General features: G+C 74.4%; 43 protein-coding genes. 23 read left to right on the plus strand and 20 right to left on the minus strand.

Translation table 11 applies throughout. The annotated features are described in order from the left end of the window. Positions 1–140: 140 nt before the first annotated feature. Complete coding sequence (locus ACFYZF_RS04715; protein WP_387016083.1) at positions 141–3,059, minus strand: glycoside hydrolase family 9 protein; 2,919 nt, start codon at positions 3,057–3,059, stop codon at positions 141–143. Between the two features lie 341 nt (positions 3,060–3,400). Here ACFYZF_RS04715 and ACFYZF_RS04720 point away from each other — a divergent pair, with 341 nt between their 5' ends. The 4 genes from ACFYZF_RS04720 to ACFYZF_RS04735 all read left to right on the plus strand — a co-directional run bounded on the left by ACFYZF_RS04720 (position 3,401) and on the right by ACFYZF_RS04735 (position 7,202). Then, the gene (locus ACFYZF_RS04720; protein WP_387016084.1) at positions 3,401–5,005 is read left to right on the plus strand and encodes an aldehyde dehydrogenase family protein; all 1,605 of its coding nucleotides are present in this window, start codon (positions 3,401–3,403) and stop codon (positions 5,003–5,005) included. 160 nt (positions 5,006–5,165) lie between these two features. Next, entirely contained in the window at positions 5,166–5,789 is a 624-nt protein-coding gene (locus tag ACFYZF_RS04725) for a DUF4956 domain-containing protein (protein ID WP_387016086.1), read from the plus strand. Then, on the plus strand, positions 5,786–6,580 hold the full coding sequence (locus ACFYZF_RS04730) for a polyphosphate polymerase domain-containing protein (protein WP_387016088.1): 795 nt from the start codon (positions 5,786–5,788) through the stop codon (positions 6,578–6,580). The genes ACFYZF_RS04725 and ACFYZF_RS04730 overlap by 4 nt, the downstream gene beginning before the upstream one ends. Positions 6,581–6,809: 229 nt before the next feature. Beyond that, positions 6,810–7,202 carry a VOC family protein gene (locus ACFYZF_RS04735; protein ID WP_387016090.1) on the plus strand — a complete coding sequence of 131 codons (393 nt, stop codon included), beginning with the start codon at positions 6,810–6,812 and terminating at the stop codon, positions 7,200–7,202. On the opposite strand, the gene ACFYZF_RS04740 is transcribed toward ACFYZF_RS04735, so the two are convergent. Together ACFYZF_RS04740 and ACFYZF_RS04745 are read right to left on the minus strand one after the other, a co-directional pair. Next, positions 7,103–8,305, minus strand: coding sequence for a GNAT family N-acetyltransferase (locus tag ACFYZF_RS04740; RefSeq protein WP_387016092.1), 1,203 nt, complete (start codon positions 8,303–8,305; stop codon positions 7,103–7,105). The two genes, ACFYZF_RS04735 and ACFYZF_RS04740, sit on opposite strands and share 100 nt — an antisense overlap. 229 nt (positions 8,306–8,534) lie before the next feature. Further along, a complete protein-coding gene (locus tag ACFYZF_RS04745) occupies positions 8,535–9,242 on the minus strand; it encodes an amino acid-binding protein (RefSeq protein WP_387016094.1) in 708 nt (235 codons plus the stop codon). Positions 9,243–9,390: 148 nt separating this feature from the next. On the opposite strand from ACFYZF_RS04745, the gene ACFYZF_RS04750 reads away from it, so the two are divergent. Both ACFYZF_RS04750 and ACFYZF_RS04755 read left to right on the plus strand, forming a co-directional pair. Next, positions 9,391–10,557, plus strand: coding sequence for a phosphotransferase family protein (locus ACFYZF_RS04750; RefSeq protein ID WP_387016096.1), 1,167 nt, complete (start codon positions 9,391–9,393; stop codon positions 10,555–10,557). Continuing rightward, the gene (locus tag ACFYZF_RS04755; RefSeq protein ID WP_387016098.1) at positions 10,557–11,768 is read left to right on the plus strand and encodes an acyl-CoA dehydrogenase family protein; all 1,212 of its coding nucleotides are present in this window, start codon (positions 10,557–10,559) and stop codon (positions 11,766–11,768) included. Before ACFYZF_RS04750 ends, ACFYZF_RS04755 begins: the two co-directional genes overlap by 1 nt. A gap of 46 nt (positions 11,769–11,814) precedes the next feature. Here the strand turns inward: ACFYZF_RS04755 and ACFYZF_RS04760 are convergent, their stop codons facing one another. The 5 genes from ACFYZF_RS04760 to ACFYZF_RS04780 all read right to left on the minus strand — a co-directional run bounded on the left by ACFYZF_RS04760 (position 11,815) and on the right by ACFYZF_RS04780 (position 17,738). After that, positions 11,815–12,861 (minus strand): LacI family DNA-binding transcriptional regulator, encoded by a 1,047-nt coding sequence (locus ACFYZF_RS04760; RefSeq protein ID WP_387016100.1) that lies wholly within the window; start codon positions 12,859–12,861, stop codon positions 11,815–11,817. An 82-nt stretch (positions 12,862–12,943) separates the two neighbouring features. Then, entirely contained in the window at positions 12,944–14,377 is a 1,434-nt protein-coding gene (locus ACFYZF_RS04765; protein ID WP_387016102.1) for a GH1 family beta-glucosidase, read from the minus strand. Continuing rightward, a complete protein-coding gene (locus ACFYZF_RS04770; RefSeq protein ID WP_387016104.1) occupies positions 14,374–15,273 on the minus strand; it encodes a carbohydrate ABC transporter permease in 900 nt (299 codons plus the stop codon). The genes ACFYZF_RS04765 and ACFYZF_RS04770 overlap by 4 nt, the downstream gene beginning before the upstream one ends. A 12-nt stretch (positions 15,274–15,285) precedes the next feature. Beyond that, on the minus strand, positions 15,286–16,272 hold the full coding sequence (locus tag ACFYZF_RS04775) for a carbohydrate ABC transporter permease (RefSeq protein ID WP_387016106.1): 987 nt from the start codon (positions 16,270–16,272) through the stop codon (positions 15,286–15,288). Positions 16,273–16,424: 152 nt separating this feature from the next. Next, positions 16,425–17,738 (minus strand): ABC transporter substrate-binding protein, encoded by a 1,314-nt coding sequence (locus ACFYZF_RS04780; RefSeq protein ID WP_387016108.1) that lies wholly within the window; start codon positions 17,736–17,738, stop codon positions 16,425–16,427. 410 nt (positions 17,739–18,148) lie between these two features. Between ACFYZF_RS04780 and ACFYZF_RS04785 the strand changes: the two genes are divergently transcribed. The 7 genes from ACFYZF_RS04785 (at position 18,149) to ACFYZF_RS04815 (ending at position 28,478) form a co-directional block, all read left to right on the plus strand. Beyond that, entirely contained in the window at positions 18,149–18,916 is a 768-nt protein-coding gene (locus ACFYZF_RS04785) for a pyrimidine reductase family protein (protein WP_387016110.1), read from the plus strand. A gap of 1,138 nt (positions 18,917–20,054) precedes the next feature. Next, entirely contained in the window at positions 20,055–21,806 is a 1,752-nt protein-coding gene (locus tag ACFYZF_RS04790; RefSeq protein ID WP_387016113.1) for an ATP-binding protein, read from the plus strand. Positions 21,807–21,885: 79 nt separating this feature from the next. After that, complete coding sequence (locus ACFYZF_RS04795; protein WP_387016114.1) at positions 21,886–23,034, plus strand: exonuclease SbcCD subunit D; 1,149 nt, start codon at positions 21,886–21,888, stop codon at positions 23,032–23,034. Further along, positions 23,034–25,508: an AAA family ATPase gene (locus ACFYZF_RS04800; RefSeq protein WP_387016115.1), complete on the plus strand. Its 2,475-nt coding sequence runs from the start codon at positions 23,034–23,036 to the stop codon at positions 25,506–25,508. The genes ACFYZF_RS04795 and ACFYZF_RS04800 overlap by 1 nt, the downstream gene beginning before the upstream one ends. A gap of 53 nt (positions 25,509–25,561) precedes the next feature. Beyond that, on the plus strand, positions 25,562–26,515 hold the full coding sequence (locus ACFYZF_RS04805; RefSeq protein WP_387017080.1) for a hypothetical protein: 954 nt from the start codon (positions 25,562–25,564) through the stop codon (positions 26,513–26,515). 64 nt (positions 26,516–26,579) lie between these two features. Beyond that, complete coding sequence (locus ACFYZF_RS04810) at positions 26,580–27,437, plus strand: spermidine synthase (protein WP_387016117.1); 858 nt, start codon at positions 26,580–26,582, stop codon at positions 27,435–27,437. A gap of 114 nt (positions 27,438–27,551) precedes the next feature. Beyond that, the gene (locus ACFYZF_RS04815; RefSeq protein ID WP_387016118.1) at positions 27,552–28,478 is read left to right on the plus strand and encodes a DNA-3-methyladenine glycosylase family protein; all 927 of its coding nucleotides are present in this window, start codon (positions 27,552–27,554) and stop codon (positions 28,476–28,478) included. Between the two features lie 174 nt (positions 28,479–28,652). Here ACFYZF_RS04815 and ACFYZF_RS04820 read toward each other — a convergent pair whose 3' ends face one another. Then, entirely contained in the window at positions 28,653–29,159 is a 507-nt protein-coding gene (locus tag ACFYZF_RS04820; RefSeq protein WP_387016119.1) for a DUF1990 family protein, read from the minus strand. A gap of 80 nt (positions 29,160–29,239) precedes the next feature. Between ACFYZF_RS04820 and ACFYZF_RS04825 the strand changes: the two genes are divergently transcribed. Further along, entirely contained in the window at positions 29,240–29,734 is a 495-nt protein-coding gene (locus tag ACFYZF_RS04825) for a GNAT family N-acetyltransferase (protein WP_387016121.1), read from the plus strand. On the opposite strand, the gene ACFYZF_RS04830 is transcribed toward ACFYZF_RS04825, so the two are convergent. Together ACFYZF_RS04830 and ACFYZF_RS04835 are read right to left on the minus strand one after the other, a co-directional pair. Next, positions 29,709–30,131: an SRPBCC family protein gene (locus ACFYZF_RS04830; RefSeq protein WP_387016122.1), complete on the minus strand. Its 423-nt coding sequence runs from the start codon at positions 30,129–30,131 to the stop codon at positions 29,709–29,711. The genes ACFYZF_RS04825 and ACFYZF_RS04830 overlap by 26 nt on opposite strands. 404 nt (positions 30,132–30,535) lie before the next feature. Further along, positions 30,536–30,754, minus strand: a complete 219-nt coding sequence (locus tag ACFYZF_RS04835) for a hypothetical protein (protein ID WP_387016124.1) — start codon at positions 30,752–30,754, stop codon at positions 30,536–30,538. A 135-nt stretch (positions 30,755–30,889) separates the two neighbouring features. Here ACFYZF_RS04835 and ACFYZF_RS04840 point away from each other — a divergent pair, with 135 nt between their 5' ends. Together ACFYZF_RS04840 and ACFYZF_RS04845 are read left to right on the plus strand one after the other, a co-directional pair. Then, complete coding sequence (locus ACFYZF_RS04840) at positions 30,890–32,002, plus strand: ATP-dependent DNA ligase (protein WP_387017081.1); 1,113 nt, start codon at positions 30,890–30,892, stop codon at positions 32,000–32,002. 56 nt (positions 32,003–32,058) lie between these two features. Then, positions 32,059–33,621 (plus strand): alpha/beta hydrolase, encoded by a 1,563-nt coding sequence (locus ACFYZF_RS04845; RefSeq protein ID WP_387017082.1) that lies wholly within the window; start codon positions 32,059–32,061, stop codon positions 33,619–33,621. Positions 33,622–33,625: 4 nt separating this feature from the next. Here the strand turns inward: ACFYZF_RS04845 and ACFYZF_RS04850 are convergent, their stop codons facing one another. Then, positions 33,626–34,114 (minus strand): potassium channel family protein, encoded by a 489-nt coding sequence (locus ACFYZF_RS04850; RefSeq protein ID WP_387016125.1) that lies wholly within the window; start codon positions 34,112–34,114, stop codon positions 33,626–33,628. A 75-nt stretch (positions 34,115–34,189) separates the two neighbouring features. On the opposite strand from ACFYZF_RS04850, the gene ACFYZF_RS04855 reads away from it, so the two are divergent. Beyond that, on the plus strand, positions 34,190–34,642 hold the full coding sequence (locus tag ACFYZF_RS04855; RefSeq protein ID WP_387016127.1) for a GNAT family N-acetyltransferase: 453 nt from the start codon (positions 34,190–34,192) through the stop codon (positions 34,640–34,642). 113 nt (positions 34,643–34,755) lie between these two features. Here the strand turns inward: ACFYZF_RS04855 and ACFYZF_RS04860 are convergent, their stop codons facing one another. From ACFYZF_RS04860 to ACFYZF_RS04875, 4 genes are all read right to left on the minus strand, one after another. After that, positions 34,756–35,481 (minus strand): ABC transporter ATP-binding protein, encoded by a 726-nt coding sequence (locus tag ACFYZF_RS04860; protein WP_387016129.1) that lies wholly within the window; start codon positions 35,479–35,481, stop codon positions 34,756–34,758. After that, entirely contained in the window at positions 35,478–36,470 is a 993-nt protein-coding gene (locus ACFYZF_RS04865; RefSeq protein WP_387016131.1) for an ABC transporter ATP-binding protein, read from the minus strand. Before ACFYZF_RS04865 ends, ACFYZF_RS04860 begins: the two co-directional genes overlap by 4 nt. A 1-nt stretch (position 36,471) precedes the next feature. Beyond that, positions 36,472–39,162: an FtsX-like permease family protein gene (locus ACFYZF_RS04870; RefSeq protein WP_387016133.1), complete on the minus strand. Its 2,691-nt coding sequence runs from the start codon at positions 39,160–39,162 to the stop codon at positions 36,472–36,474. A gap of 228 nt (positions 39,163–39,390) precedes the next feature. Continuing rightward, positions 39,391–42,579 (minus strand): FtsX-like permease family protein, encoded by a 3,189-nt coding sequence (locus ACFYZF_RS04875; protein WP_387016135.1) that lies wholly within the window; start codon positions 42,577–42,579, stop codon positions 39,391–39,393. A 191-nt stretch (positions 42,580–42,770) separates the two neighbouring features. On the opposite strand from ACFYZF_RS04875, the gene ACFYZF_RS04880 reads away from it, so the two are divergent. Next, the gene (locus tag ACFYZF_RS04880) at positions 42,771–43,067 is read left to right on the plus strand and encodes a hypothetical protein (protein ID WP_387016137.1); all 297 of its coding nucleotides are present in this window, start codon (positions 42,771–42,773) and stop codon (positions 43,065–43,067) included. Positions 43,068–43,120: 53 nt separating this feature from the next. Here the strand turns inward: ACFYZF_RS04880 and ligD are convergent, their stop codons facing one another. Continuing rightward, positions 43,121–44,149 carry a non-homologous end-joining DNA ligase gene (gene ligD / locus ACFYZF_RS04885; protein WP_387016139.1) on the minus strand — a complete coding sequence of 343 codons (1,029 nt, stop codon included), beginning with the start codon at positions 44,147–44,149 and terminating at the stop codon, positions 43,121–43,123. Between the two features lie 47 nt (positions 44,150–44,196). Here ligD and msrB point away from each other — a divergent pair, with 47 nt between their 5' ends. The 4 genes from msrB (at position 44,197) to ACFYZF_RS04905 (ending at position 46,958) form a co-directional block, all read left to right on the plus strand. After that, positions 44,197–44,604, plus strand: a complete 408-nt coding sequence (gene msrB / locus ACFYZF_RS04890) for a peptide-methionine (R)-S-oxide reductase MsrB (RefSeq protein ID WP_387016140.1) — start codon at positions 44,197–44,199, stop codon at positions 44,602–44,604. 210 nt (positions 44,605–44,814) lie between these two features. After that, the gene (locus ACFYZF_RS04895) at positions 44,815–45,075 is read left to right on the plus strand and encodes a Prokaryotic metallothionein (RefSeq protein WP_161692252.1); all 261 of its coding nucleotides are present in this window, start codon (positions 44,815–44,817) and stop codon (positions 45,073–45,075) included. A 192-nt stretch (positions 45,076–45,267) separates the two neighbouring features. After that, entirely contained in the window at positions 45,268–45,723 is a 456-nt protein-coding gene (locus tag ACFYZF_RS04900) for a GNAT family N-acetyltransferase (RefSeq protein WP_387016142.1), read from the plus strand. 128 nt (positions 45,724–45,851) lie between these two features. Next, entirely contained in the window at positions 45,852–46,958 is a 1,107-nt protein-coding gene (locus tag ACFYZF_RS04905) for a lytic polysaccharide monooxygenase (RefSeq protein WP_387016143.1), read from the plus strand. Between the two features lie 461 nt (positions 46,959–47,419). On the opposite strand, the gene hemQ is transcribed toward ACFYZF_RS04905, so the two are convergent. From hemQ to hemE, 3 genes are read right to left on the minus strand one after another with little or no spacing between them, the layout of a single operon-like run. After that, the gene (gene hemQ / locus ACFYZF_RS04910; protein ID WP_387016145.1) at positions 47,420–48,121 is read right to left on the minus strand and encodes a hydrogen peroxide-dependent heme synthase; all 702 of its coding nucleotides are present in this window, start codon (positions 48,119–48,121) and stop codon (positions 47,420–47,422) included. Next, a complete protein-coding gene (gene hemG / locus ACFYZF_RS04915; RefSeq protein ID WP_387016147.1) occupies positions 48,118–49,527 on the minus strand; it encodes a protoporphyrinogen oxidase in 1,410 nt (469 codons plus the stop codon). The genes hemQ and hemG overlap by 4 nt, the downstream gene beginning before the upstream one ends. 9 nt (positions 49,528–49,536) lie before the next feature. After that, a complete protein-coding gene (hemE, locus tag ACFYZF_RS04920) occupies positions 49,537–50,628 on the minus strand; it encodes a uroporphyrinogen decarboxylase (protein WP_387016149.1) in 1,092 nt (363 codons plus the stop codon). Positions 50,629–50,761: 133 nt separating this feature from the next. Here hemE and ACFYZF_RS04925 point away from each other — a divergent pair, with 133 nt between their 5' ends. Further along, the gene (locus ACFYZF_RS04925) at positions 50,762–51,334 is read left to right on the plus strand and encodes a DUF3000 domain-containing protein (protein ID WP_387016151.1); all 573 of its coding nucleotides are present in this window, start codon (positions 50,762–50,764) and stop codon (positions 51,332–51,334) included. The last annotated feature ends 173 nt before the right edge of the window (positions 51,335–51,507 follow it).

Here is a 51,507-nt window from a genome sequence, read left to right on the forward strand (position 1 = left end):
ATCTCTTCACGTTCCCCCGCCGACAACCGCGCCGCCATCAGCAACCACCTCCACCACCATCAACGAAGGTGTTGCAACCACCGGTTGAGCCCAAGGTGGGAACGGCAACCGTCCAAGATCTCAATGGGGCGGGAGTAGCGTCAGGCGATCGTGCAGGGGGAGCCGTTCAGGGTGAACGCGGTGGGCTTCGGGTTGGTGCCGGTGTGGGTGCCGTTGAAGCCGAAGCTCGTGGACGCCCCCGGCGCGAGCGCCCCGTTGTAGGAGAGGTTCGAGGCGGTCACGGCGGTGCCGGTCTGGGTGACGTTCGCCGACCACGCCTGGCCCGCCTGCTGCCCGGCGTTGGGGAAGGCGAACGCCAGGCTCCAGCCGGTGAACGCCGTCGTGCCGGTGTTGGTGATAGTGATGTTGGCGGTGAACCCGGTGCTCCAGTCGCTGGTCGCGTACCCGACCCGGCAGGAACCGGTGGGCGGGGGCGTCCCGGTGGTGGTCACCGTGACGGTGGGCGACGGGATCGACGGGTTGCCGGCGGCGTCCAGCGCGACGACGTAGAACGCGTACGCGGTGGCGGGGGTCAGCCCGGTGACCGGGTGACTGGTGCCGGCGACCGTGGCGATCGCGGTGTCCACCGGCCACGTCTTGCGGTAGACCCGGTAGCCGGTGACGCCGACGTCGTCGGTGGACGGCCCCCAGCCGAGGGTGAGCCCGGTCGGGCCGACGGCTGACGCGGTCGGGGTGCCGGGCGCGGTCGGCGGGGTGGTGTCCGGGCCGCCCCCGGCGGGGGTGACCACCGCGACCGTCGGCGAGGACGTCGAGCGGTTGCCGGCGCCGTCGCGGGCGCTCACCCAGAACCGGTAGTTCCGGGCCGGGGCGAGCGACGAGACGGTCAGGCTGTTGGTGGTGCTGCGGTGCAGCACCAGCGCGTCGCTGCCGACGGTCTCCTGGGTGATCTCGTAGCCGGCCAGTCCGCTGCCCCCGGCGTCGGTGGACGCGGGCCAGGTCAGCGTGACCGAGGTGGGGGTGAGCTCGGACGCGACCGGGGCGCCGGGGACGGTGGGCGGGGTGGTGTCCGTGGGCGTCGAGGTCGGCTCCTCGCCCCAGACCCGGGCGGTCCCGGCGTACAGCGGCACTTTGCGGTTCGGACCGGCGGTGACCTGGTACGAGGGGTCGTTGGTCGGATCCCAGGTGCCACCCTCCGGCACGCCGACCTTGAACTGGACCTCCATCCGGTGCTGCGACTGCCCGGCCGGGGCGATGGTGTGTCCGGTGCAGTCCACCTCGACGTACCAGATGTCGCCGCTGAGCTGCTTGGCGGTCGACGGCGACGGGCAGCCCTGGGTGTAGCCGGGGGTGACCTGCACGGGGCCGGTGCCGTCGGGGCGGAAGTAGTAGCGGAACTTCCCGTTGGTCAGCGCCCGCGCCGGGAACGCCGACTTGTTGTAGATGATCGCCTTCAGCCCGGTGGCCCGGGGCTCGGCCTGCATCACCGTGGTCTCCACGGTCAGCTCGTCGAGGTCGGGCGTCTCGGTGCCGGGGAAGCCGGCGAGCGGGCTGCCGCCGTACTCGGAGGAGAGCCGGGCGAGCGCGGAGGTGAAGCCGGCGTTGTAGTCGGTGGCGACCTCGTTCATCACGTAGTCGGACCGGCTGTCGGTGTACGCGTCGTTGGCCGCCGACGGGCCGCCGACCAGCGCGCCGTAGAGCACGTGCCGGGTCTCGGTCGGCACGGTCTGGCTGTCCCACCAGGAGCCGTGCGCGGTGCGGTGGTGCGGGTTCTTCGGCGAGTTCGCCCCGAACCCGATCAGGTAGCTGGAGCTGCGCGGGTTGTCGCCGAGGGCGTAGTTGACCTGCCGCACGGCGAAGTCGTGGTAGCGGGCCTTGCGGGTCGCGTCGGTGGTCTTGTCGCTGTAGACCAGCGCGGCGAAGGCGGTGTTGGCCGCGTACCGCAGCGCGCCCCAGGAGTCGAGCACGGCCATCCCGCCGGGCGAGTACGGCACCTTCTGGCCGTTGACCCCGACGGTCCAGTAGTCCAGCCAGCGATTGGCGTCGTCGACGTACTTCTGCTTGCCGGTCAGGTTGGCCAGCAGCACGTACGCCCCGAACTGCTTGTTGTCCCAGGCGATGGTCCACTTGTAGGACCGGGTGGTGGTCTGGTTCTCGGTGCCGAGCTTGTCGTACTCGCTCTCGGCCTTGGCCAGGTAGCTGGCGTCGCCGGTGGCCCGGTAGAGCCAGATCGCGCCCCAGACCAGCTCGTCCTGGTACCCGCTCCACGAGCGGTAGAAGCTGGTCGCATCGGTGATGCACTCGTGGTAGCTCTTGCGCACCGTGTCGGCGAACGTGTAGAGCTGCCTCGCGTGCCCGAGCAGCTTGTCGGCGTAGGCGGCGTCGGTGGGCCGGAACACCATCGACGACGCGGCCATCGCGGCGGCCGTCTCCCCCGCCAGGTCCGCGCCGCCGCAGCTGGCGTCGATCTTGTACGCGGGCCGCGCCATCGGCATGACCTCGGCCGGTCCCCACCACTTGTGGTCGTCGTCGCCCTTGCCGACCTGCCCGTACAGGACGTTCGGTGCGGGGTGCGCCTTGACGAAGTAGTCGTTGACGAAGCGCAGGTTGTTCAGCAGCTGGGTGAGCTGCCCGGACGAGGTGTACCCGGCGCGGTACTCGACCGCGCCCCAGGCCAGCATGGTGGCGCTGAACGCCATCGGGAAGCCGAACTTCACGTGGTCGCCGGCGTCGTACCAGCCGCCGGTGAGGTCCACGCCGACGTCGGAGCCGTCGGTGAGCGCGGAGTCGCCGCGCCAGGAGACCCGGTTCCAGGCCGGTTTCCTCCCGGACTGCTGGGCCTCGTAGAAGAACAGCGACTTCTGCAACGCCTCGGCGTAGTTGAAGGCGGGCGCGGCGGCGACGGGGGCGGCCTGCGGCGCGGCGACGCCCACGGCGAGGCCGCCGGCCAGGGCGACACCGGCGGCGAGCAGACGCCGCAGCCAGGGTCGACTGCGGCGGGCGGGCCGCGGCGGGTCCCCGGCGGGCGACGGCGGCCGGGAGGGCCGGATCGGGTGACGCATGTGCGGGCTCCTGACGGACGGCGCCCCGGCGGTGCCGACCGGACGCGGGACGGGCGTCGGGCTCGGGTCGGCACCGCCACCGGCGGCGGGTGTGGTGGGGGCCAAGGGGGCGCGGGAGCGCTCCCATGGATATCCGACAATGTATCGAGCGGATCGCGCCGTTGGGAAGACCCGCCGCCACCGACGACCCCGCCCGGAGGGGGTGAGGCGAACGATCGCGCGGTCGACTCGCGTCCTGAGATACGAACGTACTGTTGCCGCCCACGCATCGACGCGGGACAGTACGGCCATCAGCGGTGCCATCGACGCCGCCGCTCCCCGGTTCACCCTGAGGAGATCCGATGGCTCTACGACTCGCCGACGGCACCGCCTGGACCGAGACCCTCGCCCGCGCGGCGGCCGCCACGCCCGAGGCCTTCGGGCCCGGGGCGGACGGCGTGACCACCCTGCGCAACCTCGTCGAGGGCGACTGGCGGGCGGGCGGCGTGCCGCACCCCGTTCGCACCCCGGTCGACAACACGGTCCTGGTCAACCTGCCCCGGCTGGACGCCGACGCCGCCCGCGCGGCGGTCGCCTTCGCCGCCGTCGCGCACCGCGACTGGGCGCAGGCCCCCCTCGCCGAACGGAAGGCCCGGGTGACCGGGGCCCTGGACGCCCTCACCGCCCACCGCGACCTGCTCGCCCTGCTGCTGGTCTGGGAGATCGGCAAGCCGTGGCGGCTGGCCTGCGCCGACGTGGACCGGGCCCTCGACGGCGTCCGCTGGTACGTCGGTGAGATCGACCGGATGCTGGCCGACGGCCGGGAGCCGCTGCCCGGCCCGGTCAGCAACATCGCCAGCTGGAACTACCCGATGAGCGTGCTGGTGCACGCCGAGCTGGTGCAGCTGCTCGCCGGCAACGCGGTGATCGCGAAGACCCCGTCCCAGGGCGGCGCCGTCTGCCTCACCGTCGCGCACGCGCTGATGCGCCGCGCCGGGCTCCCCGCCACCCTGCTCTCCGGCGGCGGCGAGGAGTTGTCCGAGGTGCTGGTACGCGCCCCGGAGATCGGCGCGGTGGCGTTCGTCGGCGGGCGGTCCAACGGCGGGAAGGTCGCCGCCGCGCTGCTCGACTCCGACAAGCGGCACTTCATCGAACAGGAGGGCCTCAACGCCTGGGGCATCTGGGGCTTCTCCCGGTGGGACCTCCTCGCCGGGCACCTGCGCAAGGGCTTCGAGTACGGCAAGCAGCGCTGCACGGCGTACCCCCGGTTCGTGGTCCAGCGCGACCTGGTCGACGAGTTCCTCGACATGTACCTGCCGGTGGTCCGCTCGATCCGATTCGGCCATCCACTCGCGGTGGACGAGAACTGGCGGGCCGGCGACCCGCTGCCCGAGCTGGACTTCGGCCCGCTGATCAGCGGGGCCAAGGCCGACGAGCTGCGCCGCAAGGTCGACGAGGCGGTCCGCGGCGGCGCGGTCCCGCTGCACCGGGGCAAGCTGGCGGGTGCTCCGTTCCTCGACGGCCAGGACACCTCGGCGTACGTGGCCCCGTCGGTGCTGCTCGCCCCGCCCGGCCGGTCCCGGCTGATGCACGCCGAGCCGTTCGGGCCGGTCGACACGATCGTGGTGGTGGACACCACCGACGAGCTGCTGGCCGCGATGAACGCCTCCAACGGCGCGCTGGTCGCCAGCCTCGCCTGCGACGACGAGGAGCTGGCCGGCAAGCTCGCGGTCGACCTCCAGGCGTTCAAGGTCGGCATCAACAGGCCGCGCTCGCGCGGCGACCGGGACGAGCCGTTCGGCGGCCGGGGCGCCTCCTGGAAGGGCGCCTTCGTCGGCGGCGACCTATTGGTGCAGGCCGTCACGGTCGGCGGCGACAGCCGCCTCTACGGCAACTTCCCCGACTGGACGGCACTGCCGCTACGGCATCCGGGTTCCGGCACCACCCGCCTGGTCGCGGGACGCTGACCTGCTCCAACTGCCTCATTTCCGACCCTCGGGCCGCAGGCCGTGGACAAGTAGGCACAGCAGACCCCATTCTATGCACACAGAGAGACCAATACATGACTATCCGTACACTCAGCCTGACATTAGGCGCATGCCGGTCAGGCCCCTCAAAGGATCCCCCATGCCGCCAGTTCTGTTCTACGCAGCTGACCTCGTAGCGATCGGGCTACTGACCTTCGGCGTCTACCTTCCCCGGCACCGTCGTCGCGACCTGGCAGTCGCCTACCTGGGGGTCAACGTCGGAGTGCTCGCTGTCGCCGCCTCGCTGGCGACCAGCACCGTAGGCGCCGGCCTGGGCCTGGGACTCTTTGGCGTGCTGTCCATCATCCGGCTTCGCTCTGCCGAACTGGACCAGGAAGAGGTGGCCTACTACTTCTCCGCATTGGCGCTGGGTCTGCTCGGCGGCCTGGGCGCGGAGGTCGGCACGTTGGCCTTCGTGCTGATGGGCCTGGTCATCGCCGTCATGTACCTCGCCGGGCACCCGCGGCTGCTTCGTCGCCACCGCCAGCAGACGATGATGCTCGACTCGGCGTTCACCGATGAGCCAACACTCATCCGGCACCTCGAAAGCCTGCTCGGCGCTGCCGTGCGAAAGGTGACCGTCCAACGCGTCGACCTCGTCAACGACACCACCCTGGTCGACGTACGGTTCACGGTGGCCAAGGGCCAGCGGGCCGCGACCGGCGACCACGACAAGGTGACTGATGCCACCGTGCCCGGCGCGCTGCGTGGTGCTCGACCGTGAGCGGCGCCGACGCAGCCACCGCGTTCCCTGCGCTTGCCACGCTCCATTCGATCGACCTCGAAGAACTCCTTTGCCGAGCGACGCTGCAGACGCGGGTCGACCGCAAGTACGTGCTGCCCCTGGCATCGGCCGGGGTGCTCCTTGCCGGGATGGCTCGCACGGCTCGCATCCTTGAAATCGACAAGCAACGCTGCTTCGGGTACGAGTCGCTCTACTACGACACTCCCGAGCTGACCACCTATCTCCTGGCTACGCAAGGACGACGGAGACGGTTCAAGGTCCGACGACGCGTCTACCTGGACTCCGGCGTCTCCTACCTTGAGGTGAAGACCTGCGGCATCCGTGGCAACACGGTGAAGCAGCGACGGCCGTCCGATGCCACCGCCTCAGACGAGCTGACGGGCGAGGACCGCTCCTTCGTCGCCGAGGTGCTGCGCAAGGCGGGCATCAAGGACGCGCGCTACGACGCGTTCTGCCCGACCCTCAGGACCAGCTATCGCCGCAGCACGCTCTATCTGCCCGACTCGAACAGCCGGATCACCGTCGACACCGACGTGACATGGGCGCTGCGCGACGGCACGCGACTGAGTCTCACGGGGGTTTCGATCATCGAGACCAAAGCCGCAGGCTCCGCCGCGGTAGCCGACCGCCAACTGTGGGCCCTCGGGCATCGCCCCTGCCGGATATCCAAGTACTGCACCGGGCTCGCCGCGTTCCGTGACGACCTGCCATCGAACAAGTGGCGGGCCGTCATGCGCCGATACCCGGCCCTTCGCCCGCACGACGGATAGACCCCACGCCGACGAACGCCCCACGCACGCCACAGCTGAACCGGCCGCGCTCGCGCGGGTACAGCAGCTACCCCGCCACCTGGGTGCGGTCACTGCCGCCCGTCGGGCCGGTCACGGGCTACCGGCCCCGGGCCGACACCACGGGCGGGACCGTGGCGGCGACGAACGGCAGCGTGACGGGCGCGGCGGCAGGGCCCCGCCGCCGCCGCGCCGGCGATACCATCGCCCGATGGCGATGATCTCGCAGGTCTCGGTGGGAGTGTCCGACTGCGAGCGGGCGGCCCGGTTCTGGGCCGCAGCCCTGGGCTACGCGCGGCGACCGCCGCGCTATCCAGGCGACGAGTGGATCGTGCTCGCGCCGCCGCCCGGCGTTCCCGGCCCGGCGCTCGCGATGGACCTCAGCGAGAGCCGGGTCGAGGAGTTCCCGCGCGTCCACCTGGACCTGACCGCCGGCGGCCGGGATCTCGACGGCGAGGTGGAACGCCTCGTCGGGCTCGGCGCCCGGCGGGTCGACTGGCCGTACTACCCGGCACAGCTCGAACCGGGAGCCTCGCCGTACGTCGTGCTCGCCGACACCGAGGGCAACCGCTTCTGCGTCTCGGGCCGGCCCCGCTCGGCGTAGCCGGACGGCCCGGCCGCCGCCGGCGCGACGGGCGCCCCGCCTACCGGCCCTGGGCCGGCACCGCCCCGGGCACCCCTGGTGGCGACGAGCGACACCGTGACGGTGACCAACGCGCCGTCGCGCTCCGTGGCCGTCGGCCGGGCGAGCCGAGCCAGGGTACGCAGCATCGGCGCGTTCCCCGCCTGCACGTGCAGCACCAGGGCCGCGAGACCGGCCCGCTCGGCGTGGCCCACCAGCCGGCGCAGCAGGGCCGCGCCGAGCCCCCGCCGCTGCCAGTCGTCGCGGACCAGCAACGCCACCTCGGCCTCGTCCCCCTCGGCGAGCAGGTTCGCCATCGCGACGACCGGCTCCGCCGCCCCGCCGGAGCCGGTCGTGGTAGCGACGAGGGTCAGGCCCTGGGTCGGCTCCAGCAGCCGGCGCAGCCGGGCCGGGGCGGGAAGTGCCGCCCCGCCGAGGTACCGGCGCTGCCGGGTCCGCGCCGAGCACCGCCGGTGCAGCTCCAGCGCGCCGGCCAGGTCATCGGCGCCGGCCGGGCGGACTACCAGCTCGGCGCCGTCGGGCAGGACCAGGGTGACCTGGTCGGCGGCCCGGCGGGCCGCGGTCGCCGCGAGTTCGGCGAGCGCCTGCGCCCGGGCGTACTCGGCCGGGGTGAAGGTCGGCGCGACCCGGCTCAGCACGTACGACCCGCCGGTCGGGTCGGGCAGCGCCATCGTGGTGCCGGTGACGCCACCGCTGACCGGGGTGGATCGCCAGGTGACCTCGTCGGCGCCGAGCAGGGTGCGCAGCACCTCCCCCGTCGCGTCCGGGTTCCGCACCAGCCGGGTGGCCAGGCCGAGCACCCGGGTCGGCTGGTCGGCCAGGCCGCGCGCCTCGCTGCGCGCCACCCAGCAGTCCCGCCCCCGGCCCCGTTCCACGGCGGCGACCAGCTCCGCCTCGTCGAGCGAGTCGGGCGCGTCGACGAGGAAGTCGTCGACCGCGCCCACCTCGGTGGTGTGCACCTGCACGGTGAGGATGTTGACCCCGCGCAACGCGAGGCTCGCCGTGAGGACCGACAGGTAACCCGGCCGGTCGTCCACGGTGGCTCGAATCCGCCACAGCGTCATGACTGTCTCCCTTCCCCGCCGTCGACGATGCCCGGCCTCTGTTGCCGGCCCGTTGCCCGGCGGTGACGGCGGGGCAACCGACGGCATGACCCTCGCCACAGGGCGTGCGTCGGGGGCCTCGACGCAGTGCGGACCCGGCCGCACCGGCCGGGTCCGCACTGGTTCCGTCGGCCGGGCCCCGCACCGGGATCCGGACCGACCGACGGGCCCCGCACCGGGGCCCGGTCGCTCAACCGCCGGCCACCACCGGGGGCGCCCCCACCAGGTCCAGCCGGTCGCCGAGGATCACCGCGCTGGCCCGGACCAGTTGGGTGAGGCGGTCCACCTCGGTGGAGTGGAACGCGGCGGGGGTCAGCATCCCGGTCTGGTCCCGGGCCACCACGAGCACCAGGCCGGCCCGGCCGAACGGGGCGATCGCGTAGTGGGTGCCGTCGGTGCTGGTCAACGCGCGGGCCCGCAGCGGGGTGACCTCGGGCAGCGCCGGCGGGACGGGCGCCCGCCAGCTCGCGTGTGCCACGGTGGCACCGCCGCCGGCCGCGCCCGTGCGCGACGCCCAGTCCAACGGGACCACCGCCGCCACCGCCCAGTCCGCGGCGAGCAGCCCGGGCCCGGCATCGACCAGGGTGGCCAGCCCGTCGGCCGGGTTGCCGGCGACCTGGGCCAGCAGCTCGGCGTCCTGCCCGGTGGTGGTCGGCGCGCCGATCGCCCGCCAGACGCCGTCGACCCGGACCCCGGGGATGGCGGCCAGGCCGGCCAGCAGTCGCTCCACCCGGGCCGCCCCCGGCCAGACCACGGTGAAGTCGTCGACCGCCCGCCCGCCGAGCCGTTCCAGGACGACGACCTGGACGATGTCGGCACCGGAGACCCCGAGTGTGCGGGCCACCTGGCCGAGGGTGCCGGGACGGTCCGGCAGGGTCACCCGAACTCTCAGCAACATGGTCGTCCCTCCGCTGGGCGGGCCGGCATCCGACGGCCGGCGGGCTGGGCCCAGCCTGCCGGTTGACCATTTCGCCCCTGTTGCCGCAGCATGTCCCCGGGGAAAAACCCGCCTTGACAGGACGGCTGAGGTGCCATCAACTATTCGGATGATTGATCCGGCCGTCGCCGACGGGGGCAGCGGTGCCGGCGCGGGTGCTCCGAGAGGGCTCGACCTCGACCGGCTCGCCGCGTACCTGGGCGCGCGTCGACCCGAGCTGGCCGCCGCGCCGCTGCGGGCCCGGCTGATCGCCGGTGGCAAGTCCAACCTGACCTACCTGCTCCGCTCCGGCGGGCACGAGGTGGTGCTGCGCCGGCCCCCGCTCGGGCACGTGCTGGCCACCGCGCACGACATGGCCCGGGAACACCGGATCATCTCCGCGCTCGCCCCGACCGCCGTGCCGGTCCCCGAGGCACTGCTGTTCTGCCCCGACACCGACGTGATCGGCGCGCCCTTCTACCTGATGGAGAAGGTCGACGGGGAGGTGTTCCGCAGCCGGTCGCAGACCGACCCGCTGACCGACGGGCAGCGGCGCGACCTGGCGACGGCGATGATGGACACCCTGGCCGCCCTGCACGCGGTCGAGCCCGCCGCGGTCGGGCTGGCCGACTTCGGCCGCCCCGAGGGCTTCCTGGGCCGGCAGGTCCGGCGTTGGGCCGGCCAGCTCGACCAGTCCCGCAGCCGCCCGCTGCCGGGCGTCGACGAGCTGCGCGACGCGCTCGCCGGCTCCGTCCCCGAGGGCGCGAACGCGGGCCGGATCGTGCACGGCGACTACCGGCTGGACAACCTCCTCGCCACCGTCGGATCCGGCACGAGCGCACCCGACCCGGCCGCCGCCGGGGAGGCGCACGGCGCCCTCGGGGCCGGAGCGCCAGCGGGCCCGCGCCCCGGCCCGGTGTCGGTGCGGGCCGTGCTGGACTGGGAGATGGCCACCCTCGGCGACCCGCTGGCCGACCTCGGGCTCCTGCTGGCGTACTGGACCGTGCTCGGCGACAGCGACGCGGTCGTCGACAACCCGGTCGCCGACGGGCTCGGCCCGCGCGCCGGCTTCCCCTCGGGCACCGAGCTGATCGACCGGTACGCCGGCCGCAGCGACGTCGACGTCGGCCCGCTGCACTGGCACGTCGCCCTGGGCTGCTTCAAGCTCGCCGTGATCTGCGAGGGCATCCACTACCGGCACACCCTCGGGCAGACGCTCGGCGGAGGCTTCGACCGGATCGGCGAGCTGGTGGCGCCGCTGGTCGAGCACGGGCTGCGCGCAGTCAGGGAGAGATGATGGACTTCCAGTTCGACGCCCGCACCGAGGAGCTGCGCGCACGGCTGACCGCGTTCCTCGACGAGTGCGTGTACCCGGCCGAGGCGGTGCACGCCGAGCAGGTCGCGGCGGCCGGCGACCCGTGGTCGCGGTCGCCCGTGCTGGCGGAGCTGAAGGCCGAGGCGCGCCGGCGCGACCTGTGGAACCTCTTCCTCCCCGACCCGCGCTACGGCGCCGGGCTGACCAACCTCCAGTACGCGCCGCTGGCGGAGTTGACCGGGCGCAGCCCGCACCTGGCCCCGGAGGCGGTCAACTGCGCCGCCCCGGACACCGGCAACATGGAGCTGCTCGCGGAGTTCGGCTCCGAGGCGCAGCGGGAGCGCTGGCTGAAGCCGCTGCTCGACGGCGAGATCCGCTCGGCGTTCTGCATGACCGAGCCGGAGGTGGCCTCCTCCGACGCCGCCAACATCGCCACCCGGATCACCCGCGCCGGCGAGGAGTACGTGGTCGACGGCCGCAAGTGGTGGTCGTCCGGGGCGATGGACCCGCGCTGCGAGCTCCTCATCGTGATGGGCAAGACCGACCCCGACGCCGACCGGCACCGCCAGCAGAGCATGATCCTGGTGCCCCGGGACACCCCGGGGGTGACCGTGCGGCGCGGGATGACGGTGTTCGGCTACCGCGACGCGTCACACGGCGGGCACGCGGAGATCGACTTCACGGGCGTCCGGGTGCCGGCGGAGAACCTGGTCGGGGCCGAGGGCACCGGCTTCGCCATCGCCCAGGCCCGGCTCGGCCCGGGCCGCATCCACCACTGCATGCGACTGATCGGCATGGCCGAGCGGGCCCTGGAGCTGCTGTGCCGCCGGGCCAACCAGCGGATCGCGTTCGGCCGGCCGCTGGCCGAGCAGGGCGTGGTCCGGGAGTGGATCGCCGAGTCCCGGGTCCGCATCGAGCAGGCCCGGCTGCTGGTGCTCAAGACCGCCTGGCTGATGGACACCGTCGGCAACAAGGGCGCGCACACCGAGATCCAGGCCATCAAGATCGCCACCCCGGCGATGGCGGAGTGGGTGATCGACAAGGCCATCCAGGGGTACGGCGGCGCGGGCGTCAGCCAGGACACCCCGCTCGCCGCCCTCTGGGCCCAGGCCCGCACCCTGCGCCTGGCCGACGGCCCCGACGAGGTCCACCGCTCGTCCCTGGCCAAGCGCGAACTCCGCCGCTGGCGCTGAACCCGCACACCCCGTCGCCCGGTACGGCGGGCGGCGAGGCGCAGGGTCAGGCCGAGGCCCGGCGGACCATGTGGGTGTCGAGGAGGATGTGGCTGGCCGGCAGGTCGTCGCCGCGGATGCGGGCCACCAGCAGTCGGGCCATCTGCCGGCCCATCTCCTCGACCGGCTGGAAGACCGTGGTCAGCGGCGGGTCGGCCTGCCGGGCCACCGGGGCGTCGTCGAAGCCGATCACCGCCACGTCCTCCGGCACCCGCCGGCCGGCCTCGCGCAGCGTGCGCAGCGCGCCGAAGGCCATCAGGTCGGAGGCGACGAAGACCGCGTCGAGGTCGGGACAGACTTCCAGCAGCCGGCGCATGCAGGCCGCCCCGCTGCCCTCGCTGAAGTCGCCGTACGAGATCAGGTCGGGGTTGAGCCCGGCCCCGGTGGCCTGGACCGCCTCCCGGTAACCGGTCAGCCGGGCCACGCCGGCGCCCATGTCCTGGGTGCCGGCGATGGTGGCGATCCGCCGCCGCCCACGGGCGAAGAGGTACTCCACGGCGTGTCGGGCGCCGCCGACGTTGTCCACGTCGACGTAGTACGCCGGCTGCGCGCCCGGTTGCAGCATCCGGGCCGGCCGACCGCCGAGCACGGTCGGCAGGTCGCGCTCCTCCAGCAGGGTGGGCAGCGGGTCGGCGTCGTGCAGGGAGAGCAGCAGTACGCCGTCGACGTGCTGGTTGGTCAGGTGGTGCTCGACCCGCTCCCGCTCGATGGGGGACTGCACCATGGCCAGCCAGAGCTGAAGGGGCGTCTCCAGCAGGCCGGAGCTGACCCCCCGGACGATTCCGGCGAAGAAGGGCTCGGTGAAGACCCGGTCACCGGACTCGGAGACGACCAGCGCCACCGAGTCGGTCCGCTGGGTGACCAGTGCCCGGGCCGCCCGGTTGGGCACGTACCCCAGTTCCGCGATGGCCTGCTGCACCGCGGCCCGGGCCTCGGGGCTCACCTGGGGCGAGCCGTTCACCACCCGGGAGACCGTGCCGCGCCCGACGCCGGCGCGGGCGGCGACCGCGTCCAGGGTCGGACGCCCGAGCGACCGCGTGCGCTGCGTTGTCATGTCTGCTCCTCCGACATCGGACAGCCCGGCGCGCCCCGCCGTCGGGGGTGCGCCGGGTCCGCCCGTCACTGGCTGGCCCCGCCTATTGTGCGGCCAGACCGTTTCGTCGGATCACCTCGGCGTACCACCTGGCGCTGGACTTGGGGATGCGGGTCTGGCTGTCGTAGTCCACGTACACCATGCCGAAGCGCTTGGTGTACCCCCAGGCCCACTCGAAATTATCCAACAGCGACCAGGCGAAGTAGCCCCGTAGGGGCACCCCGGAGTCGATCGCGGCGTGTGCCGCCCGCAGGTGCGAGTCGAAGTAGGCCAACCGGTCGACGTCGTCCACCTGACCGTCGACCACCGCGTCGACGAACGCCGACCCGTTCTCGGTCACGTAGAGCGGCAGGGCGGTGTACTCGCGGTGCACCCGCTCCAGGGTCTCCACCAGCCCGGGGGCGTCGATCTCCCAGTCCATGTCGGTCACCGGGACCCCCCGGGTGACGAACCGGACGTCCTCGCTGCCCGGCCAGCAGCTCGGCGCCCGCGAGTGGTCCCGCGACCGCTCCACCTCGACCGGGGCGGCCACCACGTGGCGGCTGTAGTAGTTGATCCCGACCAGGTCGAGCGGGGTCGAGATGGTCTCCAGGTCGCCGTCGCGCACGTGCTCGAAGTCGGTGACCGCCGCCAGGTCCGCCCGGAGGTCTTCGGGGTACGCGCCGCGCAGCACCGGGTCGAGGAAGAACCGGTTGGCCAGCCCGTCGATCCGCCGGGCCGCGTCCACGTCGGCGGGCGCGGCGCTGGCGGGGTCGACCGGGTAGAGGTTCACCGTGATGCCGAGCTGGGCGTCCGGGCGGGCCGCCCGCAGCGCCTGGACGGCCAGGCCGTGCCCGAGCATCAGGTGGTGCCCGGCCCGGACCGCGGCCGCCCCGTCGGTACGCCCGGGCGCGTGCACGCCCGAGCCGTACCCGAGGAACGCCGAGCACCACGGCTCGTTGAGCGTGGTCCAGTAGCGCACCCGGTCGCCGAGCGCGTCCGCGACGAGCCGCGCGTAGTCGGCGAACCGGGCCGAGGTGTCCCGGGCCGGCCAGCCGCCGGCGTCCTCCAGCGGCTGGGGCAGGTCCCAGTGGTAGAGGGTCAGCCAGGGCTCGATGCCGTGGCCCAGCAGCTCGTCGACCAGCCGCCGGTAGAAGTCCAGCCCCTCGGGGTTGGCCGCCCCCGAGCCGGCGGGCTGCACCCGGGGCCAGGACACCGAGAACCGGTACGACTTCAGGCCGAGGTCGGCCATCAGGCGCACGTCCTCGGGCATCCGGTGGTAGTGGTCGCAGGCGACGTCGCCGGTGTGCCCGGCGACGGTCCGCCCCTGCGTGTGGCTGAAGGTGTCCCAGATCGACGGGGCGCGTCCGCCCTCGGTGGCCGCGCCCTCGATCTGGTACGCGGCGGTCGCGGCTCCCCACAGGAAGCCGGGCGGGAAGGACGGTGCCGGGCCGTGGTCGAGGACGCCGACGGCGGGCGGACGGATCGAATCGCTCACGACTTGACGGCACCTTCCATGATCCCGCCGATGATCTGGCGGCCGAACAGGACGAACACGATGAACAGCGGGAGCGTGGCGATCAACGTGCCCGCGAAGATCTGCGAGTTGTCGGCGAAGTACGCCGTGTTGAGGCTGCGCAACGAGATCTGCACGGTCGGGTTGGCCGGGTCGGCGAGCACCACGAACGGCCAGAAGAACTGGTTCCACTGTTCCATGAAGGTGAGCAGGCCGAGCACGGCCGCCGCCGGCCGCAGCGCGGGGACGACGACGTGCCAGTAGACCCGCCAGGTGGAGCAGCCGTCCACCCGGGCCGCCTCGATCAGCTCGTTCGGGACGGCCTGCTCGGCGTACTGGCGCATCATGAAGATGCCGAAGCCGCCGATGAGGAACGGCACGGTGACCGACGGCATGGTGTTCAGCCAGTCGAGCTTGGCCATCAGGATGTACAGCGGCAGCACGCCGAGCTGGACCGGCACCATCATCGAGGCGAGGATGACCAGCAGCATCGCGTTCTTGCCGCGGAAGCGCAGCTTGGCGAACGCGAAGCCGGCCAGGGAGCCGAAGAAGACCGTGGCGACGGTGATCGTCCCGGAGACCAGGAACGAGTTCATCAGCCCCTTGACGATGTTGGCGTCACCGTTCTCCAGCACCCGCTGGATGTTCTCGCCGAGCTTGCCGCCGGGCAGGAACGGTGGCGGCCAGGAGTTGGCCGCGTCGTTCGTCCGGGACGCGATGACGATCATCCAGTAGAACGGGAACAGGGAGAGGATCACGCCGAGGACCAGCCCGACCCAGGTCAGCGGGGTGGCCTTCCAGAGCCGGTCGGCCTTGTGGGCGTCGCGCGGCGTCTTCGGGGTCGGGCGTACGGGTGGGCGGAGCGTCGTGGTCGTCATCTGGCGCAACCCTCACTTGTCGGAACTGATGCGACGGGCGAGCAGGTAGTTCACCAGCGACACCAGCGCGATGAGCAGGAACAGCACGAGCGCCACGGCGCCGGCGTACCCCCAGCGGAACCGGGTGTTCATCACGTCGAGCAGGTACATGGTGATGGTCTGGAACTGCCCCTCGGAGCCGCCGGAGATGCCCCCGGAGCCGCTGGTGAACAGCAGCGGCTCAGTGAAGAGCTGCAACCCGCCGATGGTCGAGACGATCAGCGTGAAGATGATCGTCGGGCGGAGCTGCGGGATGGTGATCGACCAGAACTGGCGGCGGCGGGAGGCGCCGTCCAGCGCCGCGGCCTCGTACATGTCCTTGCTGATCGACTGCATGGCGGCCAGGTAGATCAGGGCGTTGTAGCCGACCCAGCGCCAGTCGACCATGGTCGAGATGGCGAACCAGGAGGCGAGGCGGTTCGCCCGCCAGTCGATCGGGCCGAGGCCGACCAGGTCGAGCAGCCAGTTGATCAGGCCGAACTCCTTCGCGTAGAGCATCGAGAAGATCAGCGCGACCACGGCGGTGGAGGTGATGATCGGCATCGCGATGGCCATCCGGAAGAAGGTCTGCGCGCGCAGCTTCCGGTTCAACGCGTTGGCCAGCACCAGCGCCAGCAGCAGCTGGGGCACGGTGGAGAGCGCGAACATGCCGAACGTGTTGACCACCGCGTTCCAGAACTGCGGGTCCTCGGTCAACAGCTCGACGAAGTTGTCCAGGCCGACAAAGCTGATCGTGGCGTTCAGCGGCGACCGGTCGGTGAGCGCGATCCAGACGGTGTAACCGATCGGGTACGCGCTGAAGACGGCGAAGATCGCGAAGAACGGCAGGACGTACAGGTACGGGGAGTACTTCAGGTCCAGCCGGGTGAGGGAGGCCAGGCGACGGTGCGCGGCACGGGCCCGACGGGCGGGGTCACGACCCCCGCCGGGGGGCGCTGCGGTGTGGAGGTCCAGGCTCATCGACGGTCCTTCTCGTCGGTCGGCGCGACCCGTCGCGCGGGCGACGCCGGGGGCTTACCGGCCGGCCGCGCGGGCGGCGCCGGGGCTTACCGGGCACCGCGGGCGGCGCCGACAGTCGCACTGTCGACGCCACCCGCGGTCGGTTCGGCCGGTCACTTACCGGCGGCCGCGCCGTTCTTCAGCGCCGACTGCCACTGCTCGCCGGCGGACTTGCCCTGCTCGACGGCGCGCAGGGTGTTCTCCACGGCCGTGCGGACCGCGTTGTTCTTCGGGCCGAGGTAGACCGGCTTCAGGTCGGTCGCACCGGCGGCGAAGATCTTGCCGACCGGGGCCTTGCTGAAGTACTCGTTGGTCGAGTCGGCCACGGCCGGGTCGGTCAGGGCCTGCGGCGACGAGGGCAGGTTGCCGACCTTCTTGAACGCCTCGGTCTGGCCCTTGGCGCTGGTCAGGAACTTGGCCAGCTCGGCGGCCTCCTTGGCGTGCTTGCTGGACTTCGGCACGGCCAGGAAGGCGCCGCCCCAGTTGCCGCCGTTGCCCGGGGCCTTGGCGACGTCCCACTTGCCGGCCGCCGCGTCACCGGCCTGGCCCTTGATGACCCCGGTCATCCAGGCGGGGCAGGCGATGGTGGCGAAGGTGCCGTTCTTGAAGCCGGCGTTCCACTCGTTCGAGAACGACTGGAGGTTGTTCGACAGGCCGGCGGAGATCATCTTGGTGGTCAGGTCGTACGCGGTCCTGACGTCCGCGTTCTCGCCGATGACCAGCTTGTTGCTCTTGTCGTAGTAGGTGTAGCCAGAGCCGGAGCCGGCGATCTGCATCAGCACGACGTTGTAGAAGTTGGTCGCCGAGTCGACGAACTTGTGCTTCTTGTCGGCGGCGGCGAACTTCTGGCCGGTGGCGATGAACTCGTCCCAGGTCGGCCAGAGGGCGGCGACCTGCTCACGGTCGATCGGCAGGCCGGCGGCCTTGAACAGGTCGCTGCGGTAGCACAGCGCCATCGAGCCGACGTCGGTGCCGAGGCCGAGCACCTTGCCGTCCGGGGTGGTGCCCTGCTCCCACTTCCACGGCAGGAAGTTGCCCTTGAGGTCGTTCGCGCCGTGGTCGGCCAGGTTCACGAACTTGTCGGACTGGGCGTAGAACTGCACGATCGTGCCCTCTTCGAGCGCGACCACGTCGCCGGCGCCGGAGCCCGCGGTGATCTGCTGGGTCAGCCGGGTGTTGTAGTCACCAAGGCCGAGACCCTTGCCGCGCTCCTGGATCTTGACGTTCGGGTGCTCCGCTTCGTACTGCTTGTAGAGCTCGTCGTAGCCGAAGCCCTGGTCGCCGAAGACGTCGACGACCAGGGTGACCGGGCCGCCGCCGCTGCTCGTTTCCGACGAGTCGTCGCCGCAGGCGGAAGCGGTGGCGATCACCGCGACGGACGCGAGCGCGATGGCCGCGAGCCGCCGACGACGGATTGGGACGCTCATCCGAGACCCCTCTTTCAGTGGTGAGGCTGTGTCCTGTGGTGGGGGGTGCTGTGCACTCGCGCGCCGCCGAGGACTGGGCCGCGGCGGACACCCGGTGTACTCGGGAGAGATCCGCGACACATCCCGGGAGCGCTCCCATGAGATTGCCGGCGCGCCAGAAGGGTGTCAATAAGCCTTTGGGAGCGTTCCCATATCGTTACCGCCGTGTTTCGACCGCCACCACGCCGGGCCACCGGTTGGAGGATCTGCCGGGCCGTGCCCCGTCCCGCTCCTTGCCCGGCATAGGCTGCCGGCATGATCTGCCGAGCCTGCCGGGAGCGGCGGCACGACGACTGTCCGGGCCGGAAATGGTGCGACTGCCAGCACCGGGCCCCCGAGCCCACCCCTCCGGCCACCGGTCCGGCCGGCGAATGAGCGCCGGAAGCCCGATCTCCCGGCTGTGGCCGGTTCCGTCGCCGACGCCGCTGGACGACGCGGAGCTGACCGCCCTCTACGGCCGGGCCGCCGGTCCCCGCCTGCGGGTGAACTTCGTGACCAGCGTCGACGGCGCGGTCACCGTGGACGGCTACTCCGCCGGGCTCTCCGGCGAGCCGGACAAGCGGGTGTTCGGCCTGCTGCGGATGCTCTGCGACGGCCTGCTGGTGGCCGCCGGCACCCTGCGTCACGAGGGCTACGGCGCGGTACGGCTCAGCGGGCCGCGCCGGGCCTGGCGTCGCGCGCAGGGGCTGGCCGAGTACCCGACCCTGGTCGTGGTCTCCGGCTCACTGGACCTGGACCCGGCGCAGGCCGCGTTCGCCGACGCGCCGGTACGGCCGATCGTGCTCACCCATGTCGCCGCCGAGGCGCCCCCCGGCCTGGCCGAGGTGGCCGAGCTGGTGCGCTGCGGGACCGACCGGGTGGACCTGGCCGCCGGTCTCGCCGAGCTGCGCCGGCAGGGCCTCGGCCAACTCCTCTGCGAGGGCGGGCCGCACCTGTTCGGCACGCTCACCGCCGCCGACCTGGTCGACGAGGTCTGCCTCACCGTCGCGCCGCTGCTCGCCGGGGCAGGCCCGGGGCGGATCACCGCCGGGGACCCCGGCCCGGCCCGGGAACTACCGCTGCGGCACGTGCTGGGCGCCGCGGACGGCACGCTGCTGCTCCGGTACGCCCGGAACGGCGTACCCGCACCGGCGGCGTAGCCCCGGCGGCGTCTGCGGCGTCCCGGCGGTGTCGGCGGTACCGGCATGGGTGGTGCCTCAGCCCGGGCGCTGGTTGACCGTTCGGCGGCCACGCTGGGCGGGGGCGGGCCCGGTCGGGCGGTGCAGCGGCGGTGTCGGGCCATTCGAGCGTGTGCCGGGCGGCCCGGATCAGCAGGGGCAGCCGACTGCGGCCACCTTGCCCTCCCCCGACTCCGGCATACGACCGATCCGGCCGCACCGGACGTGCCCCCCATCGGAGGCGGCCCTTCTCAGTCCTCCGATGAACCGACCAGGCGAGGGCCGGTGTCGAAGTCGTCGACGCAGCCACCCTTTGCTGGCGACGATGTGCGCGGTGGCCGTCGGGGTCAGGGCAGCCTGTCGTGGCGTGATCGTCTGCTGATTTGTGAGACGACACGCCAGGCGAGTTCTCCAGAATCAGCAGACGATCATGAAGTCCGCCCCCACCCGGGGGCGGGGCGGGGGCGGGAACGCCGACGCCGAACGCCGACCGGCGGGCAACACCGCAGCGCCCTCTTTGCTCTGCTGCCCCCGGCGCAACGCTCGCGGAGCGTGACGGTTCTGCCGACCTCTCGGGCCGGCACCCCACGCGAAGCGGCTACGCGACGCAGGTGCGGGTGCGGGTGCGGGTGCGGGTGCTGCACGGCGGTGCTGGTGTTGCGGTGGCGGCAGCAGAGCAAAGGGGCGAGGTGGCATTACCCGCCTGGCACCCCAGCCGCTTCGACGGCAGGCCCGCTGCCCCACCTCACACGCCCACCCACACCGGCCAGGGCCTACAACACGGTCAGGGGTTTTCGCCGCGATCTATCGATCAAGCCGCAGCTACCGCACTCACCCCCATGACGGTGGAGGTCGCTACGGGGCCCAGGCCCAACTTGCGTGCTCCCTACAGTCACCCCGTGGACGCGTCGACTGCCCAACTGGCAGCGGCAGGCATCGCGGCCAACCTCGGCAGCGGACGGGTCGTTGGCCACCGTCCGTGCCTGGATGGACGCGCTGCGCCACGATGTCGGGGGTGATGGGTGGCGTCCGACGCGTCGCGTGGCAACCTGTCGCATCCCTCGGGCAGGATGCACCCCGTGGGCCCTGACCGAGACGACCAGCCGACCGGAGCGCGTGGATGACCGACGACGAGTTCGACGGCCCCGGCGAGGGGGTCGGCCGGGTGCTCGGCACCGCCGACGCCACCCCGCTGACGTTCTGGACGGCCGTGGCCCCCGGCAGCTACCTCCAGCTCGACGACGTGGTGGTGACGCGCCGGGAGCTGCCCGACCGGGAGCCGGTGACCATCGCCGGGGTGGTGACCCAGGTGCGGGCCCGGCACGAGGGTGCCCAGTTCGACTCGGACGTCTTCGCCATCGCCGACGGCACACTGCCGGCGATGGTGCAGGAGGCGGCCGAGATCACCACCACCCGGGTCGACCCGGAGCTCTACGTCCCGCCGACCCCGGGCGCGGTGGTGCACCGGGCCGAGGGCGAGGCCCGGGCCCGGGCGCTGCACTTCGACCGGATGGAGCGGCGGATCCCGATGGGGATGGGCCGCGACGGGGTGCCGGTCTACCTCAACGCCGACTTCCTCGACGGCAGCCGGGGCGCGCACGTCTCCATCTCCGGCATCTCCGGGGTGGCCACCAAGACCAGCTTCGCCACCTTCCTGCTCTACTCGGTCTTCCGCTCCGGCGTGCTCGGCGGGGACGCCGTCAACGCCAAGGCGCTGATCTTCAACGTCAAGGGCGAGGACCTGCTGTTCCTCGACCACCCCAACACCCGCCTCGACGACGCCACCCGGGCCGGCTACGCGAAGCTCGGGCTGGACGCCGGCGCCTTCCCCGACGTGCGGGTCTACGCCCCGCCCCGGGCCGGCGACTCCTCCGGCACGCCGGACGTGAGCAGCCGGCTGACCGGGGTGGACAGCTTCTACTGGACGCTGAGCGAGTTCTGCGCCGACCGCCTCCTGCCGTACGTCTTCGCCGACGCCGACGACGAGCGCCAGCAGTACACGATGGTCGTCCACTCGGTCGCCGCCCACCTGGCCCGCTACGCCCAGCCCGCCGACGGCGGGGTGAGCGTCGACGGGGTTCGGCTCGGCTCGTACACCGACCTGGTCGACCACATCGTCGAGCAGCTCAACGACGACGAGACCCGGGGCGACTGGGCCGGCAGCGCGGTCGGCCTGGGCACGGTCAACGCGTTCGCCCGGCGGCTGATCGGCAGCAAGAAGGACCTGGGCCGGCTGATCCGGGGCGACCTGGCCACCCGCCGCCCGCACTCGATCAACACCGCCGAGAGCGCCCAGGTCACCGTCGTCGACCTGCACAACCTGCCCGACCGGGCGCAGCGCTTCGTGGTCGGCGTGACGCTCAAGAGCGAGTTCGAGCGCAAGGAGAAGTCCGGGACGGCCAAGCCGCTGCTCTTCGTCGTCCTCGACGAGCTGAACAAGTACGCCCCCCGGGAGGGTTCCTCCCCGATCAAGGAGGTGCTGCTGGACATCGCCGAGCGGGGCCGCTCGCTCGGGGTGATCCTGATCGGGGCGCAGCAGACGGCGAGCGAGGTGGAGCGACGGATCGTCACCAACTCGGCGATCCGGGTGGTCGGCCGGCTCGACCCGGCCGAGGCGTCCCGCCCGGAGTACGGCTTCCTCCCACCCGCCCAGCGGCAGCGGGCGCTGCTGGCCAAGCCGGGCACCATGTTCGTCAACCAGCCGGACATCCCGGTCCCGCTCTGCCTGGAGTTCCCGTTCCCGGCGTGGGCCACCCGCGTCTCCGAGGCCGGCCGGGCGCCCTCGGAGACGCTACGGTCGATCACCGGGGCGGTCGACCCGTTCGCGGTGGTCGGCTCGGGCGGCGGCGCCGACGACGACATCCCGTTCTAGGGGGCGAAAGACCCGTGAGCGCGAGGAACGCCCGAACGAAGCGAGGAAGCCCCGCAGTCGCGAACGAAGGGCCCACCCGGTGAAGATCCTGCACACCTCGGACTGGCACGTCGGCAAGGTGCTCAAGGGGCAGTCCCGGGCCGAGGAGCACAAGCAGGTCCTCGCCGGGGTGATCGACGTCGCCCGGGAGGAGCAGCCGGACCTGGTGATCGTCGCCGGGGACCTGTACGACACGGCCGCCCCCGCCCCGGAGGCGACCCGGCTGGTCACCCGGGCGCTGACCGCGCTGCGCCGCACCGGCGCTGACGTGGTGGCCATCGGCGGCAACCACGACAACGGCCAGGCCCTCGACGCGCTGCGGCCGTGGGCCGAGGCGGCCGGCATCACCCTGCGCGGCGGGGTCCGGGAGAACCCGGACGAGCACGTGATCGACGGGGTCACCGCGAGCGGCGAGCGGTGGCGGGTGGCCGCGCTGCCGTTCCTGTCCCAGCGGTACGCCGTGCGCGCCGTGGAGATGTACGAGCTGACCGCCGCCGAGGCCACCCAGACGTACGCCGACCACCTCGGCCGGGTGCTCGGCCGGCTCACCGAGGGCTTCGCCGAGCCGGACCGGGTGCACCTGGTCACCGCCCACCTCACCGTGGTCGGGGCGACCACCGGCGGCGGCGAGCGGGACGCGCACACCGTCCTCGGGTACGCCGTCCCGGCGACGGTGTTCCCGGGCACCGCGCACTACGTGGCGCTGGGCCACCTGCACCGGTCGCAGCGGGTGTCCGGCCCCTGCCCGATCCGCTACAGCGGCAGCCCTCTCGCCGTGGACTTCGGCGAGCAGGAGAACATCCCGTCGGTCACCATGGTCGAGGTGACGGCGACGAGCGCGGCGCGCATCCGCGAGGTGCCGATCCCGGCGGCCGTGCCGCTGCGCACGGTGCGCGGCACCCTGACCCAGCTCGCCGAGGTCGCCCCGCCGGAGGGCTGGCTGCGGGTGTTCGTCCGGGAGCAGCCCCGGGCCGGGCTGCGCGAGGAGGTGCAGGAGCTGCTCCCCCGGGCCCTGGAGATCCGGATCGACCCGGAGCTGGTGCCGGCCCCCGGCAGCGGGACGCGCACCGCCCAGCGGGCCGGCCGGTCGCCCCGTGACCTGTTCGCCGACTACCTGGACAGCAAGGGGCACGCCGACTCCGAGGTCCGGGAGCTGTTCGACGAGCTGTTCGAGGAGGCGGATCGCTGATGCGCCCGATGCGGCTGGACATGGCGGGCTTCACCGTCTTCCGCGACGAGACGACCGTGGACTTCACCGACGCCGACTTCTTCGCCCTGGTCGGCCCGACCGGCTCCGGCAAGTCGACGGTGCTGGACGCGATCTGCTTCGCCCTCTACGGCACGGTGCCCCGGTGGGGCGGGACGCGAGGGCTGGCCAACGCGCTCGCCCCGTCGGCCACCGAGGCCCGGGTCCGGTTGGTCTTCGAGTCGGCCGGTGACCGCTACGTGGCGACCCGGGTGGTCCGCCGCGACGGCCGGGGCAACGTCAAGACGGCCAACGCCGGGTTGCAGCTCATGCCGGCCGGGTTCGACGTCACCAAGCTGGACACCGGGCTCAGCCCGGAGGACCTCGGCGAGGTGGTGGCCGGCACCCCGGCCGAGATGGAGCGGGCGGTGCTGGAGGCGGTCGGGCTGCCGTACGAGCAGTTCACCAGCTGCGTGGTGCTGCCGCAGGGGCAGTTCGCCGATTTCCTGCACGCCCGGCCGGCGACCCGGCAGCAGATCCTGGTCAACCTGCTCGGCCTCGGCGTCTACGAGAACGTGCAGAAGCGGGCCACCGAGCGGGCCGGTCAGGCCGAGGCGAGGCTGGAGGCGGTCGACCGGATACTCGGCGGGCTCGCCGACGTCGACGACGCGGCGCTGGCCGACGCGCAGGCCCAGGTCGGCCGGGCGCACGAGTTGGCCGAAGCGGTCGCGGCGGCCGTACCGGAGCGGGAGCGGGCCCGGGCGGCGGCGCGGGACGCGCACGCGGCGCTGGCCGCCCTCGACGCCGAGCTGGCCGGGCTCGGCGCGGTGCGGGCGCCCGACGGGGTGGCCGAGGTGGCCCGGGCGGTGACCGCCGCGCGGTCCGGCGTCGACGAGGCTGCGGCCGGGGTGGCGCTGGCCGAGGAGCGCGAGGAGAAGCTGCGCGGTGAGCTGGCCGGCGCGGGTGACGAGAGCGCCCTGCGGCTGCTGCTCAAGGCGCACGCCGACCGGGACCGGCTGGCCGGCGAGGTCGGGTCGGTGGCCACGGCGGTGACCGTGGCGCAGCGCGAGCACGACGCGGCGGTGGCCGCGCTGGCCGCGGCGCGGGCGGCGGCCGGGCGGGCCGAGGTCGAGCTGGACGCCGCGTTCCGGGCGCACGAGGAGGCGAAGGCCACCGACCAGGCGGTGGCGCTGCGGGCGCACCTGGTCGACGGGGCGGCCTGCCCGGTCTGCGAGCAGGTGGTGCCCCGGGTGCCGGCGGTGCCGGCCGGATCGGCGGTGGTCAGGGCCACCGCCGCCGGGAAGGCGGCCCGGGCCGCGACCCAGCAGGCGCAGCAGGCGGTGCAGGAGCGCGACGCGGCGGCCCGGGACCTGGAACGGGTGCTGCTGCGCGCCCGGGCCCAGCACGACCAGCTCCGGGGCCGGGTGGCCGAGTTGGACGACCAGCTCGGCGGGGCCGCCGCCCCTGAGGCGCTACGGCACGACCTGGCCGAGCACACCCGGCTGCGCCGGGAACTGGACGAGGCTGCGGGCGGGGTGCGAGGCGGCCGGGACGCCGCCCGGCGGGCCCGGGCCGCGCTGGAGGCGGCCGAGGAACGGCTGCGCGCCGCGTGGCGGGACTTCGACGCGACCCGGGACGGGCTGGCGCGGTTCGGCCCGCCGGCCGCCGACCGCGACGACGTGGCCGGGGCCTGGACGACGCTGACCGGGTGGGCCGACGCGGAGGCGCGGCAGCGGCGGGCGGACCGGGTGGGGCTGGCCGAGGCGGTCGCCGGGGCGGAGGCCGCCGCCTCGGCCGTGGAGGAGCGGATCGGCGGGGTCTTCGCCGCCGCCGGGCTGGCCGCCGGGGACGATCCGGTGCGGGCGGCCACCGTCACGGTGGAGCGCGCCGAGGCGGCCCACCGGCGGCTGGTGGAGCGCCGCGAGCAGGCCGCCGAGCTGCACGGGCAGCGGGCCGGCCACGAGCAGCAGGCCCGGGTGGCCCGGGCCCTCGCGGGGCACCTGCGGGCCAACAACTTCGAACGCTGGCTGCTGGCCGAGGCGCTGGACCTGCTGGTCGACGGCGCGTCGGGGATCCTGCGCGAGCTGTCCGGCGGCCAGTACGACCTGGTGCACGACAAGGGCGAGTTCTTCGTGGTCGACCACAACGACGCGGGGCTGCGGCGCGGGGTGCGCACGCTGTCCGGCGGGGAGACGTTCCAGGCGTCGCTGGCCTTGGCGCTGGCGCTGTCGGAGCAGCTCGCCGGGATGTCCACCACGGCGGCGAGCCTGGAGTCGATCGTCCTGGACGAGGGTTTCGGCACCCTGGACGCGGCCACCCTGGACACGGTGGCGGCCACCCTGGAGAGCCTGGCCGCCCGGGGCGACCGGATGGTCGGGGTGGTCACCCACGTGCCGGCCCTCGCCGAGCGCATCCCGGTCCGGTACGAGGTCCGCAAGGATGCCCGTTCCGCCCGCGTGGAACGGACCGGCCTGTGACGGGGCCGACCGGCACTGCCGGGACCGGGCCGCCGGGCGTGGCGGCCCCGGAGCTGTTCGTCGACGCCTGGGGCCCGGGCTACGGGGCGTCCTTCGAGGCGGTCCCCGGCGGGCCGGCCACGCCGAGCAGGCAGCAGGTCGAGGCGGGCGTGGAGCTGCCCGCGGTGGACTGGCGGGCGATCGACGTCCGGGCCGGGGTGCGGGCGCCGGACGTGGTGCTGCTGGTCGACGGGGTGCGCCGGATCGACGCCAGCGTCTGGACGGCCGAGGCCGACGGCGCGTCGTTCCCCGGCGTGGCCGCCTCGTACGCGGCCGGGGTGGTCCGCTGCGACCTGGTGCGGGGCGCGGCCCGGCTCGCCGGGACGCAGGTGCGGCGGGGGCTGTTCACGGCCAGCCCGTCGGCCCGGGAGGTTCGGGCCGGTACGGTGCGCTACCCGGTGCACCGGGTCAGCGGCACCGGCGAGCTGAACAAGCTCCAGGCCGCCGTGCAGGGGCCGCTGACCGCGCTGGAGGTGGAGGTCTCCGGGGCGGCCCGGATCGACGGGGACCTGCTGGTGGTCGACGGCCCGCTGCGCAGCCGCCGGCAGCTGCCCCGCACCCTCGGCTACGTCAAGACCCAGCACAGCCAGTACCTCGACGCGCGGCTGACCGCCGTGGTGACCGGGCTGCGAACGGGCCAGCGGTCCCCGGTGTTCAAGCTCGGCACCGCCTGGGGCGGATTCTCCTGGTACCTGCGGCTGCCGGGGGGCGGTGGCGCGCCGTGGGCCGGCATCGTGCGGGTCGAGTGCTCGGCCGAGCTGGCCGAGTCCGAGGCGATCGCGCTGGCCGACCTGTCGCTGGTCACCCTCCCCCGGTTCGCGTCCACCCCGTACAAGGACCCGCGGGCCCCGCAGAACCTGATCCCGATCGCCGGCCTGGAGCGTCGCCTGCGGGCGCTGCTCGGCGACGCCCGCCTGCTGCACCGGGCGCTGACCGCCGCGGCCCGGGGCCGCGGGCAGCACCGCTGATGGGCCGCCGCCCCGCCCGGCCACAGAGCCGCCGCCGGGTCGTCGTCCGGACGGGGCGCCGCTGATGGGCCGCCGCCGGGGTACGGACCGCATCGTGGCGCGGGTGGACACCGGCGAGGCCGAGCTGGTCCCGGACGCGGACCGGCCGCGCTCGTTCACCCTGCTGCTCGACGGCGCCCCGCAGTCGCACGTGGACCTCGCCGACCCCACCCACCTGGAGTTCGAGTACGTCCGGCGGCTGGCCGCCGCCCTCGACCTGGTCGCCCCGGCGGGCGCGCCGCTGCGGGTGCTGCACCTGGGCGGTGGCGCGCTGACCCTGCCCCGGTACGTGCAGGCCACCCGCCCCGGCTCGACCCAGCGGGTGGCCGAGGTGGACGCCGCCCTGGTCGAGCTGGTCCGCCGGGAGCTGCCCTGGCCGGCCGACCCCCGGTTGAAGGTGCGCGTCGCCGATGCCCGGGCCACCCTGGGAGCCACCAGGGACGGCAGCTACGACGTGGTGGTGGCGGACGTCTTCTCCGGCGCCCGCACCCCGGCCCACCTGACCAGCGTGGAGTACGCGGCGGAGGTGGCCCGGGTGCTCCACGGCGGCGGCTGGTACCTGGCCAACGTCGCCGACGGCCCGCCGCTGCGGCACGCCCGCGCCCAGGTCGCCACGGTCCGCGCGGTGCTGCCCCGGGCCTGCCTGATCGGCGACGCGGCGGTGCTGCGCGGCCGGCGCTACGGCAACCTGGTGCTGGTCGCGGGCCGGGGCGAGCCGCCGGTGCCGGAGCTGACCCGCCGGGCGGCCGGGGACTGGTTCCCCGGCCGGGTGGTGGCCGGCGACGAGCTCGACCGGTTCGTCGGCGGGGCCGCCGTCGTGCGCGACGCCGACGCCACCGACTCCACCCCGCCGCCACCGGGAATTTTCTCCGTCCGCCGTTGATCCGGTGGCTCCGCACACCGGGCGACGGGCCGTTGAGAGCCGGGCTGACGTCGTCGGACGCCCGGGGTCTGCGTGCATGCGGGGCTGTCCGTCCCGGCCGGGGGTCGTGGCAGAGTGTCAGGGGTGACCGAACCCGCCGTCCGCCGGACGCTGCGCCCACCGGCCGGCTACCGGCTGGCCGCGTCGGTCCGGTCGCTCACGTTCAGCACGTACGACCCGTGCGCCCGGATCGTCGCCGGCACGTTCTGGTGGGCCACCCGCACCCCCGCCGGCCCGGCCACCCTCGCGCTGCGCCCGGCCGGCGGCGGGGACCTGCTCGCCGAGGGGTACGGCCCCGGCGCCGACTGGGCGGTCCAGCAGGCCGAGGCGGTCGCCGGGCTGCGCGACGACCTCACCGGCTTCGCCGAGCTGGCCGGCGCGCACCCGCTGGTGGCCCGGCTGGCCGCGCGGCACGCCGGGCTGCGGATGCCGGCCACCGGCCAGCTCTTCCCGCGCGTGCTGCGGGCGATCCTGGAGCAGAAGGTCACCGGCACGGAGGCGTACCGGGCGTACTCGGCGACCGTGCGCCATTTCGGCGAGCCGGCGCCGGGGCCGTTGCAGCCGCTGCTGCTGCCGCCCGAGCCGGCGGCGGTGGCCGCCGCGCCGTACTGGGTCTTCCACCCGTTCGGGGTGGAGCAGAAACGGGCCGACACGCTGCGCCGGGCCGCCGCCGAGGCCGACCGGCTGGAACGCTGCGCCGACCCCGTTGAAGCCACCCGCCGGCTCACCGCGATCCGGGGGATCGGCCCGTGGACCGCCGCCGAGGTCGCCCGGATCGCGTTCGGGGACCCGGACGCGGTCAGCGTCGGCGACTACCACGTGCCGAACACGGTGGCCTGGGCCCTGGCCGGGGAGCCCCGCGGCGACGATGCCCGGATGCTCGCGCTGCTGGAGCCGTTCCGGGGCCACCGCGGCCGGGTCTGCCTGCTGCTCGCCGCCGAGGGCGTGCACGCCCCGAGGTACGGGCCGAGAATGCCGATCCGCTCCTTCGCCCGGTACTGACGCCTCCCGCAGCCCGCCGCCCCGGTCGGCCTGCCGCCGTGGCCGGCGTACCGGTCGGCCCGCGCCGCGTGGCCGGCGTAGCGGTCAGGCCCAGAGCGCCCCGCCCGACGCGGAGGCCGGGGCCGGGGCCGGGCGCAGGGACGGGCACGGAGCCGGGCGAGCGGCAGGGCCGGGTCAGGGCCGGGCGCAGAGCCGGCGCAGGGTCCGGCCGAGCCACCAGGCGTACCCGCGTTGGAAGGCCCGGCCCGCCGGCCCGGCCGCGCGCATGAACCAGCGCTCCGGTCGGCTGAACGCGCGCACCTCGAACCAGACGGCGCCGGTGTCGTCCCGGCTCACCACGAACGCCTCCTCGCCCAGGGCCGGATGGCCGGGCAGCGTGCCGTACCCGAAGCCGGCCCGGCGGGCGTCGTCGGCGGCCCAGACCACCGCGCACGGCGCGGCCAGCCGCAGCGGGCCGACGCCCAACCGGGAGACGACGGTGACCCCGGGCGCGGCCCGGGGCGCGTCGGCGTCGATCCGGATCCCGGCTGCCCGGTGCAGCCGCCAGCCGAGCACCGCCGCGCCGGCCGTGGCGAAGCAGCCGTCCGGCAGCCGCACCCGGTGCCGGACGTGCCGCCAGCCCGCGGGCAGCTCGCCGGCGTCGGTGGCTCCGACGTGCGGGTAGGTCAGCTCGGGCACCATCGCCGTCTCTCCTCGGGTCCGCGAAACCGCCAGGGTACGGCCCTGCGCGCCGGGCTCTGGCGGTGTGGTGAGCTGGGGTCGTGACCACGCCACCCCTGATCACCCCAGCCATCCCCGCCGACGCCGGTGAGATCCTCACCGTGCAGCGGGCCGCCTACGTGACCGAGGCCCAGCACTACGCCGACCCGTTGCTGCCGCCGCTCACCGAGACGCTCGAAGAGGTCCTGGCCGCGCTGGCCGGCCCGGAGACGGTGCTGGTCGCCCGGGCCGGGCACCGGCTGGTCGGCTCGGTCCGGGCGCGGGTCGCCGACGACACCGCCCACGTCGGCCGGCTGGCCGTGGCCCCGGACCAGCAGGGCCAGGGGGTCGGGGCCCTGCTGCTGCGGGCGGTGGAGGCGGCCTGCGCCGACCGGGTGTCCCGCTTCGTGCTGTTCACCGGGGCCGCCAGCGAACGGAACCTGCGGCTGTACGGGCGGCACGGCTACAAGATCGTCGGCAACCGGCCGGACGCCAACGGCATTTCCCTCGCCGTGCTGGAGAAGCGGCTGGTCAAGGGCGCTCACAGCAACGCCTGAGACCGTCAGCCTCCAGCCGGAGGTACCGGCGGGTCAGGCCGCCGTAAAGCCGGCCCACGACGGCGGCGAGCGGGCCCGACTGCTCCAGCGTCAGCTCGACCCGGACCCGGCCGTCCGGCAGCGGGACGATCCGGTGGTCGCCCCGGCTACGGACGCCCGGGGCGTTCGACACCCAGACAAAGCGGTACGGCGCCTCGACCTCGACGACCCGCCACACCGCGGGACGCAGCCGCGGCTGCTCCAGCCGCGCGGTCGAGCCGACCGTCAACGGCCCCGGTTCCAGCCGCCGGGCGCGGGACACCGAGGCGGTCCACTCCGGCCACCGGTCGATGTCGGACTGCACCCTCCAGACCCGCTCGGCGTCGGCGTCGATCTCCGTCACTGCCTCGAAGCGCATGGCCCCTCCCCTGTCGTCGAACCTACCGCTCGACGGTCCTCGCCAGCGGCCCGCACCACGACGACTGGCCTCCGTCCCTTCGGCCACCGACGCGCGCACAGCTTCACCGGATCGGTGTGGTCCCGCGCCCGTGGGCACCGCGCCGCCGGAGAGGCGGGTGCGCCGGTGCACCCGATCGCCACCGGACACGACGGCCGGCCGGCCTCGATGCGGACCTTGGACAGTTCTCGCTCCGCACGAGCGGAAACTGTCCAAGGTCCGGTGCCGCGCGGCAGGACGGTTGGACAGGGACGGCGCGGAGCAAGCCAGCAGAGCCGCGCGGCGCAACGGGACAGAGCGACGCCCGGTGGGGCCGGGCGCGGGGCGGGGCCGGGCGTGGGGCCGGGCCTGGGGCGTGGGGCGGGTCAGGCCGCTTCGGTCTCGTGCAGGTCGGCGAGGGTGAGCGGGGTACGGCGGCGCAGCAGGTCGTCCAGTTCGACGACCGTGCCGACCTCGCCGAGCACGTCCTTGCCGCCGCCGAAGCGGGCCGGGTAGCGGCGCACCAGGCGGTAGCGGTACCGGCCGCGGATCAGCTCGACGCTGACCCCCCAGCGCCCGCAGCACCCGCAGATCCACTCCCGCATCCGGCGAAACTAGCTCCGAGCTGCGGAAACGCCATCCGGTCCCGGGGGAACCAACGGGATGGACCGGGACAGATCACCCCCTCACCCCCGGTGATCCGCCTCACGACTGTCGGTGGTGTCTGGTTGACTGTCGCCGTGGACCTGCCGATCAACCCGCCGGTCGAGCCGATGCTGGCCAAGGCCGTGCCGCGACTGCCCACCGAACCCGGGATGACGTACGAGCCGAAGTGGGACGGCTTCCGCTGCATTGTGTTCCGCGACGGCGACGAGGTGGAGCTGGCCAGCCGGGGCGGCAAGACGATGACCCGCTACTTCCCCGAGGTGGTCGAGCAGGCGCTGCGGCAGCTCCCCGAGCGCTGCGCTGTCGACGGCGAGCTGATCGTGATCCGGCGCGACGGCCCGGGCGGCCAGCCCCGGCTCGACTTCGAGCTGCTCGCCCAGCGCATCCATCCCGCCGCGTCCCGGGTGAAGCTGCTGGCCGAGACCACCCCGGCCGATTTCGTCGCCTTCGACCTGCTCGCCCTCGACAACGAGCTGCTGACCGACCAGCCGTACCCGCAGCGCCGGGCCCGGCTGGAGCAGGCCCTTGCCGGGGTCCGCCCGCCGGTGCACGTCACCCAGGTCACCACGGACCCGGAGACGGCCCGCCGCTGGTTCGACGTGTTCGAGGGCGCGGGGCTCGACGGGCTCATCGTCAAGCCGGCCGACCTGCCGTACGAGCCGGGCAAGCGGCTGATGTTCAAGGTCAAGCACGCCCGCACGGCCGACGTGGTGGTGGCCGGCTTCCGCTGGCACAAGACCGGGCCGGTGGTCGGCTCGCTGCTGCTCGGCCTCTACGACGAGGCCGGCGTCCTGCACCACATCGGGGTCAGCTCCTCGTTCACGGCGGCCCGCCGCGAGGAGCTGCTGGACGAGTTGGCCCCATACCGGGACGTCGGCGACGAGCACCCCTGGGCACACGGCGACCACGAGCGCGGCCAGCGCATCCCCGGCGGGGTGAGCCGGTGGACGGGGACGAAGAACCTCGAGTGGGAGCCGCTGCGCCCGGAGTTGGTGGCCGAGGTGGGCTACGACGCGATGGAGGGCGACCGGCTCCGGCACACCGCCCGGTTCGTCCGCTGGCGGCCCGACCGCGATCCCCGGTCCTGCGGCTACGACCAGCTCGACCGCCCGATCAGGTACGACGTCGACCAGGTCCTGCGCGGCGATCCGGCGGCGACCGCCGAGGCCGTCCCGGGGCGGGCGTAGCCTGAGCCGTCGACCCGACCACGAGAGGCGTGCCGGTGACCCGCTTTCCCGACCGGATCCGCCGGGTCCGGCTGACCCTCGCCGGGCTCGTCGCGGCGACGGTGGTCGCCGCCGGCTGCACGATGCCCGCGTTCGCCCCGCGCACCGAGACCGAGGGCGAGGCCGCACCGACGGGTGCCGCGCCGACCTGGCGGGCCTGCCCGGAGGTGGCCGACGAGCTGGTGGGCCGGGGCGCGCCGGACATGCGGTACGAGTGCACGCGGATCGCCGTGCCGCGCAACTGGGGCTCCGGCACCGGCGCCACGGCCGGCCCGGGCAGCGGGGAGACCTTCGAGATCGCCCTGCTGCGGGCCCGGTCCACGAAGCAGCGGAACCGGATCGGCTCGCTCGTGATCAACCCGGGCGGCCCCGGCAGCTCCGGGGTGGACACGGCCGTCTACCTCTCCTTCGGCCCGGCGTTCGGAGGGCTGCCCCCGTCGGTCACCGAGCGGTTCGACATCGTCGGGTTCGACCCGCGCGGGGTGGCCCGGTCCAGCCCGGTGAAGTGCATCCCCGACGCCGACCTGGACGCCAGCTTCGGCTACGACCCGGACCCGGAGTCCCAGGCGTCCTTCGACGGGTTCGTCGCGCTGAACCAGCGGATCGGGCGCGGCTGCGGCGACAAGTACGGCAACCAGCTCTCGCTCTACGGCACCGAGCAGGCCGCCCGGGACATGGACGCGGTGCGCGCGGCGGTCGGCGACGAGAAGCTGACCTACCTCGGCTACTCCTACGGCACCCTGCTCGGGGCGACGTACGCCCAGCTCTACCCGTCTCGGGTCCGGGCCCTGGTGCTCGACGGCGCGGTGGACCCGACGCAGGACCTGGTGGCCGGCTCGGAGAGTCAGGCGAAGGGCTTCGAGCGGGCGTTCGACAACTTCGCCCGGTGGTGCGCGGCCAACACCGGGCGCTGCCCGCTCGCCCCGGACGCCCGGGCCGCGGTGACCTCGGCGATCGACAAGGCCAGGGTCTCCCCGGTGAAGGCGACGGATGGCCGGGAGGCCACCGCGGGCTGGGTCTTCTACGCGGTCATCTCCTCGCTCTACACGGAGTCGGGCTGGCAGGAGCTGGCCCAGGCGATCGACCGGCTCGACGGCGGCGATCCGGCCGAGGTGTTCAAGCTGGCCGACTCGTACGCGGGCCGGGAGGACGACGGGCGCTACTCGAACCTGTTCGACGCCAACCTCGCGGTCAACTGCACCGACGAGTCGGAGAAGCCGACCCTGCGGCGGGTCCGCCAGCTCCAGTCGCAGTGGCGGGAGAAGTACCCGCTGTTCGGCCCGGCGCTGGCCGTGGGCATGCTCGGCTGCGTCGAGTGGCCGGGTGGGCGGGACCCGTATCCGACCGGCAAGGCCGTCGGCGCGCCGCCCATCGTGGTGGTGGGCACGACCGGCGACCCGGCGACCCCGTACGAGCAGACCCCGAAGCTGGCCGCGATGCTGGGCGTGGGCCGGGTGCTGACCTGGGAGGGCGAGGGGCACACGGCGTACCCGCAGACGAGCTGCGTGACGAACGCGGTGGACGCCTACCTGGTCTCGCTGGCGGTGCCTCGGGACGGGCTGCGCTGCCCGGCCCGCTGACGGCTCACCCCAGGCGTCGGCCCCGGCCCCGCCTTCCGGCCGCCCGTGGCGGGGCGGGCGAGGGGGCCGGCTCGGCCGGCAGGACGATTCCGTGCCGGGCCGCCAACTCCTCCAGCAGTGCCCGCATCCGCCGCACGTCGGCCTTCAACTCCTCCTGCTCGGCGTGCTCGAAGGCGTCGTCGTCCACGATCAACTGGCTGGCGAAGTGCGCGGTGATCAGCGGGATGACCAGCAGCACCATGGTCGAGATGAGCAGGGCCGCGAGGACGCGCCCCGCGCCGGTGGTCGGCGAGATGTCGCCGTACCCGACGGTGGAGGCGGTCACCACCGCCCACCACACCGAGTCGGTGGCGCTCTTGTGCTCCACGTGGCTGTAGATGACCCCGGCCACCATGATCATCAACAGGTACGACGCGATCAGCGTCCGGGGCGAGTTGGCGAACCAGACCAGCCCCCGGTAGACCCAGCGGAACGGCAGCAGTAGGACGTCCATGTCGCATCATGCTGCCCCCTGCCGGCAACCAGGTCGCCGGGGCATCACCCCGGGTCGCTGTGCCAGGCTGACGCCATGCGTACCGTGATCTTCCGGGAGGCGGTCCGGGCCGACCTGCCGGCCGTCATCGCCCTGCTGGCCGACGACATACTCGGCAAGGCCCGCGACTTCACCGAGGTCGACGAGGCGTACGAGAGGGCGTTCGCGGACATCTCCGCCGACCCCCGCAACCACCTCGTGGTGGCCGACGAGGACGGGGGGCTGGTGGGCTGCATGCAGATCACCTATATCCCCGGGCTCGGCCGGCACGGGGCCGAGCGATCGCTCGTCGAGGCGGTGCGGGTGCGCTCGGACCGCCGCGGTCAGGGGCTGGGTCGGGAGATGATGCGCTGGGCGATCGACCAGGCCAGGCGGCGTGGCTGCGCGCTGGTGCAGCTCACCACGGACAAGACCCGCGCGGACGCCCACCGCTTCTACCGCGACCTCGGCTTCGTCGCCACCCACGAGGGCATGAAGCTCGCCCTCTAACCCCACCCTCCCCGCGATCTTGCAGTTGCGGCCCGGAAATACAGGGCGAAACGCCCGTTCTGAGGGCCACAAGTGCAAGATCGCGGGGAGGGGAGGGTGGGGAGGGGGTGGGGTCAGGTGGGGGTGGGGAGGAGTTGGCCGTCGCGGAGGGTCAGGGTGCGGTCGGCCAGCTCGATGAGGGCCGGGTCGTGCGTGGCGACCAGCGCGGTCATCCCGCGCGCGTGCACCACCGCCCGGAGCAGGTCCATGATCGACCGGCCGGTCTCCGAGTCGAGCTGGCCGGTGGGCTCGTCGGCGATCAGCAGGTCCGGCTCGTTGGCCAGGGCCCGGGCCAGCGCCACCCGCTGCTGCTGCCCGCCGGAGAGCTCGTACGGCCGCTGCGCGGCGTGCCCGCCCAGCCCGACCAGTTCCAGCAGCACCGACACCCGCTCCTCCCGCTCGGCGGCGGGCACCTTCGCCAGCCGCAGCGGCACCCCGACGTTCTCGGCGGCGGAGAGGATCGGGATCAGCCCGAAGGTCTGGAAGACGAAGCCGACGGTGCCCCGGCGCAACCGCAGCAGTTCCCGCTCGCCGGCCGCACCGAGGTCGTGCCCGGCCACCCGGACCTGCCCGGAGTCCGGCCGGTCCAGGCCGCCGACCAGGTTCAGCAGGGTGGTCTTGCCGGCGCCCGACCGCCCCTGCAGGGCGACCAGCTCGCCCTTGCCCGCGGTGAACGAGACGTCCCGGACGGCGTGCACGGCACGCTCACCCCGGCCGAAGGTACGGCTCAACCCGGTCACCCGCACCACCTCCTCGGTGGTGGCGGTGGCCGCCGGACGTGAGAACGGCTGCTCGGTCATGCGTCACTCCGTTCGGCGTCGGCCCGGTCGCCCGGCCGCACCTCGACGTGGTCGGGTTCCAGATTGAGTCGGACCCGGTCGCGCAGGGCCAGCGTGTCCACGAAGGACGCCGGAAGCTGCATCCGGCCGGCGCGGTCGAGCACCGCGTACTCCTCGCTGACCAGCTCGGTGGCGCCGTCCGCGCCGATCCGGGCGGTGCGGCGTACCTCGGAGGAGGTCCGGCCGTCGCGGATCGCGACGGTCCGGCGGACCTGGGTGGACACGGCGGAGTCGTGGGTCACCACCACCACCGTCACCCCCAGCTCCGCGTTGATCTGCCGCAGCGCGGCGAAGACCTCGGCGCCGGTGGCCTCGTCCAGCTCGCCGGTCGGCTCATCGGCGAAGAGCACCTCCGGTTCGTTGGCCACCGCCACGGCGATCGCGCAGCGCTGCTGCTCCCCGCCGCTGAGCTGTCCCGGCCGCCGGTCGGCGAGGTGGCCCACGCCGACCAGTTCGAGCAGCTCCCGGGCCCGGTCCCGGCGGACCCGCCGCCCGCGCTGCCCGGCCAGCTTCATCGGCAGCTCGACGTTCTCCAGGGCGGTCAGGTACGGCAGCAGGTTGCGCCCGGTCTGCTGCCAGACGAAGCCGGCCATCTCCCGCCGGTAGCTGAGCCTGCGCCGGGCGGAGAGGGTGAGCAGGTCGTACTCGGCGACCCGGGCGATGCCGGCGGTCGGGGTGTCCAGCCCGGACAGGATGTTCAGCAGGGTGGACTTGCCCGACCCGGACGCCCCGACGATCGCGACCAGCTCGCCCCGGTCGATGACCAGGTCGAGGCCCTGCAACGCGACCACCTCGATGCCGTCGGACTTGAAGATCCGCACCAGGCCGTCGCAGACGATGTGTCCGCGCAGCCGGTCCTGCCCGCCGGCCCGCTCGGCCGCGCGTTGCGCGGCCCGCTCCTGCAGGGTGGCCAGGTCCGGCACGGCGGACGCCTCCACGGTGGCTGTCATCTCAGCTCTCCTCTCCGAGCCGCAGCACCTCACCGAGGCGCAGCCGGCGGTTGTTCAGCGTCTCCACGGTCATCGCGAGGGCCAGCGCCACCGCGCCGACCACGAGCACGGCGCCGACCAGCCCGGGCGAGAACGCGACCCGGACCGGTGTGCCCCCGGTGAACGCGGTCAGCCCGAGCACCGGGGTCAGCAGCAGGGGCAGCAGCGCGCCCGTCACCGCGCCGGTGAGCAGCGCGATGGCGACCAGCGGCGTCAGCTCGACCAGCAGCAGCGCGCGCCACTGGCGACGGGACAGGCCGAGGGTGCGTAGCCGGGACAGCACCTGCCCCCGGGCCCGCGCCCCGGCGAGCACCGCGAAGGCGATCGCCAGCAGGCCGAGGGCGGCCCCGCCGCCCGCCCCGGCGGCGAAGCCGAAGACCAGCAGGCCGTTCGCGCCGCCCTCGCCGAGGGAGTCCCGGACGCCCCGCCAGGTGGTCACCTCGGCGCCGCGCGGTCGCTCCCCCGCGACGATGGTGCCGCCGCTCTGGTAGCGGTGCTGCCCCTCGTCGCCGGCCTGCCGCAGCGCCTCCACGTCGAATCCGTCGCCGGAGACCAGGAAGGCCGTCGGCACCGGGCCGGTCGGGTCCGAGGCGGGCAGCGCCTGCCAGGGCAGCACCACGAACCGGTCGGTGGCGGACGGGACGAGTGGGAAGCCGTCCGCCGTGCCGGCCACCCGGAACAGAAGGTCGCGTCCCTGCACGGACACCAGGGCCGAGCCGTCGAGGCCCTTGCGGGCCAGGTCGGCGGCGAGCGCCGGGGAGACCAGCGCGGGGGCCGGCCCCTGGGCGGGGTCGCCCCGCAGCTGCGGGGGCACCGACACCGCCAGCCCGGCGTCCCGGGCCGCCTCGGCGAGCCCGGGCCCGTCGACCAGCAGCACGGTCACGGCGGCGAGCCCCGCGTCGGCGCCGCGCGGGTGGGAGATCCGCAGCGCGGTGTCCCGCACGACCGGGGTGGCCCGCCGGACGCCGGGCAGCGCCCGGAGGGCGGCGGCGGTATCGGGGGCGAGCCGCTCTCCGTCGACCAGCGCGGACGCCGGCACGGCCAGCGTCGCCGTCCGGTCCCGACCGGCCTCGATGCCGGTGGCCACGACGGCGCAGAACGCCGCCGTCGCGATCGCCACCACCACGACGATCACCGGCGCGGTGGCGGCCGACCGGCTCGCCCGGGCGGCACCGAGGAACGTCACGCTGCCCCGCAGCCGGGCGGCGACGCGGCTCAGCAGCCGCAGCGGCCAGGGATAGAGCCGCTGCGCGAGCACCGCCGCAGCGACGGCCAACAGCACCGGCACCAAGATCAGCAGCGGATCGACCGACCCCGGGGTCAGGCCCCGACGCCGCAGCAGCACGACGGCCAGCACGGCCAGCGCCACGACCAGCAGTTCCACGGTCAGCCGGCGGCCACCGGGGCGGGCGGTCACCAGGTCGCGCCGGCCACCCGGGACGACCGAGACGGCCAGCGTGGCCAGCGGCAGGGCCAGGGTGGCCAGGACCGCCGTGGCCAGGGCCAGCCAGTCCGCCCCGCCGCCGGAGCCGGGCAGCAGCCGGCCGAGCAACCACCCCAGCGCCGCAGCCGGCGGGACGACCAGCAGCGACTCGGCGAGGCTGCGCAGCGCACCGCTGGCCGGTGCGCCGCCCCGGGCGACCAGCAGGGCGAACTCGGTCTCCCGGCGGCGGGCCGCGAGCCGGGCGGCGAGCCCGATCAACCCGGCCAGGGTGGCGATCACCCCGGCGGCGATCACCGCGAGCAGCGTCCGCGCGGCGGCGACAGCGTCGAGGAACTGCTGCAACGGGACGTCCACCGCCTGGGTGACTCTCAGCCCCGGCGGGGACTCGCGGACCAGCCGCCGCACGCCGTCGATGACGGCGCGCACGTCGGCCACGTCCATGCCGGCGGTGCCCAGGCGGTACCGCCAGGAGAACCGGACCGGGCCGCCGGCGGCGGCCACCGCGTCCAGGCCGGCGTCGCCGGTCACCGCCACCATCTCGTACGGCTGCCCGTCGCCGGCCGGTTCGGTCACCCGCTGGACCAGCGGCAGCGTGTCCCAGATCCCGTCCGCCGGTCGGTTCGGCTCGAAGACCCCGACCACGAGCAGCCACAGCGGTGCGGCCCCCTTCCCCGCGGCCCAGCGCAGGCGGCTGCCGGCCCGCAGGTTCACCTTCCGCGCCGTGTCGGCGGCCAGCGCGACCTCGACCGGCCGGTCCGGCCCGGTCGCCTCGGTCGGCCAGCGCCCCTCGACCAGGGTGGCCGCCTCCGCGACGCCGGGCATCACGCGCAGCCGGGAGACGACGAGGAGGTTCTTCGCCGCCAGGTCCGGCCCGGTCAGCCTGCCGAACGCGGTCTCCGCGACATACCAGCGGCTCTCCACCGCCGCCCGGACCGGGGGCGGCATGCTTGCCTCGAACGCGTCGAGCTCGCGGCCACGCGCCGCGCTGACCGGCCCCTGGCCCCCCTCGACCGGTACCTCCTCGGCGCTCCGAGTCAGGTCCCGCTCGGCGACCGGGCGGCCGGCCACGTACTCCCGAAGGCCCTGCTGCACGAGCCGGTCGGCGACGCGAGGGATCCCGGTGACCAGCAGCACGGCCACCAGGGCCAGCACCCCCAGCAGCAGGAACTGCCCGCCGAAGGCCCGCACCCGGCGGGCGGCCCCGGTCATCGGCTGCCCGCCCCGGTACGCACGGTCACTGCACTCACTGTTCTCCCCCGATCCGTGGCCGCGCCGCCGCGACCCACCGGCCCGCGCCGGACCGGGCCCGCGCCGACGCCGTTGACTGATCCCCGCCGGCCGGCGACCACGCCGACGCCCTCCACCGGCCCGGGACGGACCGCGACCAGGCGACGCTCGTCACCCGCCCGGGACGGACCGCGACCACGCCGGCGCTTCTCACTGGTCACCGCCGAACCGCAGTTGCGCCGCCGCCAGCCGCTGGCGGATTCCCGTGGCGATCGCCGTGCTGAACGCGAGCGCCGCCAGCAGCAGGCCGAGGGCGGTGCCGACGACCGGCAGCCAGGGCAGCGCGAAGGCAGCCTCCGGCACCGGTCGGTCCGCCGCCCGGGTGAGCACCACGAGTGGGGCCATGGTGGCGCCCACCCCCGCGCCGACCAGCAGCCCGACGCCGACGCCGATCCCGGCCAGGAAGGCCTGTTCGGCGAGCAACGCGCGGGCCAGCAGCCGTGGCGTGGCGCCCAGCGTGTGCAGGACGGTCAGCTCCCCGATCCGTCGGCGGGCGGTGGCCCAGACGTCCACGCCCAGCCCGACCAGGGCGAGCAGGAGGGAGCCCACCGCCGCCGCGAGCAGGCCGGTGCGGGTGCCGAGCCAGTACGGGTCACGGTCGGCCTCCGCCGCCGTCGCCCGCCGGTCCAGCACGGTGACCCCGGGCAGGTCGGCGACCGCCCGCACCGCCTCCGGGTACCCGCCGGGGTCGGTGCGCACCCACCACTCCGAGACCGGCCGGACCGTCCCCTTGGCGCGGATCAGCCAGTCGACCGCGGCGGGCAGGTCCAGCAGCATGCCGGCGGCCGATCCGGTGGCCGGCACCGCCTCGACCTCGCCCACCACCTGGACCGACAGGGTGGCCCCGGAGAGGCTGACCTGCATCGTGTCGCCCTGGCCGACGCTCAGCGCCCGGGCCACCTGCGGGGTGATCAACGCCGGCACCGGTGGGTTGTCCCCGACCGGCACGACGGCGAAGCGGCTGGACGGCTGCGACGCGAACCGGCCGCCCTCGACGATCGCGGCCCACCGGCCGGTGCGCAGCCCGCCGTCGTCGTCGAGCCGGACCGGCTCCGCCTGCTTCGGCTCGTCCACCCGGGTCACCCAGTCGCCGGTGAGCCGTACCGGGCTCGTCGTCCCGGCGGCATCCACCGCGCGCAGCCCGGTCACCTCCAGCCCGTAGTTGGAGGCCAGCGCCGGACCGCCGGTGGCCTCGAAGCCGGCCAGCCGGTAGGCCCGGCCACCGGTGTCGGGCAGGTCCACCGCCGCCGGGACCGGCCGACCATCGCTGCCCCCGGTGGCCAGCGGTAGCCGCCAGGCACCGCCGTCGGCGGTGGTGAGCAGCACGGACACCGCGACCGGGTGCGGGCGCATGGCCCCGGTGACCGGGGTGCGGACGGTGCCGGTGAGCCGTCGGGCGTCGGCGGGCAACTCGACGCCGGCGGGCGCGACCCGGCCGCGTACCTGACGGTCGAACAGGGCCCGGGCCGGCTCGTCGAGGATCCGGTCGTTGAGCCGGACCACGCCCGGTGCCGCCGCCGCGTCGATGCTCAGCACGCTGACCGGCAGGTCCTCGCGCCCCACCCGGATGTCGTCGCGCCAGGCGGGCAGCGTCCGGTCGACGCCGGGTGCCCCGGCCAGCCGGCCCGCGCGGTCGCCCGGCGCGGCCCCGGAGCGCTCGACCAGCCGCAGGTCGGCGCCGACGCTGTGGTCGGCCTGGTCGACGTGCGACCGTTCCCCGGTGGTGACCAGCGACCAGGCCAGGGTGCTGCCGCCCACGGCGAGCGCGAGCAGCAGCACCGGGCCGGCGTGCGGGCGCCGGCCGGCCTGCCACATGCCCAGCATCGTGGCGGTCCAGGGCCGGGCGTCCACGAACCGCTCGGCGAACCGGGTGGCCGGCGGCAGCAGGCGCAGCGCGAGCACGGCGCCGGCCAGCACGCCCAGCGTCGGCGCCGCCACCAGCAGCGGGTCGATGCCGAGCCGGCCGCCCGCACCGGCCAGCGGTGAGGAGTACTGCCGCAGCTGGACCCAGGCGAGCACGGCCAGGCCGACCAGGGCCAGGTCGGCGCCGGCCCGCTGGGCCGTGGCGGCCCGGCTCGGCCGGGACCGGGCCGCCAGGTCGGCGACGTACGTGCCGGCCCGGCGCAGCGCCGGCAGCACCATGGCCACCAGGCAGCCGGCGGCAGTGGCGGCGGCGACCGCCCAGGTGAGCGTGCTGCCCGCGGCCGACGGGTCGGACCACGTCTGGTCCTGGCCGACGTGGCGCAGGGCCTCGGCGGCGAGCGGCGGCCCGAGCAGCGCGGCCGGGAGGACCACCAGGGCCGCCTCCCTGGCGGCCAGGCCGGCGATCTGTCGCCGAGCGGCGCCCCGGGCGCGCAGCAGCGCCGTCTGCGCGCGGCGATCCTCGTTGAGCAGGGCGGCCACCAGCACCAGCGCGTAGCCGCCGAGTACCAGGATGAGCAGCAGCGGGGTGAGCAGCGAGGAACGGCCCACCAGGTCGGCGCGCCCGAGCCGGTCGATCAGCCGGTCCATCGTGGTGACGCTCCGGGCGGACGAGCCGAGCCCGGTCGCCTCGGGCAACTCCGCGACCTCGGTGGCGACGGCCCGCTTCACGGCCCCCAGCCGGCTCGGCTCGACGGCGGCCAGATCGGGTTCGACCAGCCAGGACGCCGACGTGGTGGCGGGGAACGTCCGGTCGAAGTCGGCCGGATCGAGCAGGAACGGCCCGTACGACGTGGCGGAGCCGGCCGCCACGGCGCCCGGCGCGAGCCGCCAGTACGACCCGGCCGGGTCCCGGGGCCGGAAGAGCCCGACCACCTCCACCTGGCTGGTCCGTTCGCTGGCCCGGTCCCGCAGCGGCACCCGCTCGCCGACGGTCAGGCCGAGCAGGCCGGCGACCCGTTCCGGCAGCAGCGCCTGCATCGGCTCGGCCCCACGTTCGGGCCGCCGCCCGGCGACCAGGTCGGCGTGGCCGTTCAGGTCCTCCAGGGTGGTCAGCTCGGCGAAGACCGGATCGGTGCCGGTGCGGGCCGCCCCGAGGTCGCCGGTCAGCTCGCGTCCGGTGCCGTAGCGGGCCCCACGCACCGCCACGGACGCCCCGCCGAGCCCATCGGCGAAACGGGCCCGGACTGCCCTGTCCCGGGCGGTGTAGGCGCCCCGGTCCGCGCCACCGGAGCCACTGACCAGCAGGCTGCGCTCCTGCGCGGGAGACGCGGCGAACACCGCACGCTGCCCCGCGTCGACGGCCCGCCGGTTGTAATCGGCCAACCCGGTGACGAGGGCGATCGCCACCAGGGCCGCCACCACCGCGGCAAGCAGCAGCCCGCGGGCCGCCCGGGCCCGCCTCCACACCATCGCCATCGCGCCGCCTTCCTGGGCCCAGCGGGCCGACGATCACAATGACTCGCTGCGGGTCCGGAAAGGTTCGCGCCCGTTATCCGACCGTTATGGCGGACACGCGGCGCGTTGCGGAAGGACGTGCGCGGCGCGTTGGCCCGTCCCGCCCCACCCGTGGCCGCCGGTCGCGGCGTCGACATGTTTGGATGGCGGCCATGGAAATCGCCCTCACCGTGCTCACCATCGTCGTCGTGCTGCTGCTGGTCGCGCAGCTCGCCGGGCCACGGCCGGACCGGAACACGCCACGACGGCTGGCCGAGATCGAGCGCCGCCTGCAACTGGTGATGGACCACCTCGGGGTGGTGGACGAGCGGCCGGCACCGCCCGGGGTCCGCGAGCACCTGGCCCGGGGCGAGAAGCTCCAGGCGATCAGGGCGTACCGGGCTGCGACGGGCGTGGACCTGCGGACGGCCACGGAGGCCGTGGCGGCGATGATGGGCCCGCGCCGCTGAAGCGGATACGGCTGGGCGACGCGAGCGGCGGGCGACGCGAGCGCCCCGGCTGGTCAGCGCGGGCGGTCGCGGTCCTTCGAGGGCTGGACCCGCTTCGGCTCGCCGGGCATTTTGGGGTGGTCCGGCGGGTACGGCATGTCACCCTGGCCCGCGGCGGCGTCCCGGTCGGCCCACTCCAGCAACGGGGTGATGTCCCACGGGGCGTCGTCGATGCCCGCGTGCGGGTCGCCCCGCTCGGCCAGTCGGGCCGGGACGCTGCCCAGGTGGAACTCGTCCGGGTCAACGTCGGGCAGCTCGTCCCAGGTGACCGGGGTGGACACGGTGGCCCGGGCGGTGGCCCGCAGCGAGTACGCGCAGGCGATCGTGCGGTCCCGGGCCATCTGGTTGTAGTCGACGAAGACCCGCTCGCCCCGCTGCTCCTTCCACCAGGCGGTGGTGACCAGATCGGGGCGGCGGCGCTCCAACTCCCGGGCCAACGCGATGGTGGCCCGCCGCACCTCGGTGAACGTCCACCGGGGCGCGATCCGCAGGTAGACGTGCACGCCCCGGCCGCCGGAGGTCTTCGGCCAGCCGGTCGCGCCCAGCTCGTCCAGCAGGGCTCGCACCTCGGCGGCGGCCGCCGCCGCGTCGACGAAGTCGGTGCCCGGCTGCGGGTCGAGGTCGATCCGCAGCTCGTCGGGGTGGTCGACGTGGCCGGCGCGCACCGGCCACGGGTGGAACACGACGGTGCCCATCTGCGCGGCCCAGGCCACGTGGGCGAGGTCGGCCGGGCAGAGCTCGTCGGCCGTCCGGCCGCTGGGGAAGCTGATCCGGGCGGTGTGCACCCACGGCGGCACGCCCCGGCTGGGCACCCGTTTCTGGAAGAACATCTCACCGGCGATGCCGTCGGGGAAGCGTTGCAGCGTGGTCGGTCGGTCCCGCAGGGCGCGCAGGATGCTCTCGCCCACCGCGATGTAGTAGCCGAAGACATGCGCCTTGGTGAAGCCCCGTTCCGGGAAGATCACCCGGTCCGGGCTGGTCAGCCGAACCATGTGACCGGCCACCTCGATCTCCGTGGCCGTTGCCTTCGTGGTGCCGCCCATCCCGAGACCATATGCCACGGCACCGACACCCGACGTACCGTTGTCGGGTGAGTCTTGACGAGAACAAACTGCCCAGGACCGAGGACGAGTGGCGGGTCCGGCTGAGCCCGGAGGAGTTCCGGGTGCTCCGCGAGGCCGGCACCGAGCCCGCATGGACCGGCGAGTACGTGGACACGAAGACGCCCGGCGTCTACCACTGCCGTGCCTGCGGGGCACAGCTGTACCCCAGTGACACGAAGTTCGACTCGCACTGCGGCTGGCCGAGCTTCGACGACGCGATCCCGGGCGCGGTGCGGGAGATCGAGGACAACAGCCACGGCATGCGGCGTACGGAGATCCGCTGCGCGCGCTGCGACAGTCACCTCGGCCACGTCTTCCGGGGCGAGGGGTTCACCCAGAAGGACACCCGGCACTGCGTGAACTCGATCTCCGTCCGGCTGGAGCCACAGGGCTGAGCCGCGGACGCCCACCGTCCGGTCGGGACGGGTCAGCGCAGCGCGCCTGATCACGTCACCCTCCGGGGTTCAAGGCTTCCACCAGGCACAACGCCCGACACGCCGGCCCGACACGCCGCCGGAACGGCCGGCTTCGGCCGTTCCGGCCGCCCGGATCGGGCCGCTGCCGCACGCTGGGGGCCACATGTTCTCTTCTCGGGGGGTTCGGCCATGGCGACGTGCGAGGTCTGCGGCAACGACTACTGGATGGCGTTCGAGGTACGCACGGTCAGCGGCGACGTGCACACCTTCGACTGTTTCGAATGCGCGGCGCACCGGCTGGCACCGATCTGCGAGCACTGCCAGGTCAAGATCGTCGGCCATGGGGTCGAGGTCTCCGGCCGCTTCTTCTGTTGCGCCCACTGTGCCCGGCAGGAGGAGGGTGACCGGGGCGCGGAGATCCGCGACGCCGTCGGCGCCCGCCCCCGCTGACCGGTGACGGAGACCGCCCGCGTTCACTGAGCAGGAACGGAGACCGCCCGCGTTCACTGAGCGGGAACGGAGACCGCCCGCGTTCACTGAGCGGGGACGGAGACCGTCAGCCCCCGCCGGCACCGGAGGGGCACCCGGCCGCCGGGAAGGGGCCACCGCGTCCCGGCTGGCGCGGGCACCTACCATCGCCGGATGCCGCCGCAGACCGTCGAGGCCCGACTCGCCTCCTTCGCCGAGCTGGACGCCCGCACCTTCCACGACCTGCTCCGACTCCGCATCGACGTGTTCGTGGTGGAGCAGGCGTGCCCGTACCCGGAACTGGACGGCCGCGACGTCGAGCCGGGCACCCGGCATCTCTGGCTGGCCCGCGACGGCGCCGTCCTGGCGTACCTGCGAATTCTGGCCGACCCCGACGGCGTTGCCCGGATCGGCCGCGTGGTGGTGGCGCCGGACGCCCGGCGCGGCGGGTACGCCGGCCGACTGATGGCCGAGGCCCTGGCCGTGGTGGGCGACCGGCCGTGCGTGCTGGAGGCGCAGTCCCACCTGACCGGCTTCTACGCCCGGCACGGCTTCGCCGCCAGCGGGCCCGAGTACGTCGAGGACGGAATCCCGCACACCCCGATGCGCCGGGAAAGCACCACCCATTGACATAGGTAAATTGGTGTGGAAATCTGCGCAGGCAGGAGCCGCCGCGGGATCAGCACGAGCCGGCACGGGAGGGGCAACTCCCGCCGTCCGGGCGTCGTCGCAGTCCGACCTCTCACCCGGAGGCTCCCATGTCCACCCCCGTCCGCAGGCGTTCCACGCCGCGCCTGGCAGCCTGGCTGCTCGCCTCTGGCGCGGTCGTCGCGCTGCTGCTCACCACCGCCCTGGCGAACTCCGCGTCCGCCCACGGCTCGGTCGTCGACCCCGCGTCCCGCAACTACGGCTGCTGGCAGCGCTGGGGCAGCGACTTCCAGAACCCCAACATGGCCACCCTGGACCCGATGTGCTGGCAGGCCTGGCAGGCCGACCCGAACGCCATGTGGAACTGGAACGGCCTGTTCCGCGAGGGCGTCGCCGGCAACCACCAGGCCGCCATCCCGGACGGCCAGCTGTGCAGCGCGGGCCGCTCCTCCAGCGGCCGGTACAACGCGCTCGACACCGTCGGCGCGTGGAAGACCGCGCCGGTGACGAACAACTTCCGCATCAAGTTCTACGACCAGGCCAGCCACGGCGCCGACTACATCCGGGTGTACGTGACGAAGCAGGGCTTCAACGCGCTCACCAAGCCACTGGCCTGGGGCGACCTGGAACTGGCCGGCCAGATCGGCAACACCCCGGCGTCGCAGTGGACGCCGGAGGCGCAGGGCGTGTCGATCCAGGTGCCGGCGAACGCGCCGGGCCGCACCGGCCGGCACATCGTCTACACCATCTGGCAGGCCAGCCACCTGGACCAGTCGTACTACCTGTGCAGCGACGTGGACTTCGGCGGCGGCGGCGGCCCGACCACCCCGCCGACCACCACCCCGCCCACCACGACTCCGCCGACGACCCCCCCGCCGCCGACGACGACCCCGCCGACCACGCCCCCGGCGACCGGTCGGTGCGCGGCGACCTACCGGGTCACCAACTCCTGGACCGGCGGGTTCCAGGGCGAGGTCGAGGTGACCGCCGGCGCGTCGGCGGTCAAGAGCTGGACGGTGACCTGGACGTATGCCAACGGCCAGCAGGTCAGCTCGTCGTGGAACGCCACCGTGACCAGCAGCGGGTCCACGGTGACCGCCCACAACGTCGCGTACAACGGGGCGCTGGCCGCCGGGGCGAAGACCGCCTTCGGCTTCATCGGCTCCTCGACCGGCACCAACACCGCGCCGACGCCGACCTGCACGGCGACCGTCTGACCCCCATCGGAACCGGTCAAGGTGAACTCGCGCAGCTCTTCTGAGCGCTGCGCATACCCGCCGACCTCATGAGCTTGCCCGTACCGCTCGGCAAGCTGCGTGGCGGCCGAGCACCGAGACGCGCACGGCACTGATCATCCATGCGCGTGGGTTGGCGGGCGCGGTGACGAGGCCGCCCCACCCGAGAAGGGTGGGGCGGCCTCGTCGCAGGTGCAGTCAGGCCCGGTCTCGTCTATGAAACAAACGTCTCCTCGCAACGCCCCGCCGCGCCCTCGGGCAAGATCGCGCCTAAAACACGGAATCAGTGGCCTCCCGGCCGAGGGAGGCCACTGATTCCGTGTTTTAGCGCCGACCGCGACGGGGCGCGCCGACCGCGACGGGACGGCGGCGGCGGGGGCGGCGTCAGGCGGCGTGATGCGGGCCCTCCGCTCAGAGCGGGCAGCGGGCCGAAGGTTCTTCGCTCAGACCAGGCAGGAGACGATGTCGGCGATCGGGCGGCGGCGGCCGGTGTAGAAGGGGATCTCCTCCCGGACGTGCCGGCGGGCCCGGGAACCCCGCAGGTCGCGCATCAGGTCGACGATCCGGTGCAGCTCGTCGGCCTCGAAGGCGAGCATCCACTCGTAGTCGCCGAGGGCGAACGAGGCGACCGTGTTGGCCCGCACGTCCGGGTAGCCCCGGGCCATCTTGCCGTGCTCGGCCAGCAGCTCGCGCCGCTCGGCGTCCGGCAGCAGATACCACTCGTACGAGCGGACGAACGGGTAGACGCATATGTACGCCCGGGCCTCCTCGCCGGCCAGGAACGCCGGGATGTGACTCTTGTTGAACTCCGCCGGCCGGTGCAGCGCCATCTGCGACCACACCGGGGTCAGCGCCCGGCCCAGCGTGGTCCGGCGGAACCGCAGGTACGCGTCCTGGAGCGCGTCGCTGGACGACGAGTGCCACCAGATCATCAGGTCGGCGTCGGCGCGCAGCCCGGCCACGTCGTACGTGCCGCGGACCGTCACGTCCTTGCCGGCCAGCTCCTCGAAGAGGGCCTCGACCTCGCCGGTGACGTTCTCGCGCAGTGACGGCAGCGGGCTGGTGGCCCGGTACACCGACCACATCGTGTAGCGGATGCTGTCGTTCAGCTCCCGCAGTCGGGTCGCGTTGCTCTGCTCGGTCATGCTGCCGATCCTCCCAGTGCTGTGATGATCTCTTCGGCCGCCGTCGCGCCGGAGCGGACGCAGACCGGGATGCCGACGCCGTCGTAGCCGGCGCCGGCCAGGGCCAGCGTCGGGTGCGCGCCACGCAGCGCCGCCCGGGCGGCGGCCACCCGGTCGAGGTGCCCCGGGGTGTACTGCGGCAGCGCCCCGCCCCACCGCTGCACGTGGCTGGCCACCGGCGCGGGCAGCGGCGCGGCCAGCACCGTCGACAACTCCCGGTGCACCGCCGCCACCAGGTCGGCGTCGGTGACCTGGAGGGATGCCTCCTCGCCGTACCGGCCCACCGAGGCGCGCACCAGGGCCAGCCCGTCCGGCCGGGCCAGGTGCCCCCACTTGGTGGTGAAGAACGTCGACGCCTTGATCAGCAGTCCCTCGGTGGCCGGCACCAGGAACCCGGACAGCGCCGGCAGCTCCGGCTCGGGCAGGGCCAGGGTGACCAGCGCGACGCTGGCGTAGTCCAGCGCGCCGACGGTCGCGGCGGCCTCCGGCGCGATCCCGGCCAGCAGCCGGGCGGCGGGGCGGGCCGGCACGGCCAGCAGCACGGCGTCCGCCTCCACCGACTCCGGGTCGCGGGTCGGGCCGACGGTCAACCGCCAGCCGGTCGCCGTCGGGGTCAGCTCGCGTACCGCCGCGTCCCGGCGGATCGTCGCCCCGCTGGCCGTGGCCGCGGCCTCGACCAGCCGGCTCAGCCCGCCGGCCAGGGTGCCGAAGACCGGGGCGCCGGGGGCGCGCGGCGCGGCTGCCTGCGCGGCCCGGACCGCGCCGACCAGGGTGTGCTCCGTGCGGGCCGCGTGGGCCAGCGCCGGCATCGTGGTGACCAGGGACAGGTCGTCGGCCCGGCCGGCGTAGACGCCACCGAGCATCGGGTCCACCAGCCGGTCCACCACCTGGTCGCCGAGCCGGGAGCGGACCAGCGCCCCGACGGAGACGTCCGCACCGGGGGCCAGCAGCGGGCGGCCGGTGTCGCGGTCGGCGTCCGCGGCCGGCTGCGCGACCGTCGTCACCTTCGCCAGATCCCCGGGTACGCCCACCAGCGTCCCGCCCGGGATCGGGCGCAGCCCGCCGCCGACCGCTAGGGCTGCCTGCCCGACGGTGGGGTGCACGATCTCGTCGGTCAGCCCGAGCCGGCGGGCCAGGGCGACCGCGGCGGACTCCCCGCCGGCCGGGTCGCGCATCAGGAACGACTCGGCGCCGAACTCGACCGGCTGCCCGGCCAGCTCGCCGGTGCGCAGCTTGCCGCCGAGCGCGCCGGACTGTTCGTACACGGTGATCTCGGTGCCGGCGGGCGCGCGGTCCCGCAGCCGCACGGCGGCGGCCAGCCCGGTGATGCCGCCCCCGACGATCGCCACCCGCCACGGTTGCCGCACGGTCACTCCCTACTCCGCCGGACGCGCGGACACCTCGTGCACCAGCGCGACCACCCTGGTCAACACGTCCGGATCGGTCTCCGGCAGCACGCCGTGACCGAGGTTGAACACGTGGCCGGGGGTGGCCAGGCCCTCGGCGAGGATCCGCCGCACCTCGGCCTCCACCACGGGCCACGGGGCGAGCAGCACCGCCGGGTCCAGGTTGCCCTGCACGGCCCGGTCGGCGCCGATCCGGCGGGTCGCCACGTCCAGCGGGGTACGCCAGTCCACCCCGACCACGTCGGCCCCGGCCTCGCCCATCGCGCCGAGCAGCTCGGCGGTGCCCACCCCGAAGTGGATCCGGGGCACCCCGGCGTCGGCCAGCCCGGACAGCACCTTCGTCGAGTGCGGCAGCACGTACCGCCGGTAGTCGGCCTCGGACAGCGCGCCGGCCCACGAGTCGAACAGCTGCACCGCGGACACCCCGGCGTCGACCTGCACCCGCAGGAACGCGCATGTCACGTCGGCCAGCCGGGCGCAGAGCGCGTGCCACAGCTCCGGATCGCCGTACATGAGGGCCTTGGTCTTCGTGTGGTTGCGCGACGGGCCGCCCTCGACCAGGTAGCTGGCCAGGGTGAACGGAGCGCCGGCGAAGCCGATCAGCGGGGTGTCGCCCAACTCGGCGACGAGCAGCCGGACCGCGGAGTCCACGTAGGAGACGTCGTCGCGGGTGATCGGCCGGATCCGCTCGACGTCGGCGGCCGTGCGCACCGGCTCGGCCACCACCGGCCCGGTGCCCGGGACGATGTCGAGGTCCACCCCGGCGGCGGCGACCGGGACCACGATGTCGCTGAAGAGGATCGCCGCGTCGACCCGGTGTCGGCGCACCGGCTGGAGGGTGATCTCGGCGACCAGATCGGGGCGGCGACAGGATTCCAGCATCCCCACGTTCTTGCGGATCTCGCGGTACTCCGGCAGCGACCGGCCGGCCTGGCGCATGAACCAGACCGGGGTACGCGGGCCGCCCTCGCGCCGGCAGGCCCGGACGAACGGGGAGTCGGCCGGTCCGCCGCGGCGGGGTTCTCCGTCTCGGGCGGCAGGGCCCGTGGTGTCGGTGGTCATCGCGGCAATCGTGCCACGCCCCCGATGCCCGTCCCCCACCCCCGCCGCCTTTTGTGACCCACCCCCGTCGGCGGGACGGGCTGTCGGCGTGCCGTTTCCGGCAGCCGGGCAGCAGGCGGCATAGGCTGCCCGCATGGCCCCCCCGATCGCGCTTCCGGAGACCTTCGCCCGCGCGGTCGCCGGGCTGCGGTCGGCCGCGCCCCGGTCGGAGATCGTCCTGGAGGAGGTCGGCGCACCGCAGCGGCTCGCGCCGTACGCGTTCGCGCTCTCCGCGACGGTGCTGCGCGACGACGACGAGGTCGCCACCGGGCGGTTGATCCTGCTGCACGATCCGGCCGGGCACGAGGCCTGGCAGGGCACCCTGCGGCTGGTCACCTACGTCACGGCGGAGCTGGAGGCCGACCTGGCCACCGACCCGTTGCTGCCCGGGGTGGGCTGGACCTGGCTGACCGACGCGCTGGACGCCCAGGACGCCCCGCACCGGGCGATCGGGGGCACGATCACCCAGACGATGTCGACCCGGTTCGGTGACCTGGCCGGGCCGCCGGCCGTCGCCGACATCGAGATCCGGGCCTCCTGGACGCCGCTCGGCGAGGACCTGACCCCGCACCTGCTGGCCTGGTGCGCGCTGCTCGCCTCGACGGCGGGCCTGCCGCCGCCCGGGGTGACCGCCCTCCCGGAGCGCCGCCCGGCCGGCGCCGCCTGACCCACCGGGCCCGGCACGGCGAGCCCGCCGGGCAGCGGGGACGGAGACGACGCGGGCCGGGGGCCCCCCCCCCCCGGGGGGGGGGGGGGGGGCGCGCCCCGGCCCCCCCCGGTTTGGGGTGGGGCGCCGCCCCGGGCCCCCCCCGGTGTAAACCCCCGGGGGGGGGGTGTGGC

The organism is Micromonospora sp. NPDC001898 (assembly GCF_042891255.1).
Classification (GTDB): domain Bacteria; phylum Actinomycetota; class Actinomycetes; order Mycobacteriales; family Micromonosporaceae; genus Micromonospora.

Bases quoted from the DNA above. Each gene is read 5' to 3' on its own strand.
- ACFYZF_RS04715 (WP_387016083.1), bottom strand. From the start codon at position 3,059: ATGCGTCACCCGATCCGGCCCTCCCGGCCGCCGTCGCCCGCCGGGGAC.
- ACFYZF_RS04720 (WP_387016084.1), top strand. From the start codon at position 3,401: ATGGCTCTACGACTCGCCGACGGCACCGCCTGGACCGAGACCCTCGCC.
- ACFYZF_RS04725 (WP_387016086.1), top strand. From the start codon at position 5,166: ATGCCGCCAGTTCTGTTCTACGCAGCTGACCTCGTAGCGATCGGGCTA.
- ACFYZF_RS04735 (WP_387016090.1), top strand. From the start codon at position 6,810: ATGGCGATGATCTCGCAGGTCTCGGTGGGAGTGTCCGACTGCGAGCGG.
- ACFYZF_RS04740 (WP_387016092.1), bottom strand. From the start codon at position 8,305: ATGACGCTGTGGCGGATTCGAGCCACCGTGGACGACCGGCCGGGTTAC.
- ACFYZF_RS04745 (WP_387016094.1), bottom strand. From the start codon at position 9,242: ATGTTGCTGAGAGTTCGGGTGACCCTGCCGGACCGTCCCGGCACCCTC.
- ACFYZF_RS04750 (WP_387016096.1), top strand. From the start codon at position 9,391: ATGATTGATCCGGCCGTCGCCGACGGGGGCAGCGGTGCCGGCGCGGGT.
- ACFYZF_RS04755 (WP_387016098.1), top strand. From the start codon at position 10,557: ATGGACTTCCAGTTCGACGCCCGCACCGAGGAGCTGCGCGCACGGCTG.
- ACFYZF_RS04760 (WP_387016100.1), bottom strand. From the start codon at position 12,861: ATGACAACGCAGCGCACGCGGTCGCTCGGGCGTCCGACCCTGGACGCG.
- ACFYZF_RS04770 (WP_387016104.1), bottom strand. From the start codon at position 15,273: ATGACGACCACGACGCTCCGCCCACCCGTACGCCCGACCCCGAAGACG.
- ACFYZF_RS04775 (WP_387016106.1), bottom strand. From the start codon at position 16,272: ATGAGCCTGGACCTCCACACCGCAGCGCCCCCCGGCGGGGGTCGTGAC.
- ACFYZF_RS04780 (WP_387016108.1), bottom strand. From the start codon at position 17,738: ATGAGCGTCCCAATCCGTCGTCGGCGGCTCGCGGCCATCGCGCTCGCG.
- ACFYZF_RS04785 (WP_387016110.1), top strand. From the start codon at position 18,149: ATGAGCGCCGGAAGCCCGATCTCCCGGCTGTGGCCGGTTCCGTCGCCG.
- ACFYZF_RS04790 (WP_387016113.1), top strand. From the start codon at position 20,055: ATGACCGACGACGAGTTCGACGGCCCCGGCGAGGGGGTCGGCCGGGTG.
- ACFYZF_RS04800 (WP_387016115.1), top strand. From the start codon at position 23,034: ATGCGCCCGATGCGGCTGGACATGGCGGGCTTCACCGTCTTCCGCGAC.
- ACFYZF_RS04810 (WP_387016117.1), top strand. From the start codon at position 26,580: ATGGGCCGCCGCCGGGGTACGGACCGCATCGTGGCGCGGGTGGACACC.
- ACFYZF_RS04820 (WP_387016119.1), bottom strand. From the start codon at position 29,159: ATGGTGCCCGAGCTGACCTACCCGCACGTCGGAGCCACCGACGCCGGC.
- ACFYZF_RS04830 (WP_387016122.1), bottom strand. From the start codon at position 30,131: ATGCGCTTCGAGGCAGTGACGGAGATCGACGCCGACGCCGAGCGGGTC.
- ACFYZF_RS04835 (WP_387016124.1), bottom strand. From the start codon at position 30,754: ATGCGGGAGTGGATCTGCGGGTGCTGCGGGCGCTGGGGGGTCAGCGTC.
- ACFYZF_RS04850 (WP_387016125.1), bottom strand. From the start codon at position 34,114: ATGGACGTCCTACTGCTGCCGTTCCGCTGGGTCTACCGGGGGCTGGTC.
- ACFYZF_RS04855 (WP_387016127.1), top strand. From the start codon at position 34,190: ATGCGTACCGTGATCTTCCGGGAGGCGGTCCGGGCCGACCTGCCGGCC.
- ACFYZF_RS04860 (WP_387016129.1), bottom strand. From the start codon at position 35,481: ATGACCGAGCAGCCGTTCTCACGTCCGGCGGCCACCGCCACCACCGAG.
- ACFYZF_RS04865 (WP_387016131.1), bottom strand. From the start codon at position 36,470: ATGACAGCCACCGTGGAGGCGTCCGCCGTGCCGGACCTGGCCACCCTG.
- ACFYZF_RS04870 (WP_387016133.1), bottom strand. From the start codon at position 39,162: ATGACCGGGGCCGCCCGCCGGGTGCGGGCCTTCGGCGGGCAGTTCCTG.
- ACFYZF_RS04875 (WP_387016135.1), bottom strand. From the start codon at position 42,579: ATGGCGATGGTGTGGAGGCGGGCCCGGGCGGCCCGCGGGCTGCTGCTT.
- ACFYZF_RS04880 (WP_387016137.1), top strand. From the start codon at position 42,771: ATGGAAATCGCCCTCACCGTGCTCACCATCGTCGTCGTGCTGCTGCTG.
- ligD (WP_387016139.1), bottom strand. From the start codon at position 44,149: ATGGGCGGCACCACGAAGGCAACGGCCACGGAGATCGAGGTGGCCGGT.
- ACFYZF_RS04895 (WP_161692252.1), top strand. From the start codon at position 44,815: ATGGCGACGTGCGAGGTCTGCGGCAACGACTACTGGATGGCGTTCGAG.
- ACFYZF_RS04900 (WP_387016142.1), top strand. From the start codon at position 45,268: ATGCCGCCGCAGACCGTCGAGGCCCGACTCGCCTCCTTCGCCGAGCTG.
- ACFYZF_RS04905 (WP_387016143.1), top strand. From the start codon at position 45,852: ATGTCCACCCCCGTCCGCAGGCGTTCCACGCCGCGCCTGGCAGCCTGG.
- hemQ (WP_387016145.1), bottom strand. From the start codon at position 48,121: ATGACCGAGCAGAGCAACGCGACCCGACTGCGGGAGCTGAACGACAGC.
- hemE (WP_387016149.1), bottom strand. From the start codon at position 50,628: ATGACCACCGACACCACGGGCCCTGCCGCCCGAGACGGAGAACCCCGC.
- ACFYZF_RS04925 (WP_387016151.1), top strand. From the start codon at position 50,762: ATGGCCCCCCCGATCGCGCTTCCGGAGACCTTCGCCCGCGCGGTCGCC.